The organism is Nostoc sp. DedQUE07, from assembly GCF_034530975.2.
Lineage (GTDB): Bacteria > Cyanobacteriota > Cyanobacteriia > Cyanobacteriales > Nostocaceae > Nostoc.
Window position 1 is genome coordinate 1 of the sequence record NZ_JAVRCC020000008.1, and the last position, 57,671, is coordinate 57,671.

The 57,671-nt window shown below is 41.1% G+C and carries 50 protein-coding genes and 5 pseudogenes (1 of these 55 running past the window's edge); 29 read left to right on the forward strand and 26 right to left on the reverse strand.

The features are described 5' to 3' along the window. Nucleotides 1–188: 188 nt before the first annotated feature. Nucleotides 189–1,235 (reverse strand): DUF1611 domain-containing protein, encoded by a 1,047-nt coding sequence (locus RMZ95_RS08715; RefSeq protein ID WP_322673221.1) that lies wholly within the window; start codon nucleotides 1,233–1,235, stop codon nucleotides 189–191. Continuing rightward, nucleotides 1,219–2,271, reverse strand: coding sequence for a dipeptide epimerase (locus RMZ95_RS08720; protein WP_322686568.1), 1,053 nt, complete (start codon nucleotides 2,269–2,271; stop codon nucleotides 1,219–1,221). Before RMZ95_RS08720 ends, RMZ95_RS08715 begins: the two co-directional genes overlap by 17 nt. 128 nt (nucleotides 2,272–2,399) lie before the next feature. Between RMZ95_RS08720 and RMZ95_RS08725 the strand changes: the two genes are divergently transcribed. The 3 genes from RMZ95_RS08725 to RMZ95_RS08735 all read left to right on the forward strand — a co-directional run bounded on the left by RMZ95_RS08725 (nucleotide 2,400) and on the right by RMZ95_RS08735 (nucleotide 3,899). Continuing rightward, nucleotides 2,400–2,951 (forward strand): NUDIX hydrolase, encoded by a 552-nt coding sequence (locus RMZ95_RS08725; protein WP_322686567.1) that lies wholly within the window; start codon nucleotides 2,400–2,402, stop codon nucleotides 2,949–2,951. A 220-nt stretch (nucleotides 2,952–3,171) separates the two neighbouring features. Next, nucleotides 3,172–3,555: a hypothetical protein gene (locus RMZ95_RS08730; protein ID WP_322673218.1), complete on the forward strand. Its 384-nt coding sequence runs from the start codon at nucleotides 3,172–3,174 to the stop codon at nucleotides 3,553–3,555. 8 nt (nucleotides 3,556–3,563) lie between these two features. Beyond that, nucleotides 3,564–3,899, forward strand: a complete 336-nt coding sequence (locus RMZ95_RS08735; protein ID WP_322686566.1) for a hypothetical protein — start codon at nucleotides 3,564–3,566, stop codon at nucleotides 3,897–3,899. Between the two features lie 157 nt (nucleotides 3,900–4,056). Here RMZ95_RS08735 and RMZ95_RS08740 read toward each other — a convergent pair whose 3' ends face one another. Continuing rightward, the gene (locus tag RMZ95_RS08740) at nucleotides 4,057–4,980 is read right to left on the reverse strand and encodes a nucleoside hydrolase (RefSeq protein ID WP_322686565.1); all 924 of its coding nucleotides are present in this window, start codon (nucleotides 4,978–4,980) and stop codon (nucleotides 4,057–4,059) included. A 14-nt stretch (nucleotides 4,981–4,994) separates the two neighbouring features. Here RMZ95_RS08740 and RMZ95_RS08745 point away from each other — a divergent pair, with 14 nt between their 5' ends. From RMZ95_RS08745 to RMZ95_RS08765, 5 genes are all read left to right on the forward strand, one after another. Next, complete coding sequence (locus tag RMZ95_RS08745) at nucleotides 4,995–5,426, forward strand: nucleoside deaminase (protein WP_322686564.1); 432 nt, start codon at nucleotides 4,995–4,997, stop codon at nucleotides 5,424–5,426. 424 nt (nucleotides 5,427–5,850) lie between these two features. Continuing rightward, nucleotides 5,851–7,527: an alpha-amylase family glycosyl hydrolase gene (locus tag RMZ95_RS08750; RefSeq protein WP_322686563.1), complete on the forward strand. Its 1,677-nt coding sequence runs from the start codon at nucleotides 5,851–5,853 to the stop codon at nucleotides 7,525–7,527. Nucleotides 7,528–7,923: 396 nt separating this feature from the next. Next, nucleotides 7,924–8,274: a DUF1772 domain-containing protein gene (locus RMZ95_RS08755; protein WP_322686562.1), complete on the forward strand. Its 351-nt coding sequence runs from the start codon at nucleotides 7,924–7,926 to the stop codon at nucleotides 8,272–8,274. Between the two features lie 47 nt (nucleotides 8,275–8,321). After that, the gene (locus tag RMZ95_RS08760) at nucleotides 8,322–8,945 is read left to right on the forward strand and encodes a class I SAM-dependent methyltransferase (RefSeq protein ID WP_322686561.1); all 624 of its coding nucleotides are present in this window, start codon (nucleotides 8,322–8,324) and stop codon (nucleotides 8,943–8,945) included. A 120-nt stretch (nucleotides 8,946–9,065) separates the two neighbouring features. Then, nucleotides 9,066–9,959: a lysophospholipid acyltransferase family protein gene (locus RMZ95_RS08765; RefSeq protein ID WP_322686560.1), complete on the forward strand. Its 894-nt coding sequence runs from the start codon at nucleotides 9,066–9,068 to the stop codon at nucleotides 9,957–9,959. A gap of 104 nt (nucleotides 9,960–10,063) precedes the next feature. Here the strand turns inward: RMZ95_RS08765 and RMZ95_RS08770 are convergent, their stop codons facing one another. Further along, nucleotides 10,064–11,029 (reverse strand): SGNH/GDSL hydrolase family protein, encoded by a 966-nt coding sequence (locus tag RMZ95_RS08770; RefSeq protein WP_322686559.1) that lies wholly within the window; start codon nucleotides 11,027–11,029, stop codon nucleotides 10,064–10,066. Between the two features lie 769 nt (nucleotides 11,030–11,798). Here RMZ95_RS08770 and RMZ95_RS08775 point away from each other — a divergent pair. Both RMZ95_RS08775 and RMZ95_RS08780 read left to right on the forward strand, forming a co-directional pair. Continuing rightward, nucleotides 11,799–14,693, forward strand: a complete 2,895-nt coding sequence (locus tag RMZ95_RS08775) for a glycerol-3-phosphate acyltransferase (protein ID WP_322686558.1) — start codon at nucleotides 11,799–11,801, stop codon at nucleotides 14,691–14,693. Continuing rightward, a complete protein-coding gene (locus RMZ95_RS08780) occupies nucleotides 14,690–15,037 on the forward strand; it encodes a cupin domain-containing protein (RefSeq protein ID WP_322673208.1) in 348 nt (115 codons plus the stop codon). The genes RMZ95_RS08775 and RMZ95_RS08780 overlap by 4 nt, the downstream gene beginning before the upstream one ends. 326 nt (nucleotides 15,038–15,363) lie before the next feature. On the opposite strand, the gene RMZ95_RS08785 is transcribed toward RMZ95_RS08780, so the two are convergent. After that, nucleotides 15,364–15,720, reverse strand: coding sequence for a hypothetical protein (locus RMZ95_RS08785; RefSeq protein WP_322673207.1), 357 nt, complete (start codon nucleotides 15,718–15,720; stop codon nucleotides 15,364–15,366). 887 nt (nucleotides 15,721–16,607) lie between these two features. Here RMZ95_RS08785 and RMZ95_RS08790 point away from each other — a divergent pair. Continuing rightward, nucleotides 16,608–16,779 (forward strand): annotated as a pseudogene (locus RMZ95_RS08790) (efflux RND transporter permease subunit); the annotation flags it as partial. Nucleotides 16,780–16,857: 78 nt separating this feature from the next. Here the strand turns inward: RMZ95_RS08790 and RMZ95_RS08795 are convergent. The 3 genes and pseudogenes from RMZ95_RS08795 to RMZ95_RS08805 form a co-directional block, all read right to left on the reverse strand. Then, nucleotides 16,858–17,289, reverse strand: coding sequence for a GFA family protein (locus tag RMZ95_RS08795; protein WP_322686557.1), 432 nt, complete (start codon nucleotides 17,287–17,289; stop codon nucleotides 16,858–16,860). A gap of 249 nt (nucleotides 17,290–17,538) precedes the next feature. Next, on the reverse strand, nucleotides 17,539–17,907 hold the full coding sequence (locus tag RMZ95_RS08800) for a hypothetical protein (RefSeq protein WP_322686556.1): 369 nt from the start codon (nucleotides 17,905–17,907) through the stop codon (nucleotides 17,539–17,541). Between the two features lie 418 nt (nucleotides 17,908–18,325). Then, a pseudogene (locus RMZ95_RS08805) lies at nucleotides 18,326–19,936 on the reverse strand (acyl--CoA ligase family protein). 367 nt (nucleotides 19,937–20,303) lie between these two features. Here RMZ95_RS08805 and RMZ95_RS08810 point away from each other — a divergent pair. The 3 genes from RMZ95_RS08810 (at nucleotide 20,304) to RMZ95_RS08820 (ending at nucleotide 22,605) form a co-directional block, all read left to right on the forward strand. Then, nucleotides 20,304–21,287 (forward strand): helix-turn-helix domain-containing protein, encoded by a 984-nt coding sequence (locus RMZ95_RS08810; protein ID WP_322686555.1) that lies wholly within the window; start codon nucleotides 20,304–20,306, stop codon nucleotides 21,285–21,287. 356 nt (nucleotides 21,288–21,643) lie between these two features. After that, on the forward strand, nucleotides 21,644–22,123 hold the full coding sequence (locus tag RMZ95_RS08815; RefSeq protein WP_322673203.1) for a hypothetical protein: 480 nt from the start codon (nucleotides 21,644–21,646) through the stop codon (nucleotides 22,121–22,123). 101 nt (nucleotides 22,124–22,224) lie between these two features. Further along, a complete protein-coding gene (locus RMZ95_RS08820; protein WP_322686554.1) occupies nucleotides 22,225–22,605 on the forward strand; it encodes a DUF423 domain-containing protein in 381 nt (126 codons plus the stop codon). 240 nt (nucleotides 22,606–22,845) lie between these two features. On the opposite strand, the pseudogene RMZ95_RS08825 reads toward RMZ95_RS08820, so the two are convergent. After that, nucleotides 22,846–23,606, reverse strand: a pseudogene (locus RMZ95_RS08825) (DNA polymerase beta superfamily protein). Between the two features lie 434 nt (nucleotides 23,607–24,040). On the opposite strand from RMZ95_RS08825, the gene egtD reads away from it, so the two are divergent. Next, nucleotides 24,041–25,075, forward strand: a complete 1,035-nt coding sequence (gene egtD / locus RMZ95_RS08830; RefSeq protein ID WP_322686552.1) for an L-histidine N(alpha)-methyltransferase — start codon at nucleotides 24,041–24,043, stop codon at nucleotides 25,073–25,075. Between the two features lie 192 nt (nucleotides 25,076–25,267). On the opposite strand, the gene RMZ95_RS08835 is transcribed toward egtD, so the two are convergent. Next, complete coding sequence (locus RMZ95_RS08835; protein WP_322686551.1) at nucleotides 25,268–25,582, reverse strand: hypothetical protein; 315 nt, start codon at nucleotides 25,580–25,582, stop codon at nucleotides 25,268–25,270. Nucleotides 25,583–26,122: 540 nt separating this feature from the next. On the opposite strand from RMZ95_RS08835, the gene RMZ95_RS08840 reads away from it, so the two are divergent. Next, nucleotides 26,123–26,248, forward strand: coding sequence for a DUF4351 domain-containing protein (locus RMZ95_RS08840; RefSeq protein WP_322686630.1), 126 nt, complete (start codon nucleotides 26,123–26,125; stop codon nucleotides 26,246–26,248). A gap of 107 nt (nucleotides 26,249–26,355) precedes the next feature. On the opposite strand, the gene ilvB is transcribed toward RMZ95_RS08840, so the two are convergent. The 3 genes from ilvB to RMZ95_RS08855 form a co-directional block, all read right to left on the reverse strand. Continuing rightward, entirely contained in the window at nucleotides 26,356–28,251 is a 1,896-nt protein-coding gene (ilvB, locus tag RMZ95_RS08845) for a biosynthetic-type acetolactate synthase large subunit (protein ID WP_322686550.1), read from the reverse strand. A gap of 126 nt (nucleotides 28,252–28,377) precedes the next feature. Further along, nucleotides 28,378–29,640, reverse strand: coding sequence for an MFS transporter (locus RMZ95_RS08850; protein ID WP_322673198.1), 1,263 nt, complete (start codon nucleotides 29,638–29,640; stop codon nucleotides 28,378–28,380). A gap of 219 nt (nucleotides 29,641–29,859) precedes the next feature. Continuing rightward, nucleotides 29,860–30,453: a hypothetical protein gene (locus RMZ95_RS08855; RefSeq protein ID WP_322686549.1), complete on the reverse strand. Its 594-nt coding sequence runs from the start codon at nucleotides 30,451–30,453 to the stop codon at nucleotides 29,860–29,862. A 192-nt stretch (nucleotides 30,454–30,645) separates the two neighbouring features. Here RMZ95_RS08855 and RMZ95_RS08860 point away from each other — a divergent pair, with 192 nt between their 5' ends. Beyond that, the gene (locus RMZ95_RS08860) at nucleotides 30,646–31,134 is read left to right on the forward strand and encodes a LemA family protein (protein WP_322686548.1); all 489 of its coding nucleotides are present in this window, start codon (nucleotides 30,646–30,648) and stop codon (nucleotides 31,132–31,134) included. Here RMZ95_RS08860 and RMZ95_RS08865 read toward each other — a convergent pair. Continuing rightward, nucleotides 31,113–31,352 (reverse strand): annotated as a pseudogene (locus tag RMZ95_RS08865) (transposase family protein); the annotation flags it as partial. The gene RMZ95_RS08860 and the pseudogene RMZ95_RS08865 overlap by 22 nt on opposite strands. Before the next feature lie 129 nt (nucleotides 31,353–31,481). Further along, nucleotides 31,482–31,928, reverse strand: coding sequence for a pentapeptide repeat-containing protein (locus tag RMZ95_RS08870; protein ID WP_322686547.1), 447 nt, complete (start codon nucleotides 31,926–31,928; stop codon nucleotides 31,482–31,484). A 272-nt stretch (nucleotides 31,929–32,200) separates the two neighbouring features. Here RMZ95_RS08870 and RMZ95_RS08875 point away from each other — a divergent pair, with 272 nt between their 5' ends. Further along, a complete protein-coding gene (locus RMZ95_RS08875) occupies nucleotides 32,201–33,319 on the forward strand; it encodes a ferrochelatase (protein ID WP_322686546.1) in 1,119 nt (372 codons plus the stop codon). A 48-nt stretch (nucleotides 33,320–33,367) separates the two neighbouring features. Here the strand turns inward: RMZ95_RS08875 and RMZ95_RS08880 are convergent, their stop codons facing one another. Next, nucleotides 33,368–33,913 (reverse strand): NADPH-dependent FMN reductase, encoded by a 546-nt coding sequence (locus tag RMZ95_RS08880; RefSeq protein ID WP_322686545.1) that lies wholly within the window; start codon nucleotides 33,911–33,913, stop codon nucleotides 33,368–33,370. A gap of 61 nt (nucleotides 33,914–33,974) precedes the next feature. On the opposite strand from RMZ95_RS08880, the gene RMZ95_RS08885 reads away from it, so the two are divergent. The 3 genes from RMZ95_RS08885 to RMZ95_RS08895 all read left to right on the forward strand — a co-directional run bounded on the left by RMZ95_RS08885 (nucleotide 33,975) and on the right by RMZ95_RS08895 (nucleotide 37,895). Then, nucleotides 33,975–34,121 (forward strand): hypothetical protein, encoded by a 147-nt coding sequence (locus RMZ95_RS08885; RefSeq protein ID WP_322686544.1) that lies wholly within the window; start codon nucleotides 33,975–33,977, stop codon nucleotides 34,119–34,121. A 537-nt stretch (nucleotides 34,122–34,658) separates the two neighbouring features. Further along, entirely contained in the window at nucleotides 34,659–36,548 is a 1,890-nt protein-coding gene (gene ftsH, locus RMZ95_RS08890; RefSeq protein ID WP_322686543.1) for an ATP-dependent zinc metalloprotease FtsH, read from the forward strand. 429 nt (nucleotides 36,549–36,977) lie between these two features. After that, nucleotides 36,978–37,895 (forward strand): DUF928 domain-containing protein, encoded by a 918-nt coding sequence (locus RMZ95_RS08895; protein ID WP_322686542.1) that lies wholly within the window; start codon nucleotides 36,978–36,980, stop codon nucleotides 37,893–37,895. Between the two features lies 1 nt (nucleotide 37,896). Here RMZ95_RS08895 and RMZ95_RS08900 read toward each other — a convergent pair whose 3' ends face one another. The 3 genes from RMZ95_RS08900 to RMZ95_RS08910 all read right to left on the reverse strand — a co-directional run bounded on the left by RMZ95_RS08900 (nucleotide 37,897) and on the right by RMZ95_RS08910 (nucleotide 40,056). Beyond that, entirely contained in the window at nucleotides 37,897–38,052 is a 156-nt protein-coding gene (locus RMZ95_RS08900) for a hypothetical protein (protein ID WP_409882242.1), read from the reverse strand. Between the two features lie 116 nt (nucleotides 38,053–38,168). After that, nucleotides 38,169–38,774: an RloB family protein gene (locus tag RMZ95_RS08905; protein WP_322686541.1), complete on the reverse strand. Its 606-nt coding sequence runs from the start codon at nucleotides 38,772–38,774 to the stop codon at nucleotides 38,169–38,171. Continuing rightward, on the reverse strand, nucleotides 38,767–40,056 hold the full coding sequence (locus RMZ95_RS08910; RefSeq protein WP_322686540.1) for an ATP-binding protein: 1,290 nt from the start codon (nucleotides 40,054–40,056) through the stop codon (nucleotides 38,767–38,769). The genes RMZ95_RS08905 and RMZ95_RS08910 overlap by 8 nt, the downstream gene beginning before the upstream one ends. Nucleotides 40,057–40,448: 392 nt before the next feature. Between RMZ95_RS08910 and topA the strand changes: the two genes are divergently transcribed. Continuing rightward, nucleotides 40,449–42,614 carry a type I DNA topoisomerase gene (gene topA / locus RMZ95_RS08915; protein ID WP_322686539.1) on the forward strand — a complete coding sequence of 722 codons (2,166 nt, stop codon included), beginning with the start codon at nucleotides 40,449–40,451 and terminating at the stop codon, nucleotides 42,612–42,614. A gap of 107 nt (nucleotides 42,615–42,721) precedes the next feature. Further along, nucleotides 42,722–42,920, forward strand: a pseudogene (locus RMZ95_RS08920) (Tn3 family transposase); the annotation flags it as partial. 913 nt (nucleotides 42,921–43,833) lie between these two features. On the opposite strand, the gene tsaE reads toward RMZ95_RS08920, so the two are convergent. Continuing rightward, nucleotides 43,834–44,289, reverse strand: a complete 456-nt coding sequence (tsaE, locus tag RMZ95_RS08925) for a tRNA (adenosine(37)-N6)-threonylcarbamoyltransferase complex ATPase subunit type 1 TsaE (protein WP_322673187.1) — start codon at nucleotides 44,287–44,289, stop codon at nucleotides 43,834–43,836. Nucleotides 44,290–44,361: 72 nt separating this feature from the next. Further along, nucleotides 44,362–45,762 (reverse strand): gluconeogenesis factor YvcK family protein, encoded by a 1,401-nt coding sequence (locus RMZ95_RS08930; RefSeq protein ID WP_322673186.1) that lies wholly within the window; start codon nucleotides 45,760–45,762, stop codon nucleotides 44,362–44,364. A 174-nt stretch (nucleotides 45,763–45,936) separates the two neighbouring features. Here RMZ95_RS08930 and ruvC point away from each other — a divergent pair, with 174 nt between their 5' ends. From ruvC to RMZ95_RS08960, 6 genes are all read left to right on the forward strand, one after another. Beyond that, nucleotides 45,937–46,428, forward strand: a complete 492-nt coding sequence (gene ruvC / locus RMZ95_RS08935) for a crossover junction endodeoxyribonuclease RuvC (protein ID WP_322673185.1) — start codon at nucleotides 45,937–45,939, stop codon at nucleotides 46,426–46,428. Nucleotides 46,429–46,460: 32 nt separating this feature from the next. Further along, nucleotides 46,461–46,595, forward strand: coding sequence for a hypothetical protein (locus tag RMZ95_RS08940; protein ID WP_322686538.1), 135 nt, complete (start codon nucleotides 46,461–46,463; stop codon nucleotides 46,593–46,595). Between the two features lie 236 nt (nucleotides 46,596–46,831). Next, complete coding sequence (gene infC, locus RMZ95_RS08945; RefSeq protein ID WP_322673183.1) at nucleotides 46,832–47,365, forward strand: translation initiation factor IF-3; 534 nt, start codon at nucleotides 46,832–46,834, stop codon at nucleotides 47,363–47,365. A gap of 388 nt (nucleotides 47,366–47,753) precedes the next feature. After that, nucleotides 47,754–50,759 carry an MFS transporter gene (locus RMZ95_RS08950; protein WP_322686537.1) on the forward strand — a complete coding sequence of 1,002 codons (3,006 nt, stop codon included), beginning with the start codon at nucleotides 47,754–47,756 and terminating at the stop codon, nucleotides 50,757–50,759. 121 nt (nucleotides 50,760–50,880) lie between these two features. Beyond that, the gene (locus tag RMZ95_RS08955; protein ID WP_322686536.1) at nucleotides 50,881–51,558 is read left to right on the forward strand and encodes a TrkA family potassium uptake protein; all 678 of its coding nucleotides are present in this window, start codon (nucleotides 50,881–50,883) and stop codon (nucleotides 51,556–51,558) included. Between the two features lie 466 nt (nucleotides 51,559–52,024). Next, complete coding sequence (locus RMZ95_RS08960) at nucleotides 52,025–52,579, forward strand: DUF3124 domain-containing protein (protein WP_322673180.1); 555 nt, start codon at nucleotides 52,025–52,027, stop codon at nucleotides 52,577–52,579. Between the two features lie 115 nt (nucleotides 52,580–52,694). Here the strand turns inward: RMZ95_RS08960 and RMZ95_RS08965 are convergent, their stop codons facing one another. The 5 genes from RMZ95_RS08965 to RMZ95_RS08985 all read right to left on the reverse strand — a co-directional run. Next, entirely contained in the window at nucleotides 52,695–52,910 is a 216-nt protein-coding gene (locus RMZ95_RS08965) for a hypothetical protein (protein WP_409882249.1), read from the reverse strand. A gap of 30 nt (nucleotides 52,911–52,940) precedes the next feature. Beyond that, a complete protein-coding gene (locus RMZ95_RS08970) occupies nucleotides 52,941–54,494 on the reverse strand; it encodes a cation:proton antiporter (RefSeq protein WP_322686629.1) in 1,554 nt (517 codons plus the stop codon). A gap of 241 nt (nucleotides 54,495–54,735) precedes the next feature. Next, on the reverse strand, nucleotides 54,736–55,788 hold the full coding sequence (locus tag RMZ95_RS08975; protein ID WP_322686534.1) for a saccharopine dehydrogenase family protein: 1,053 nt from the start codon (nucleotides 55,786–55,788) through the stop codon (nucleotides 54,736–54,738). A 19-nt stretch (nucleotides 55,789–55,807) separates the two neighbouring features. After that, nucleotides 55,808–56,113, reverse strand: a complete 306-nt coding sequence (locus tag RMZ95_RS08980; RefSeq protein WP_322686533.1) for a putative quinol monooxygenase — start codon at nucleotides 56,111–56,113, stop codon at nucleotides 55,808–55,810. Between the two features lie 29 nt (nucleotides 56,114–56,142). After that, on the reverse strand, nucleotides 56,143–57,671 hold the 3' portion of the coding sequence (locus RMZ95_RS08985; protein WP_322686532.1) for a lipoxygenase family protein. 112 nt of this gene lie beyond the right edge of the window; 1,529 of the gene's 1,641 nt are visible here — the last part of the coding sequence; the start codon falls outside the window, past its right edge; the stop codon is at nucleotides 56,143–56,145.

The following is a 57,671-nucleotide window of genomic DNA, read 5'->3' on the forward strand; positions in this document are numbered from 1 at the left end:
GCCCGAATTCAACAAACGATCGCCCGAATTCAACAAACGATCGCCCGAATTCAATAAACGACCGCCCGAATTCAATATATTTATTGCATAAATTCTCAAAACCTCCCCCCAAACCTGATTTACTAAGGTTTTAGCTTTAGTTTTACCCCACTGGGGGAGAGGTCAAAATAGCACTCGTCGAACTCACGTTAATTATTCATCACCGCATCTAAAAGCACATTGGCATCAAAGCGGACTACATCAGTGCAAGGTAGCCCCGTTTCTGCTATTGTTTGAGCGATGCTTTCCTGAGCCGCAGATTCATCTAAATGGGCTGTGTTCAATGCTATACCCGCTACAGAAACACTTCCAAAAGCACCACCAGCATTAGCAACAGCTTCATAAAGCCGAATCACCTCTGGTAAAGGTGGAATGATGACATGGGGATGATTGCGGACATGAACTTGTCCCGCCCGATGTACTAATATTAGTTGGGTTGGTTGCGAACCACGGATTAGGGGTAGAGTTGCTGTTGAACCAGGGTGTAGCAGCGAACCTTGTCCTTCAATATGCAAGATGTCGTAGTTTTTGCCATAGCGCATGACTATTTGTTCCACAGCACCCGCGGCAAAGTCTACCCGCACGGCATCTAAAGCCACACCGTCTCCTTCTAACATAATTCCAGTTTGCCCTGTGGCAAGGAATTTAGAACGCCAGCCCCGCAGTTTTGACGCCCAATGTAACTCTAGGCTAGTTGACATTTTACCAATTGCCATGTCGGTTCCCACTGTCAACACCCGCCGACACGGAAGAGTACGTGCCATTCCACTAGCAACACTAATATTAGATGGCTCTTTGCGGACATCCCAAATTAGTTGCCCTGGTTTGAGCAGTGCATTTAATTCTGGGATACTTGCCATTGGTGTATGTAAACCATTCACTAAAGACATTCCCGCTTCTAGAGCTTCTTTGATTTCTAGCCAGTAATCATCTGGTACAGCACCACCTCCTGGAGCAATACCAATTACTAAAACTTCTGGCTTGTACTCTAGGGCTGCGGCTACCGATGCCACAATCGGCAGATCGCGCTTGATACCTGTTAATTCTGGTAGGGATTTACCAGCACACTCGCGATCGATTACGGCTACAATTGGGGCTTCACTGTAACGTAAAATTGCTAGCCCTGTTTTGCCGTGAGTCCCAATAGTCCCTTCATGTAGCAAGATAGCTACTCGTTGATTAAGTGGTAGACGCACTGTGTTGTACTCCCAAACCTGGTAAATCGTTTGGCAAAACTTTTCCTTGTTTTAGCAATGCACCCGTAAAAGGGTCATCAATTAAGTTCAGGTGACTGTCTAAATCTAAATAATCAGCTAGTGGCGCTAGCTGTAATGCTGCTGTATTAGCTAGCGAACTGTCAGAATAGCAACCGAACATTACTTGCAACCGATATGCTCGTGCTGTATGTACCATTCGCATTGCCTCTGTTAGCCCCCCTGATTTCATTAGTTTGATATTAATGCCATCCACGTAATTTGCCAAATCGGGAATATCAGCGCTGGTGAAACAACTTTCATCGACAAAGATAGGCAAGGGAGAGTGTTGTTTGAGTTTTGCTAAACTTGGTTCTTCTCCCCGTGGCAATGGCTGTTCTACATACTTTATACCTAAATCAGCCAGCCAATTGCACATGGCGATCGCATCTTCTAAACTCCAACCCCCGTTGGCATCAACAAAAAATTCTAGTTCTGGCGCTTCTTCTCGCACTGCTAAGAGCATTTTTTGATCTGCATCTATGCCATCTGGGCTACCTAGCTTCACCTTAAAAAGACGGACATCTGTAAATTGTAACCAGTCTCGCGCTCTCGCCCTCGCGCCTTCAGGTGAATTAATCCCAATTGTGACTGAAGTCGGGACTATTTGATTGCGATCGAGTCCCCAAAGTTGCCACAAAGGTAAACCTACGCGCTTACCTAACCAGTCGTGCATTGCTATATCCAAGGCAGCTCTTGCAGCAGAAGGAATTTGATTTTGTATTAAAACTTGCTCAATTTCCTGACGTTGTAAAGGACTGAATGCTTGTAACAGAGGCACAACTTGCTCTAGAGTATCTTTGATTGCATCAGTTGATTGCCGATGATTACCCACACCAAATGGCGATGCTTCCCCCCAGCCTTCGATGCGATCGTGTGAAATTCTCACCCATACATTTGTTGTCTGTGCCGTTGTACCTCGACTAATAGTCAGCGGAAATCTCTTGTTTACTGTAAATAATTTTACATTTATTTGCATACTTATTTTACATATTATGTTATTGCAAAAGCCAGTGTAAGTTCAAAATTTAGATTATCGGATACATCTGTTATACTTTTTTACATTCATTGATTAATGACTAAAGTTTTTATACATTATTTTTATTTATGAACAACTTAAAGAAATGGAAGATTTTAAAATCAAAAATGGTTTTAGATAATTTTTGGTGTCAGGTAAGGCAAGATGAAATAGAATTACCGAATGGTAAAATTATAGATGATTATTTTGTCAGTATTAAGCCTGACGTTGCGATGGTTTTACCTATCACTAGTAATAGAGAAATTATTTTTGTCCGGCAATATAGACACGCCGTAGGTGAATTTTTCTTGGAACTGCCAGCAGGGAATTTCGATCCGACAAAAGAGAGTGCAGAAATAGCAGCAATTAGAGAACTGAGAGAAGAGACTGGTTATATTCCCCAAAAATTTAAAAAAATTGGAACTTTATACGATAAGCCGAGTAAAGATACCAATAAAATACATTTATTTTTAGCAGAAAATGCGAGCAAAGTCGGAGAGCAACAACTAGATATTACAGAAGATATTGAAGTCGTATTAATTCCTGTAAAATCAATTTTAGAGAAAATTATTCAGGGAGAAATTTCTGTTGCTGGAACTGTAGCTGCTCTCTTTTTAGGTTTAAAATTAATTAATTATTAATAATCATTATACCTCTTTTCTGTTGAAACAAATACTTGATACGAATTGCATTGTGAAACTTTTACAGCAACTTTTTGTGGACGTTAGAGTATAGAATAATATTAATAAAGTTTCCATATAATGTCCTTGTAAGAATAATGTACAGAATTTTTCTGTATATAACTGTTACTATGCTAAAGATAGAGGGCAAGTAGCTAAATTCAAACTGGTGGTTTGTAACGTGGATGTTCTAATTGAGTCAACAAGAAGCTTTGAAAAGGATCTTGGCAAGCTGAGTGAAGAGGGAAAAGCCGCAACGATTAAAAAAATTAATGATTGTGCTAATCTCTTCCCAACTAAAAATGCTGACGTTTATCGTAAGTTGCGTCGTCTTCCTCTACCGTCAGATATTAATGGCTATGAATCTTCACTCTACACGCTAAGGGTTTCGCAGAAACTAAGGGTGATTTTGACAGTTGACGAAGATCCAATTTTTGGGCAAGTTATTTTTACTCTTTTTCGAGTGGTCAAACACGATGATCTTGATAAGGCATATAAAAGTGTGGCAGAGTCTTTGTATCAAGAATTACTCCACCACAATCAAGAAACTGCCCGGATTTCGTAAGTTGGTTTATGGCACAAACCCTTACTCTGTGTGATGAATACGGCATTATTTATCAAGCTATGAAGATTTTGCCAGATGACGAGCTAAAGATTGCTTTTCTTGAAGCTTTGGCAGAACTTGAAGATAATGAGTGTCACAGAACAAGAAAATTTCCAAAAGCGAGGCTGCACAAAGTAAAAGGTGTGAAGCAGGCAGTTTATCGTGCTGATATCGATAAAGTCTCAGGTTGGCGTATCCATGTTCAATATATTAATGGGCAAATTCATCTCAAGGATATTATTGAGGGGCAAAGACACGATGATGTAATTGAGGTGATTAAATCTAAAAAGGCACGCTATGATTAATTTTCAGTCTGAAATGGTGTCTTACTCAAAAAAAATATTTGCACCGAAATGCTCCAATATGGTCGGTTGAGTTGCAGAATTTGTCTGCAACTGGTGAGCTTTGTCGTTAGTTTTCGGTAGCGAGTTTGAGTATGCACGTCAGCTAATTTTTAGTTTTCTACCTTGCCCATTGCTGCAAGATGTAAGCATAAAAAGCCTCTTTATCTACCTTATCCATTGCATAAATTTTCCGACCACCAGGAACTACTTTAGTACGCCCTTGACTAAGACCAGTGGTGATAATTTCTGTTTCCCATTCGCGCAATTGATAAAATTCTGGATGTCCTAGATAAGCTGTTGCCAACACATCCCAAAAATAATAATCTTGAGGAATAACCAGTGCATAACATTGTCCGGCTAAATCAGAGATGGGATAGTGGCGTTGTCGTCCCATTTTGTATACTAACTCCGATGTGACTGGGACATTGTTAGTCAAATCTAAAGGACACATAATAATTTCAATTTGGGTTTGCCATACCCGCGCTGCTGAAACAGCATCCCAATAAACATTCCATTCGGCGGAACCATCTTGTCCTGCTTCCAGACTTTTTTCCACATTACCGCCAACATTCAACGCACCCCCCATCCAAACAATTTTGTGAATCTTGGCTTCAATATCTGGTGCTTTGTCCAAAGCCACTGCAACCGTCGTTAACGGGCCAGTTACCATCAACGTTACGGGGTCTGATGCGTCACGTAACACCTGTATCATGAAATCTTGACCTGTTTCGGCAACTAATGGCGTAGTGATAGTTTCGCTTTGATTGAGAATGGGGAGATGGTCAACGATAAACGAATCACGGCGATAGAGAGTAGGAAATGGATTGATTCCGCGCACAGTGCTTTCTGCCACCGGGATATGAGAAAATCCCATCAAATCTATAATTTTACGTGTGGCGCTAACAGCCGGTTGAACGTAGCAATCTGCTGGAGTGACAACAACACCAAGGAGTTCAATATGCTCCATCGTCAACAGCAGCATAGTTGCCAGATAATCATCTACACCGCCATCGTGATCCATTAATACAAGTTGTTTTGTCATAAAAGGAGAATTATATGGATGAGTTTATGGAAGTTGCAATTCAAGAAGCAAAACAAGGCAGACAAGAAGGGGGAATTCCTATTGGTTCGGTTCTTGTCAAGGATGGCAAAATTCTCGGCAGAGGACACAATAAACGCGTGCAAGATGCCGATCCTGTTACCCACGCCGAAATCGATTGTCTCCGCAATGCTGGAAGAGTTGGCAGTTATAGAGGTACTACACTCTATTCAACTTTAATGCCGTGTTACCTATGCGCTGGGGCAGTAGTACAATTTGGCATTAAAAAAGTCATTGTTGGAGAATCTAGAACTTTTCCTGGTGCTAAAGAATTTATGGTATCTCACGGTGTGGACGTTATCGATCTTAATCTTGACGAATGCGAACAAATGATGAGTGAGTTTATTGAAACTAACCCCGAACTTTGGAATGAAGATATTGGTAAATAGTCATTTGTCATTTGTCATTTGTCATTAATTATCTATCCTCCTCTGCTCCTCTGCTTCCTACTACCCACTATCCATTTTTTAAGGATAGATATTTTAAAATCAGCCAGTAGCAAGAGTAATGTGATGCCAGAAAATAGTCACTGCGTTTACTGTCTTGAAATAGACATTTAATTTCAGAAGGTATGGAATCAAATTTGAGAACGAAACCCCAGATACAATTGAGCAAAACTATCATATCATGTCCGCATAAGTAGTTATGATTTAGATAGCTATTGCACCTCTAAAATCATAGCGATCGCACTATCTGTCTGAAGTCCAGCAAATTAGGAAAATATTGATAATACTTAAGAAAGAAGCTACTAATTATTTTATATTACACAATAATTTTAGTTACTATAACTAGCTAAAATTTAAAAGTGTGAAAATGGCAAATTTAACTGAATTTTCCTTATTTGCTCCTCGCAACAAAGGAGCAGCTTTAATTGGGTCTTTTTCAGATTGGAAAGAAATTCCCATGTCAAAAGGTGAAGATGGTTATTTTCGCACGAAAATAAAATTAGAAACCGGTGTTTATCAATATAAATTTCGCATTCAAACCAAAAGCCCAAATTTTGCAGTTGATGAATGGATAGATATCATCGATCCTAAAGCGACAGATGTTGATGAAACAGAAAAATACGGCATAGTACGCATTCAAGATGGACAACGCATTGTTGATAATTACCTTTGGCAAAACAATGAAATGCTGTTGCCTGATAACCGAGAATTAGTCATATATGAAATACACGTTGCCGATTTTACTGGTGATGAAGTTGATTCTAACGAGCGAGGCAAATATTTAGGGATAATTGCTAAGTTAGATTATCTTTGCGAATTGGGAATTAATGCAATTGAATTAATGCCAGTTAATGAGTACCCTGGTGATTATAACTGGGGCTATAAAGTTCGCCACTTCTTTGCTACAGAATCTAGTTACGGTTCAACAGAAGATTTAAAGCGGTTGATTGACGAGTGTCATGGTAGAGGCATTCGCGTCTTTATGGATGGAATTTATAACCATACAGATGAAGAATGCCCTTTAATACTAATTGACCGAAATTATTGGTATTACGAAAACAAGCATTATCCTGAAGACCCAGATAATTACTGGGGGCCAGAGTTTAACTATGATAATTACGACAAAAACTTAAATATTAAACCTGCATGGGAATACGTCGGCGATGTGGTAAAATTTTGGATTCAGGAGTATCACATTGATGGAATTCGCTTTGATGCAGTGCGGCAATTGGCTAACTTTGAATTTTTCAACTGGCTGACTAAGGAAGCGAAAAATTATGCTGCGCCCAAACAGTTTTACAACATTGCTGAACACATTCCCGATACAAAGACTGTAGTCCAGCCAGATGGCCCATTAGATGCTTGTTGGCATGAGAGTTTTCGCTACTTTCTAGTTCCATATATTTGTGGGAAATCATTTGAATTAGAACAACTCAAGCAGATTTTAGATCCCAAACAGCAGGGTTATGCGATCGCTACCAATGTAATTAATTATTTGGCAACCCACGATCGCGAACGTCTATTACGAGAATTAGGCAATTGCGGCATCTTTGACGCTGCCGCATTTGAACGAGCTAAGTTAGCTGCTGCTGTGTTAATGACAGCGATGGGTATACCGATGCTGTGGATGGGAGAAGAGTTTGGCGAATATCAGCAAAAAAGCGAAGATGTGACTAAGCCGCGCAAGGTTAATTGGTCTTTATTGTCAAGCGGCCAGAATCATGATTTATTTGAGTATTATCAAAAGTTGATTGCTCTACGCCAGCAAAATCCAGCTTTGCAAAGTGACAATATTAAGTTTTTCTACGAAAATGCAGCTGAGAAAGTGCTGGCTTACACCCGTTGGGATGAGCAGAATTTTCATGTCGTCATCGTGGTAAATTTCTCCGACCAAAATCTAAATCAATATAAAATTTCAGACTTTCCAACTGCTGAGTATTGGCGAGATTGGGTTAGCAATCAAGAAGTGAAATCTAAAGAGGATGGTTTAGTTACTGACTTATCAAGCTATACAGCTAAAATATTTGTTTCAAATTCACAGTAATGTAGTCTGTAGCTCGTTAATGTCAAAAGGTTATAAATACATTGTCGCAAGCAGTGCGATCGCTCGTCAAACAAACTGCTTGCGTCGCAACACAGTAATAAGACTAGCGATGGGAGCAACAGCAAATAAAATAATATCGTGTCCAATTGGATCAGCCCAAAACCCAGATTGTAGAGACGCGATAAATCGCGTCTTGAAAGACCAATCATCTACTGTGAACAAGGCGTTGGGCAGTATTAACAGGAGGCTTTAATGGTAATTGTTGACAATTTGCGCTTTCCTTTGACGCTTTTCACAGCACTAGGCTGTGCGCTTGTAGCTGGCGTCTTCTTTGCCTTCTCGACTTTCGTGATGAATGCCCTTGCACGACTCCAGCCAAAGGAGGGCATTATCGCCATGCAATCGATCAATATCACTGCGATCAATCCGTTGTTCATGTTGGCACTCTTTGGAACAGCTATGGCTTGCATCTTTCTAGCGATTTCCTCGGTGTTAAAGTGGCATCAACCTGGTGCTGCCTATTTGCTTGTCGGTAGCCTCCTGTATCTGATTGGCACCGTTCTAGTGACGATCGCATTCAATGTACCGCTGAATGATGCCTTAGCGATCGCCAAACCGGATAGCACTGAAGGCGCGAACCTATGGGCTAGATATCTTACCAATTGGACGTTCTGGAACCACGTTCGGACAATAGCGGCACTTGCGGCAGCGTTGACGATTGCACTGGGCGATCGCACGGTGAAATAGAAATGATCAATATGTATGATACCCTTTGCTTGGCAAAATGAAGCTATATGAGTATTCAAGCAGCATACGATAATTGGTCAGCCACATACGATGCTGACGAAAATCTGACGCGCGATCTCGATCGAATCGTCACCAGAGAAACCTTGATGGGTTTGAAGTGTAAATCAGTTGTAGAAATTGGCTGTGGCACAGGTAAAAATACGCTTTTACTTTCACAAATTGCTCTGAAAGTGTGTGCGATCGATTTTTCAGCACAGATGATCGAAAAGGCAAAAGAGAAAGTGAGGTCTGCGAATGTAGTGTTTATTACCGAAGACATTACTAAACAATGGACTTGTCATAATGAGTCTGCCGATTTAGTCACTTGTAATCTTGTTCTAGAACACATCGAAGACCTCAGCTTGATATTTTCAGAAGCATCTCGTGTCTTAGTTAAAGGAGGATACTTTTTCATCTGTGAGCTTCATCCATTCAAGCAATATCAAGGAATAAAAGCTAATTTTCAAAGACAGCAAGAGTCCATTGAAATTCCGGCATTTGTGCATCATCTATCAGACTTTTTTAACACAGCGAAAGTTCATGGCTTCCAACTTAAAGACTTCAAAGAGTGGTGGCATGAAAAAGATCAAAATAAACCACCCAGACTTGTATCAATTTTGTTTATAAAGTAAATTTTTTTGCCTGGTTAAAGCTTATATTTAAAGGATAAATACGAATAAAAAAATAATTGTGAAGCCTTAGTTATTGATATTTATAATGTAGTTTGTTCAATTTAGACTTAACATATTTTTATGGAATTTCCAAAACAGGTAGAGAAAATTTCTGTCAGCGCTGACAATTCTTTAACATCAGAATTCTCAAAAAAGATTCATCAGTCATTAACACAGCGAGATCCTCAGTTTATTGAATCATTGATGCCTGTATGGGAATGGTTTTACCGTTATTACTTTCAAGTAAAAACTGATGGATGGCATCACATCCCAACAACAGGGAAAGTACTACTGGTTGGCTCTCACAATGGGGGAATGGCTTCTCCAGATTTAATCATGATGATGTACGATTGGTTTTCGAGATTTGGAACCGAGCGTTTGGTGTATGGTTTAATGCACCCTTCCGCTTGGAAAGTGAGTCCAGAAATAGCAGGATTAGCCCAGAAATTCGGAGGAATTGTTGCACATCCCAAAATGGCTAGCGCGGCTTTCGATCGGGGTGCTAGCGTTCTGGTATATCCTGGTGGACAATATGATATGTTTCGTCCTCATAGCCAACGCTATAAAATTCATTTTGCCGGTCATCAGGGCTTTGTCAAGCTAGCTTTAAAACAAGAAGTTCCGATTGTTCCTGTAATCTCGGTAGGCGCTCATGATAGCTTGATAGTCTTATGTGATTGCTATGATTTTGTCAAACAATTGCATCAGTGGGGATTGCCGTGGTTATATCAAATTGACCCTGGTGTTTTCCCAATTTACTTAGGTTTGCCTTGGGGCTTGTCTATTGGCCCTTTGCCAAATATTCCTTTACCTGTGCAAATTCATACTCGTATCTGTCATCCAATTATTTTTGAAAGATATGGTCAAGATGCAGCTAGAGATCGTAACTATGTGAATGCTTGTTATGAAATAGTTCAAAGTCAAATGCAGGAAGAGTTAAATAATTTGGTTAGAGATACTCAGAAATCTAGCTAAGTAGATCGTTGTCTTGGGATAAGGCAGTTCTTGCTGGGGGCAGGGGGGAAGAGTTTGTTCACATAGTTTGATTTTATTGTGCCAACTTACTTAAAACACGAATATTAGTGGCGAAGTGAGGAATCTCCCAATATTTCCAAAAGCGATCGCTCCATAACTTCACTGACAAATTTATTTCCTTGCAAGTTGAGGTGAATGTGGTCGTGAAACAAACCTTGGGGGTTGGTAGTTGAATTGAAATTCGGTAAAAAGTCTATATAGTTAATTTGCTGTGCTTTGGTAAAATCACTCAAGCGCTGACGTGCTTTAATTTCGTAATCGCGGGGGCCTGGTTCACCAATTTCTCGTAGCAAAGGAGTCATCACCAGCAGAAATTTGCTGTTGCTTTGGCGAGTCAAGGCTTGAATTTTAGCGATCGCCTCCAGATTAATCCCCACGCGATCGCCTGATTCTTTTTGTACGGCTTGTAGTTCAGGAATTGGCTTTTGCTTGACGATATAACGCTGCCACACTTCCACTAATGCCAGGGGAGGTTTACGATCTGGATAATTGCGATCGCGTCCTACTGGTAAAGAAGTGGGAGGAGTTGCAAACAAATCATCAGTATTAATTAATAACACCACTGCTTGCGCGTTAAAATTGCCAAACTTCTCTAAATAAGCTAATTCATTTCTTGGACCCCAAGAGTTAGCTGAAGCATTTAGCACTTCTACTTCCTGATAATTACTATTAGTGGATGATGGTAAAGAACGCATCATCAAACTAGATATTGTATTAGTCTGATCTGTCCACCAACCACCATTAGCAATAGAATCACCTAAGAGGAGAATTCGCAGCCCAGAAGGAGCAGGTAGCTTTTTTATCGGACTACCTCGCATAGAATATTCATTAATTTCAATGCGATTCCCAAAACGACGGGTACGTTGGTTAGGAGCCAACAAATAACCAATTTGCTCATCACCAATATAAATCAGGGGATTACCAAAACCAAACAGCGATCGCAGTCCAATCTCGATTACCACAAACAATCCCACAACCACCGCCAAAATTACGCTCAGTGCTATTTTCACCTACTCACACCCTCTTATACTGAGTTGCTTTTCAATGATACTGGGGGATTGGGCATTGGGCATTGGGCGTTAGGAGTTAAGAGTTAGGAGTTAAAGAGTTAGGAGTTAAGAGTTAAGAGTTTTATTTATCTCCTTATCTCCCTTGTCTCCCAGTCCCCAGTACCCAGTCCCCAGTCCCCAGTCCCCCCCACTTCTAAATTTTTAAAGTGAATTTAACATCATCCGCAAAGAGAAGGACTACAATCAAAACGGACAAATATTTCATGCTCCAACAACAGAGGATTAGAAGCTGTGTCCGACTTAAATCGCGGAATTATGAAATTTAAGGGTGCAGATTCCCCAAAAGTAGTCACTATCTCTACCGTGTTGCTTCTGGGATCGATCGCTGCTCTCGTAATCTGGGCGCTGCAAGCTGCCTATGCGCTAAACTAAAACCATTAGTAGTCTAGAAGGACACTTGTCTTAAACGGTTTCCGTCTTAGCCAAGTGTCCATTTAGCAACTAGTAATTAAAAAAGAATCCAGAATCCAGAATCCAGAATCCAGAATGCTTTTCCTTGGGGAATTCAAACTACTAGCTGATTGTAGACTTATAAATCTATAATTTGGATTGTTTTTAAACCCCGTGTTCATCCTCTAGCTATCGTTCTGACTCCTGACTCCTGAATTCTCTTTGATAAAAGCCCCTTTTATAACCATCAAAAATTTCAGCAAAACTTTAGATTTGAGGTTTTAGATGGAAAATTTAAATCTAAAATCCAAATTCCAGAATGTTTGAACCTTGGGGTATTTTCGCTATTTTAATTATCTGCCCCCTTTTGGGCGGATTACCCCTGATTGCATGGATAACTTACGCCCTGACGCGGAAGCAGTTATCACAAGTTGGTACAGGAAACATTAGTGTATCAGCTGCCTTTTATCATGGGGGTAAAATTGTCGGAATTCTGGCAGTTTTGTCAGAAGCTTTGAAAGGAGTTGCGGCAGTCTTACTCACCCGCATTTTCTTCCCAGATGGATCGTCTTGGGAATTGCTTGCTTTAATCGCTCTGGTAATTGGTAGATACTGGATAGGCAGAGGAGCAGGTACGACAAATGTTGTCTGGGGATTTGTCGTACACGATCCACTGGTAGCGATATTTGTATCTTTCTTTGCAGGTATTGCTTTTACAATTCTGCAATCAAGAAAGTTAGTCAAATTTGGGGTTTTGCTACTTTTTCCTTTGTTTGTGGCACTTCTGCACTTTAGCGATATTCCCAGAATACTTGCTGCTGTGGCCTTAGCTGGTTTAATGGGCTGGATTTACACCAAAATTGCTGATGATATGAAACTGCCAGCCCAAGAGGCACAAACTGAATCTCTTGCGATGTTGGAGTTTTTACGCGGCGAACGCACAATGGTTTCTCTAGATGAAGAGTTGAATGCTGCCATTGTCGGAGAAAAAGCAGCAACATTATCTCAAATTAAGCGCTGGGGCTATCCAGTGCCGAAAGGATGGGTACTAGCACCTATCGACAATCCAGAAGGGTTAACAGAATTTCTTCAGCCATCAGAATTATCTCCTTTGGTGGTGCGTTCCTCCGCTATTGGAGAAGACTCAGAATACGCTTCTGCTGCTGGACAGTATGAAACAGTTGTAAATGTTACTAGCCAAGAGGCATTACAGTCAGCGATCGCTCAAGTTCAAGCTTCCTACAATCATCCATCTGCTGTTCAATATCGGCGCGATCGCGGCTTAAATGATACAGCAATGGCTGTGTTGATTCAGCAACAAGTCCAGAGTGTGTATTCTGGTGTTGCTTTCAGTCGCGATCCCATTACCCAGCAAGGCGATGCGATCGTTATTGAAGCCCTTCCAGGCAGCCCGACGCAAGTCGTTTCGGGAAAAGTCACCCCAGAACAATATCGCGCTTTTGTCGTTGAAACAGAAAATTCTTATTCTGTACAATTAGAGGGTCAAGGACGAGTCCCACAATCATTAATTAAGCAAGTTGCTTACCTTGCTTACCGACTCGAAAAACGCTATCATGGCACTCCTCAAGATATCGAGTGGAGTTATGATGGGCAAACGCTTTGGGTGTTGCAATCTCGACCGATCGCCACTCTGTTACCCATCTGGACGCGCAAAATCGCTGCTGAAGTGATTCCCGGAGTAATTCACCCTTTAACATGGTCAATTAATCGTCCCTTAACTTGTGGAGTTTGGGGAGAATTTTTTACTTTAGTTTTGGGCGATCGCGCTTTGGGGTTAGATTTCACCAAAACAGCAACTCTGCATTATTCCAGAGCCTACTTTAATGCTTCCCTCTTAGGAGATATTTTTCTCAGAATGGGACTGCCACCGGAAAGTCTGGAATTTTTAACCAGAGGAGCTAAATTAAGTAAACCCTCCTTGCAGTCAACTTGGGAAAACTTGCCAGGACTAGGGAAGTTGCTGAAGCGGGAATTAAGTTTAGAAAAAGACTTCAAGGAAGATTATCACAAACGGTTCATTCCTGGGTTGTCGCAGTTGACGCAATCAGATATAGATAGCTTGGAACCACCCGCGTTGTTGGCAAGAGTTGATTTTATTCTGGAGTTGCTGCGTCATGGAACGTATTACAGCATTTTAGCTCCTTTAAGTGCTGCCCTAAGACAGGCGATTTTTCGGGTAAAGGATAAGCAAATCGATCATAGCGTCACCCCAGAGGTAGCGGCATTGCGATCGCTCAGTGCGATCGCTACAGATGCCAAGCAGGTATTGGTTGAGTTTGAGCCACAGCAAGTATTTGAACAATTAAAGCAATCCCCCGAAGGAGAGAAGATCCTCCAAGAATTTAACGAATTGCTGCAAGATTACGGCTACTTAAGTGAGGTGGGAACCGATATCTCCGTTCCCACTTGGCGGGAAAATCCCCAAATGATTCAGCAGATGTTTGTGCAGTTAATGCAGGGGAACGAACCACAAGCAGGTGCTAAAGACGCGATTAATAGTATTTTTGCCAGTAAGCGCAAACGCTCTTTCGTACAACGGCGCGTGGATATCAAAGGACGAGTCACCGAAGTTTATTCCCGGCTTTTAGCTGAATTGCGTTGGAGTTTTGTGGCTTTAGAGAAGATTTGGTTAAAGTCTGGTTTACTTAGGCAAACAGGCGATATCTTTTTTCTCAACTTTGATGAAGTGCGGCGTCTAATTGGAGATGAAGATTCCAGCTTAATCGAGCAGTTAGATAAGTTAGTGGAATTTAGGCGATCGCAATTTCTGCAAGATAGCGAGATTATTCAAATACCTGTTTTAGTCTACGGCAATACACCTCCTCACCCCTTAGCTCCCTCTGAACTTTACTCTGACCAAATTTTACAAGGTATTGGAGCCAGTCACGGGCAAGCCGAAGGTAGGGTGAAAGTGTTGCGAAATTTACAAGAGATTCCAGAAGTCGATCGAGATACGATTCTGGTAGTACCTTATACAGATTCCGGCTGGGCACCATTATTATTAAGGGCTGGAGGATTAATTGCCGAAGCTGGAGGAAGACTTTCTCACGGTGCGATCGTTGCTCGTGAGTATGGAATTCCCGCCGTGATGGATGTTCGCGGTGCTACATGGCTTTTGCAAGATGGTCAACGAGTCAGGATTGATGGGTCTAGGGGTATTGTGGAATTATCTAATGATTTAAGACCCGAATGATTACCACTTCCCTGAAAGATTTGCCTGAAGAGTCGGTTTCTCACAATGCCGAAATCAAGAAAAAGGTGATGTTACGCTTCGGCGATTTACCTCACCTAACTAACTTTTCTCAAGCACGTTTTGCTCCTGGACAAACCGCACCAGCACACGCGCATCAAGATATGTGCGAGGTATTCTTTGTAGAAGCTGGTTTGGGAGTAATTCACATTGATGGTACAGAATACCCCTTGCTTCCGGGAAACTGCGTAGCCATCGAACCGGGAGAAGTACACGAAGTTGTCAATAGTGGCTCAACCGAACTTGTTTTGACATACTTTGGTTTGCGAGTCGAAAAATCGAGCTAATCATTAGACCTCTTGCAAAAATCCTTGAATCACCCCTCCCCAACCCTCCCCTTGTGAAGGGGAGGGGGCAAGATTTCAAGTTTACCGCCAATATATCGGGGGGATAAAGGGGGTTTATTCGACTTATGCAAGAGGTTTATTCAGTTAGGATTGTTAACTAGCAATTGAGGTTAGTTTGATTTTGAATAAAACACGCAGGGGGACATAACAATGTTATGTCCTTAGAAAAGTATGCGGATGTTGCTTATAAATCAATACATTTCAGATCAAATCAAAACCCTGATGTAGAGACGCGATAAATCGCGTCTTCAAAAATCAATGATTTACTAATATACCAAGGGTGTCGCGTTGCGCATCTGACGCAAAGAATTTATACAAGCAGGACAATCACAACCAAATAAGTCGATTGCCACATTGCTTTCTTCATCATTGAACTCCAGCATGGGAGCATCTTCTTGAGAAAACTCTATTTCACGCTGATAGTTAGGAATTTGAGCCAATACAGAAGCCCTGGCACATACTAAACCCACTTTATGTTTATTGCGTATACAGGATAGACGATCTGTGCTTTTGACTCCTGGTTCTGGCTCCATAGCTTGTGCGTGATTTAGCATTACTCCCATAGAGAGAAGAGAGCTAATCAGCACTGGAGAAGAAAGCAAACTCAGTATGAATTTGTTCATTGGTTTTCTTGAAAAACAATCTCGATTGCTCAGATTATCCGATTAAATCTTACAGTGCAAGTAAATGTGTATCAGGAATAGCCCAAAATCCAGATGTAGAGATGCAATTTGTCGCGTCTTTGCAATCTAAAATTTAAAATTTTCATCAAAAAACCTTAACCGAACCGTATTGTCATATAATGCAAGTCTGTTTCTGATAATGTCAAAGCAGAAGTTGCTACAGACTGCGCAAAACACCGAAACGCGAAGGCAGAAGCTCTTACAGGCTGCGCGAAACACCGAAACGCGAAGGCAGAAGCTCTTACAGACTGCGCAAAACACCGAAACGTGAAGGCAGAAGCTCTTACAGGCTGCGCGAAACACCGAAACGCGAAGGCAGAAGCTCTTACAGGGAAGACGGAAGTTGCTACAGGCTGCACGAAACACCGAAACGTGAAGGCAAAACAGAGAAGTTTATTAGTATTTTGTACTCCAATTGACCTGATGTCTGCGTAAAAGTGACTTGACAGCAGTTTTCATGTACATGTATTTGAACCACACCTGTCGTAGGGGCGCAAGGCCTTGCGCCTCTAGCGCATGGTCTATTTACCTGAAAATAGCCGTAATTGATGAGTTATATTATGTCCGCCTAATTAGTTATAATTCCCACATCTGTGCAAAAACCAGGAAACCCTCTTTCCCCCTGACCCCTGCTCCCCTGCCGTCTTAATGATAAGTCTTTAACCGGACACGATATTAGTATTGGCGCGCTCGGCGTTTCACCACTTAATAAATTAATAGAGTGGCTGTTAACAAAAAATAGGTGAACTTTGAACAAGCTAGAGTATGAGATTAGTCGCAAATACGACATTACTTAGTGTAAGGCGAAATGATCTAAGCGACTGAACGATGAATCGCTCTACAATGCGATACGCGATCGCCTCCGTGCCATCATTATCATTATGTCAGCAGGTACAAGCGTTCTAGGCATGGTTCCCTTGGCAATCTTTCTAGGGCAGGGATCTCAACTGTATCAAGGTCTAGGAATATGCCTTAACCGGAGGTTTAGCATTTTCCACAAGTTAAGGCATTTACCAAGGCTTTCCTGACAATAATTGCTCAGACAATCACAGATATGCTAAAAAGTAACTCCAATCTTTACTGCTGTGATTGCGGTGCAAACTGTGCAAATACCTCCGCCCCTGTTAGGTTCTTGGTTTCATTGGCAAAACAGTAATATTTGGGCTTTTCATCTATGAATATCTGACGCTCGAAAACAAGACCTTCACAGCTATCGAATAGTCCAACGGGTATGAAATGCTGGTTATTTTGTTTGAATTTGTAAAATAGATGGCTACCACACTTCTTACAGAATGCACGCTCTGCCCATTCTGAAGATTGATAAACTTCGATATATTCTTCACCAGAGAAGCTAACCTCATTTTCACAGTCAACTACTAACAAAGGTCCTCCACCCCAGTTGCGACACATACTACAATGACATGCTTCTACCCGATCGCTCATACGGGTTGTAGAAACGTTTACTACTCCGCACAGGCAGCTACCTTTTGCAATGTTCACATTAGACATATTGTTTCTCTGCTCCCAAAAATGCGCTTTATTTTTACATTCTTTTTTGTTTTATGCTGGAAGTATCTGCACTATTGAGTTTAGAGGCTGATACAACTAATCTAGTCGCTTCTTGACGCTGATTTAAATCAACCTTGATGTTACATCTCCAATTTCAAAATATGGAGTTTTGCGTCGATCGCGTGGACTGTAACTCGATGGATGGGCTGAGGTACGAAGCCCATCCTACCGTGCTTGAGTGCAAACGTCTTATTTCAGTTTGCAGCTTGCGGTAAGTTCTAGATTGTAGAAAGTCCCTGGTTTGGGATTAATTGAACGCAACTGCTGGACAAAAGCATTAAATGTTGTATTGCTGATCCCGAAGCCAGCTTCAGCACAAGCAGATAAACCTCCTTCGATGGGAATAGATCCAGTTCTGGGACTATATACAATGAATTTATCGACAGTGCTATTGCCGACAGCAGACCCGATAACCTGGCGAACTGTTCGCAAAGCAGCATTATCTAAGGAACCACCAATACTGCCAATACTGATATTAACGGCACGACTTTCAGCCACAGCCGGCGCACTAATCGACAATACTGCCCCCACAATCATCAAACAGCTGAACTTCAACATTATCCTCTCCTCCAAAAAATTGAAAAACTAATAATTAGGTTTCGACATGGATGAAGTACATCAGAGACTTTACCATGTAAGGTTTTCAGACACTAGAGTGTGTGTAAACTACAAAATCTATGATTCTGAACTTTTGGGGATTACTTCAGCATTAGGTCTTTCCTTTTCTGAAAAATATTAATTTCTTAAAAATTCTTTATAAAATCGCCTTTGCAGGCCCTAGCTGTCTAATTGGTGTTGGTTACAGGAAAGCTGAAAAAACATCTAGCAACAGCTATCCCAGCGTGAGACTGACTAACTCAATCTCAATGTAGAACAGACCAGCGCTGTGGAATCCTTGCCTGATTTGCAACTTCAGCCGCTTATATCCTTCAATAACAATATCAGGTAAACTTGGCAGTGAATTTAGATATCGCAACTAACTGCCATAAATCCTCTTTTCATAACCTATCCATTCTTTTTCTCGTAAAAGATACTTTTGAATTTTACCAGTACTAGTTTTTGGCAGAGTAGTAAATTCAATTGTCGTAGGGCATTTAAAAGCAGCAATTCGATCGCGGCAGAATTGGATTAATTCTTATGCTGTAACTTGCGCGTTTTCTTTGAGGGTAACAAAAGCTTTTGGCACTTCACCCCGCTTGGCATGAGGTACAGCAATAACTGCACATTCTAACACAGCTTCATGGCGGTAAAGACATTGTTCAACTTCAATACTAGAGACATTTTCTCCATTTGTAATGATGATATCTTTCATGCGATCGCGCACCTCAATATAACCGTCAGGGTGCATTACTGCTAAATCACCGCTATGAAACCATCCTCCTCTAAATACCCTTTCAGTTGCTTCTGGGTCATTATAATAGCCTGTCATCACCATATTTCCCCGCATTACCACTTCCCCCATTGTTTCACCGTCCGCAGGGACATCATTCATATTTCGATCTACAACTCGCAAACCATCTGCACCGATATAAGATACGCCTTGGCGTGCCATCAGTTTTGCTTGTTTTTCAATATTTAAATTATTCCAATCTGATTGATATTCACAAACACCATATGGGCCATAAACTTCTGTTAAACCATAAACGTGAATAATTTTTGCGCCAATTTTAGTCAGTTTTTCAATCAATATTGGTGATGGTGGTGCGCCTGCTGTAGTGATAGTTAGAGGTTTTGCTAATAATTGCGGACAGTCTGGATGATTGAGGAGAGAAATTAAAATTACAGGTGCAGCATTTAAATGAGTTACCCCTTCTTGTTGAATTAACTTCCAGATATTACCAGGGTTAAACTTACGCAAACAAATATGAGTACCACCGATAGCAGTTACCGCCCAAGTAAAACACCAACCATTGCAGTGAAACATCGGCAGAGTCCATAAATAAACTGAGTTAGGTGTTAGTGTTGTTTCAATTATTTCTCCTAAAGAGTTAATATATGCTCCGCGATGAGAATACATTACACCTTTGGGTTTACCAGAGGTTCCACTAGTGTAATTAATAGAAATCGTATCCATTTCATCTGTAATTACCCAAGGCAAAGGAGTTGGATTACCAGTTTGGAGAAATGTTTCATAATCCTCTCCATTTATCGGTTCACATCCTTGATTATCGCTGATATTGATTATATACTTAACAGTTTTAAGACTATTTTGAATAGGTCGAATTATATTTGTTAACTCTGTATCAATAAAAAGAAATTTAGCACCGCAATCATTTAAGATATAAGCAACTTCCTGAGAAGCTAAACGAGTATTAATAGATACGAGAATCCCACCTATTAAAGGCACAGCAAAATGGGCTTCTAGCATGGGTGGAGTATTGAAACAAAAAAAAGCGACGCGATCGCCTTTTTCAAGTCCAGCATGATGCAGTGCTGAGGCTAGACAATTTATCCGCTCTGCAAATTCCCTGTAAGTGAAGCGTTTTTGATTATATATAATAGAAACTTTATGACTATAGACTTTAGCATTACGTTGAATAAAGGTTAGAGGTGTGAGAAAGCTGCGATCAACTGCTTCAGGGTTCATGGCTAATGCTAACAGTAATTATTTACTGCATGAGCATACCATACGGTCATAAAGCACTACATGATTTTTACAGTACTTAGTTACTGCGATCGCATTCAATTAGACTAGACTCAGGGGCAGGCTCAGTCTACCTTGAGATTCCGGTTACTTGCAAATGGTATGCACTCAAGGTTTTTTCTCACAGAGATGCCAGTATCATTTTTACGATGGGGACTGCATTTATTATGGCTTTGTTCCAGTGTTGATGATGAATTAAAAAATTTAAATTATACAATTAATATCCGGAAAACCAAGGTGAAGTTAGGAAACAATAGTGAAGATATGATTGTAAATTTCTTTGATTGAGTTAATATAAAAGGTTTTCACAATGGTTACTACTTCTGTACACTATTTGCAAATTCTGGGCAATCCAAATATTGAAATTTCTCAAGATGAGTTGCGATCGCTTTTAGGAGAAATAGAAGTACAACTGCATCGTAGCCGAGTTTATCGACGTGCTTTAGCGATTGTGCAGAAGTTAATAGGTGAAGAAACAGATCAAGCTCAAGATTTATTAAAAGCCGTAGGTAGAGAAGCGATTGGTTTAGCATTTCGACAATTTGCCCAACAAGAGCAAAAAGTTGAAACAGCTACAGATACGAAGCAAGCTACAGAAACAGTCAATTCTTCATCAGAGATACAGCAAGAGTATTGTACTCAACAAGAACAATCCTCTAAAAATGCAGCAGAAAATTCGCTGTGGAAAAAACCACTGCAATTGCTGAATCATCAGAGAATTTCTCAAGCAGAACTTGCCTTGCAAGCAGACCAACAACGTATGGTGTGCCTACGTCAAATCGGGCAACAACTCCAGAAAAACCGTCAGTCCAAAGGGCTTTCTTTAGACCACATCCAGCTTTCCACTCATATCCGAACCGAGCTGATAGAGGCATTAGAAAACGGCAACTCGAAAGAATTGCCAGATGACATTTTTTTACGTGGATTTATCCGACGTTATGGAGATGCTTTAGGACTTAATGGTGTTGCTTTAGCTGCTTCTTTGCCAGTACAAGCAGCTATACCAGTAAATCAGCCTCTTTCGTACCAATCTAAAAAAGGAATGGGATTAGAAATTCGTCCGACGCATTTATATGTAGGTTATACAGCTCTTCTTGCTGGTGCAATGGGAGGATTAGCTTTGATGTCCCAGCAACAAGCAAATACCAATATATCAACTGAGCAAGATAACTCTTCTTCGGTTTTACAATCGTTAAAACAACAATCCCCTACTGTTAAACCGGGGATTAAATCCATTAATAATACTGGTGTGGCTATCGGATCTGATATTTCCCCACCAGAAGGATCGTATTAACGAACCGCACCACAATCCAATTACATCTTAATGCCGTCCTCGCCACTCCATTCCAATCATGAGTGGTGAACATAGTCTGCGTAGGCAATAAAATATTGTGTAAAAGCTAAAAAACTCTAGCTAGGAGTTAATTGATCTGACTTTTCACGGTATCTGAAAAACCTCTCTCTAAATCTCTCTCCTAAAAGGAGAGAGACTTTGAATTTTCCCCCTTCTTGCCACGGGTTGAGAGTTAGGGGGTTAGGTTTTTGGTGGACTTTTCCACATAACGTGAAAAGTCAGGTTAATTGATATATTGGAACCTTTATGAAAGTCAGGTTAAAATCGCAAGCAAAGTGTAAATCTGAAGTGAAACTATGAAAACTGCTGAAAAATTAGCTGCCGGTTGGCTACTGACACTCGGATTCATGTTTGTAACTCTATCAGCAACAGCGGCACTAGAAAAATTCGCTACACCTAAAGCCATCTCAATACCGGCGGGTGAGTATGAGTTTAACGCACCGAATGCTACTTATGAAGATAATAATGCTGCTGTTGGTGGTCTAATTTTTGGTGTCCCTACCCTAACACTGGGCACGTGGTTAGCATTGGGATTGTACCGTCAAAGTCGGCAGGAGAAAAAGGCAATTAATCAACAAGTTAGCGATCGTCTGCAATCGATTTTTTATGAGATGCTACAAGAAAATCACGGGCGCGTAACTGTTTTAGGCTTTGCCATCCAGTCACAATTACCCGCAGCCCACGCCAGACAATATTTAGATGAAAAAGCTAAAGAATTCAATGCAAATTTTAAGGTGAACGAAGAAGGGGCTGTATCATATCATTTTGATGTCTAATTGTCATTAGTCATTTGTCCTTCGTCCTTTGTCATTTGTTATTTGTTATTCACTAATAACCAATTACTAATGACTACTTTACAAACTTACGGCTAGGTCTCATGACGCAGATTTTTTTGAGCGTAGCTGCCATTTTAGGCGGTTTGTCGGTTGCTGCTGGTGCTTTTGCTTCCCATGCTTTGCGAGATAAGATTAGTGAGCGATCGCTAGAAATTTTTGAAACTGGCGCTCGTTACCAAATGTATCATGCTCTGGCACTTTTTCTAGTAGCAATACTAATTAGTCGTACCGAGTCGCCTCAACCCACACTCGTAGCCAGTGGATGGCTATTTATTATTGGCATTGCTATTTTCTCAGGTAGCTTGTACGCCCTTAGCATAACCGGTATTAAATCCTTGGGAGCGATCGCACCACTAGGCGGCACAGCCTTTCTCGCAGGTTGGGGTGCTTTAGCTTTTGCTGCTTGGAATTTGAAGTTGTAAAAAAGTTAGAAGTTAGGAGTTTTTAACTCTTAACTTCATTTTTTAGAGGCTCATTTATCTTGTCTTTACAGCATATTTTCAACAAAAATGTTTTCCAAAAACTAAAATTGGTCAATTCATCAATTATAATTTTAACAACGTGCATATAAATAAATTAATACCGTTATCTATAAATCACGCCGAATTTTAAATTTCTAAATTTATCTTGTTTAAAAAGGCTAGTAATGAGGAGTTAAAAGCTTATAATTTATAGCTCTTTGTTCTCAGGCGTATTAACAAATTATCCAAATCTGCATTAGCTGAAGGTGCTTCTGGTAATGAGCTAGATTGATATGCATCTTGTAACTTATTATGCAGACGTTCATATTCTCTTTGATAAAAAGCTACATTAACATCTGACAAAATAGATTTTTCTGTATCTGTTAATTTTTGGGAGATCAAATCAGAAATATAGGGTAAATTAAAAACCTCATTTAGCTTAACTAAATTAGACTCAACTACTCCTGTTTGCATTAGATAGATACCAGTTAATAGAACTCGGTAAACATAAAGTAATGGCTTAATTCGATGTGTATGTTCTTTCTCAAAAAGTTTCCATTGTGTTGCGGCAAAACCAATATAATGGTAACTATGATGACGGGTAATACAATTTTTAGCAATAATTTCAATTCCTCATGCTCAGGTGAGGTTATTAATATTAAAGGAGAATACAATTGTTCCAACACATAACCATTCTTTTTAAGTAGCATCAAAAAGAATTTTTTGACATCATGAGTTACTAGATCAATTTCTAAAGATTCGCGAACTTCTGAAATTTCAATAGTTTCATTTCTAGTCTGTAATCCCACTACTTCTTGAACTGGTAAAATATGCACACCACGCAAGTCATAATCAGAATCGGGTGAGGGAAAGCCATATAAGTGAGAACCACTAATGATGGCGAATAAAAACGGGTAAGGCTGTTGCCTAATAATTGTGTTAAGAGAAGTTGGAATATTCATATATTTCTAGGTAATTGGATTGCTTGCCCAGAAAATAGCATCATTAGTGTGGGAGCAGACTGTGAGATTCAAATTGAGCAAATCTAGTGTGAAAGAGGCTATTTCTCCAGCCTACGATGAATATCGCTCGAAAACTTTTGCGCTATTCTCAGGATATGACGAAGCCACATTCTTTAGTCAACCTCATTCTGACTCGATCTGCTATTTGCTGGTACTTGGGGTATATTGCTGATATCGAAATCTTTATCGCTGCGAGAACATAGCACTTAAGCACTTACTTGCTACTATTTTAATGGAAAAATGCTGAAAAATAGCTTGAAAGCTTGAGCTATATTGCTCAAGCATGATTTTATTAACTATGGCTATGTGTTTCACTGATTGGAGTAAAGGTCTGCTATCAAAGTAACCTATTACGCCAAGCAAACGGAGGTTTCATGTCGATATCTAAAGCTATTAACAGCAAGGTTACTTCTCAAAGCAGCGTTGAAAAACGCTTGGAGATAGAACGTTTGGTAGGAGCAACTCAAATAGTTGCACCTAGTGTTGGGAGTGATGTAGTGAAGGGATTAACTCAAACACCTAAATCTCTACCCCCTTGTTACTTTTATGATGACCGTGGTTCCGATCTGTTTGAGCAAATCTGCGATTTACCAGAATATTATCTTACACGCACAGAAACAACGATTTTACAACAGTATGCTGGTGAAATTGCCAAGATAACTGGCGTTTGTGAATTGGTAGAACTTGGCAGTGGTAGTTCTAGTAAAACCCGCATTTTACTAGATGCCTATCAGCAACTAGGCTATCCTCTGCATTACCTACCAATTGATGTGAGTGCAGGTATGTTGGAAAGTAGTGCCAAGCAGTTATTAAAAGATTATCCCTTACTCCAAGTTTATGCACTAGCGGGAACCTATGAATTAGCCCTTGCAAAACTCCTACCAACGCAATTACCGAGTCGGATGATTTGTTTTATTGGTAGCAGCTTAGGTAATCTTACCCCTGATGAGTGTGATGTGTTCTTTTCTCAAATTACCAATGCTCTACAAGTAGGTGAGTATTTTTTATTGGGGATAGATTTACGAAAGCCAAAACAGATTTTAGAACCAGCTTATAACGACAGCCAGGGAGTGACAGCTGCATTTAACCTCAATATGCTGGAACATTTAAATCAGCGGTTTGAGGGTAACTTTGACACTAGCCAGTTTGAACACCGAGCATTTTACAATGAAAGCGAGCATCAAATAGAAATGCATTTACGCAGCTTGCGATCGCAAATTGTAGAATTATGCGCTCTTAATCTTAAGGTTAATTTTGCACAAGGTGAGACTATCCTCACCGAAATTTCCCGCAAATTTGACCTTGATCTTATCAAAGAGCAACTAACTGCACAAGGTTTACTACCTCTTCATGTGTGGAGAGATCCAAATCAATGGTTTGGCTTAATCCTTTGTCAGCTGCAAGCATAAATCAAATCAGAGTATGCCTGATATATATACTGGTTCTCAGTGAGTCCAATATATAGCTAACAAAAACAGCCCTTCCCTACAAGCATTAGGGAGTAACAATTCAAAGCCTCTCTCCTTTAAGGAGAGAGGTCAAAATGTATGAATGCAAATTTTGATCGACCTAAGCAAGTAAACTAAATGTTTAATCGCTAATTATTGCTGCATCGAAGGTGTAGGAAAAATTCTGCTGAATATAGGAACCCGTGGACGAGGTTTATTTGCTGTTATATTGGTATTAGTAGCAGAAGAGTTATTAGTTACCTCAGAAAGAAGAGATGGTTTGCTATTAGTAGAATTGGTAAAATCACTTAATTGGGTAGCCGAAGGTGAACTTGAAGATATGGAAGTAACATTCTTAGGATTTTGATTGTTGGTTTTTACCGGAGTTTGAGCTTGAGATGGAGTAACAAGGAAAGTTGAACTTGTTCCTAATACCAGTACGAGCAAATGAGAAATATATTGTTGCATAGGGATTGGAATTGATTATATGCGTTGAGAAGTATTCAGAGCTTAAAGAAGTTGTGTTTGTTCTCAGTTAGAAATAAAACTGCAATTTTTCCATATAGTCATAACGCTGTTGTCCAATAAACTTGAACACAGTGATTTCAAATGAACAGACTATTAATGCTTAGTAGATTAATTCGCTAACAACAATCTAATTTTCTCAATCAATAGCAAGCTAAACTCTCTTTTATAAAAGAAAGAGAGCGGTTATTTTAAGACTACTGAATCTGTCTGAAAAAAGTTAGCAAATAGATACACCTGGAATAATTGACGTTTTTTAATCAACTAAGCCAGCACAACTTTTAATATTGTATTTATATTTAACTTTTTAATAAAAGAGGAATGTTACTGAATTTTTAAAAAAAACTGATTTATCTAAAATCAACTCTTACTCGCATATTTAACTAACTAAAGCAAAAAGTATATGAATTTTTAATAAAACCTAAGTTTGATAAGTAGTTTTCAGAACGCTTTGCTGCAATTAAAACAGAAATATAACAGCAGATTTGCACATTATCAATTACTCAATTAGAAGAATTAACTGAGGTGCTGTTAGATTCCAACAGTCAAAGCGATTTAGTGAATTATTTAGGAAATATCTTTTTACCTCAACCTCATCAGGAAGATTAAGGGATGCCTACGTAAGAGAAAAGGGGGCAGGAATTAGGGAAATTTCTGCATCCTGCTCCCCTTCATCCTTGCTCCCCTACCTCTCTAGTCGAAATTATCAAAAACCGTTACAGCTTTGTGCCACACTCAGCACAGAAGTTGTGCGTAGGAGCATTTTTGGCATTGCAATGGCTACAATACACTGGCTCGGCTGCGGCTTTGGGCGGTTGCTTTTGTAAGCCGACCATTTGAGCGTTGCTCTTACCAGGGGCTACCATTGGATAGCAGTTTTCATCTCTGGTGACGTGGACATTTAAGATTACTGGCCCTTTGTGTGCCAGCATTTCGGCGATCGCATCTTTTAATTGACTGCGATCGCTTATTATCATGCCCTTGATGCCATAAGCTTTTCCCAATAACTCTACGTCTGGCATTCCTATTTCCATGTCGGAGCATGAGTAACGTTCACCATAGAAGGCTTGCTGCCACTGGCGTACCATCCCTTGCCAGCCGTTATTGAGGATTATTGTCTTGACATTTATTCCATACTGTGCGGCTGTTCCTAGTTCCTGCAAACACATTTGGAAACTAGCATCACCGCTAATACAGATGACTTCTTCATCAGGAAACGCCACTTTCGCGCCAATTGCCGCAGGTAAGCCAAAACCCATCGTTCCCAAACCAGCGCTAGAAATCCAGCGCCTTGGGCCATTCTTCAGGAATTGTGCTGCCCACATTTGATGTTGTCCGACATCTGTGGTGTAGAAAGCGTGGGGTGCTTGGCTATTGACTTCTACAATTACTTCTTGGGGTGAAATGCTGTCGGGATGCTGCGGCACTATGAGAGGATACTCATCGCGCCAACGGTTAACTAGATTCAGCCACTCTTGGTTTTGATTTGGTGTAGCCTTAATCCCTGCTTCTTTGCAGCGACGCAACAAGTCTATCAACACGTTCCGCACATCGCCGACAATGGGCACTTCGGGAATGCGGTTTTTGCCGACTTCTGCTGGATCGATGTCGATGTGAATTACTTTGGCGCGGGAAGCAAATTCGTCTAACTTACCTGTAACGCGATCGTCAAATCTAGCGCCGACGCAAATCAGCAAGTCACAATCACTAACAGCGAAGTTAGCGTAAGCAGTGCCGTGCATCCCCAACATTCCCAAAGCGAGGGGATGATGTTCGTCAAATGCACCGATCCCCATTAAGGTTGTGGTGACAGGGATATCGAATAATTCAGCTAGTTGTTTGATTTCTTCATGAGCGCCAGCTGCGATCGCACCACCACCCACATACAATAGCGGACGGCGACTTTCAGTAATCAACTGGATCGCGGCATGAATTTGTCGGGGATTTCCCTTCACCGTGGGACGATAACCGCGTAACTTGACTGAACCTGGTTTTACAGGTACATAGTCAAATTCTTCTAGAGCTACATCTTTGGGGACATCAATCAAAACTGGCCCCGGACGCCCAGTGCTAGCGATGTGGAATGCTTCGGCGACAATTCGCGCCATATCCTTGGGATCGCGTACCACGTAAGAGTGCTTCACGATTGGTAGGGTAATCCCGTAAATATCAGTTTCTTGAAACGCATCTGTACCAATGGACGGGCGTGCTACCTGTCCCGTGACTACAATCATCGGGATTGAATCCATGTAGGCGGTGGCGATGCCTGTCACCAAGTTAGTTGCTCCTGGGCCAGAAGTACCAAAGCATACTCCTACTTTGCCTGTAGCACGGGCATAACCATCAGCAGCGTGGGCTGCGCCTTGCTCGTGTCTCACGAGAATGTGCTTCATAGCACCAGTTGCTTCCACCTTATACAGGTCATCGTAAATTGGGAGAATTGCCCCACCAGGATAACCAAAAATATAATCAACGCCGTGGCGATGAAGGCTGTCAAGCAGAGCAAAACCGCCAGATGCACGCTTGGGCACGACTGGCGGACTAGAAGCACGAGACTGTTTGTGATTCTCGATTTGTGGGAGACTAATTGGGGAAAGCGATCGCACGGTCAAACCTCAGACTATAGCTAAAGTTAATGCTGAATTCTGTAGTTAAGATTTCATTTTAATGGAAAAGTCCAATTAAATTCTGAGAATTTTATATATTAGATATAAAGCTAGATTATTAGCCTACATTAATTAAATTACGTCTTGCAAGACATTGCGGGTATTTTTCCAAGCCCAAACACCGACAACCACGACAACAATACTCATTCCTACTAGTATAAATCGCAAGCCCAGAGCATCAGTTAATGGGCCAGTAATCGCCAGAGGTAATGCCAGAGCGATGTTGACGGCATGATTTTGAAAGCCAAATACTTTACCGTGCATGGTCGGTGGTGTTTGCTGTTGAATTAAAGTTTGCATGGGGACACCAATTAAGGCAGCACCTATACCCAAAAATGCACAGAGTCCTAGCGCCAGCAACAAGTTGTGCGTAAAAGTGAACACTCCTAAAACTAGTGCGATCATCAAAAATCCAATTAAAGGTAGAGGCTTGCGATGCAATTTATCACCCCAGTGACCTAAAATTGCCGCACCAAAGACCATACCTACTCCTGCTGCTGCCAAGAAAAAGCCAAACTGTTTTTCTTTTAGACCAAACTCCTCAGCTAATCGAATCGTCAGCACTGTTAAGGCTGCAAACACACAATATAAGGTTGTCAGTTGCAGCATAGCGTTCAAGATCAAAGGGTTTTTCCTGAGATAGCGCAGGCTCTCAGTAAATTCAGCCCAAGGGTGATTTGATGCCCGATGTTCCCGGTGAGGTTTGTCTTCTTTAAACTTAATTGGCTGCATAATTGCAGCCGATAATATATATAATCCACCAACCACAAGCTCTTGACCGTATTCTTCTCCCATCCAGCTTTTCGACAAACTCAAAATCGGCTCTCCAATGGCAAAACCAACAATTAAAGCTCCCATCATCGTGCTGCTAAACAGCGCATTAGCTGCCAACAAATTTTCTCGCTTCACTAACAAGGGAATTGCTGCTTGCTCGGCTGGTGCAAAAAACTGCGTCACCGTGGAAATGGCAAAAGTCAGGATTAACAAAATCAGGAATTGTCGTGGTAACAAGGGAAGACACAGCGTTAATATTCCCCGCACGACATCTGAGCCGACCATAATCAGCTTTTTTGGCAATCGGTCAACAAAGATACCACCAGCAGAGCCGAACAAAATTGCTGGGATTGTAAAGGACAGCATCAAGGTTGAGTACATTGAGTTTTGTGCCAACCCAGGAAGCGGTGGGTAGTTCTCCAGCAGAGCAATCAGCAAAACGAAGAAGACCTTATCTGCTAATTGGGACAGAAGTTGCCCAATCCACAGGAGCATAAAACCACGGTTTTTTAGCAGTGCGCTAAACCCGTTATTAACAGCAGCTGGTTCAGTTGGAAACATTAGATACTTTGGGTAGATGGGGCATGGGGCATGGGGTATGAGGCATGGGGCATGGGGTATGAGGCATGGGGCATGGGGCATGGGGTATGGGGCATTGGGCATTAGACAGAGGGGAGAATAAATGTTGATTCCAAACTCCAAACTCCAAACTCTTAACTCCTAACTTCAAACTCCAAACTCCTAACCCCAAACTCCTAACTCCTAATTCTGTTGTCCGGATTAATTTGCTTCATAGTGCTTTAACAGCATAAGCAAAAATTCAGCTGCTGTCAGACGACCTTTGGGTGGAATAATCTCGATGGATGAATCTACCCAGCAGCCTTGTACAGTTTGGGGAGATTTCCAGATGGACAAATGATCGACTCCTGGTTCTGCATAAAAGTTATTTTGCCCACTACCAAGTAAACATGAACTCCAATGAGTGAAATAATCATGACTTATCCGATGAATCGGGAAATTACCCTGTAGTGGTACTCCCCATCCATCTATAGCAATAAACGCTTTCACACGACCACCCAAGAGTTGCCACAAATGTGCTGCCCCTATTGCCCCAACTACGCCAGCACTAAAGCTTATGAATATAATTGGTGATTTTATAGAGTCGGTCAAGCCATACCTGCGGTGAGCTAGGCTAACGCGCAAAAACTGCAAAATATGAAATGCTGATAAAACTAAAAAATCTTTACCCGGATAAACCAGGATATTTGGGGGATTAGGTGCGATCGCGCTATTAGAAACTAAATCTAACAATTTGACTCTAAAGCTTTCAGTTAACTCTGGCTCATGAATTCCAGGGCAAATAATTATACTCATCTATAACACTATCTTTGATTTTTTGAGTCTTACGATGTACAGAGTTTTTTTCAAAAATCAAGGAGTTTATATATATTACCTTGCTTTTACTGAGGAAATTATAGCCTCTTTACATATTTTTCCGAAATAATACTATTTGATAAAAGAAGGATTTTTGATTATAAATAACATTAGATTAATCTAATCAATCAAATGTTTACTTTTATAATTAGCCTTATTATTTTTATTCTAATTATTTTTATAATTCTATACAATAGTTTAATTCAAAAAAAGAATCAAGTTGATAATGCATTTTCTACTGTTGATGTGATTCTGCAAAAAAGAAGCGATTTGATACCTAGACTTGTTACATTAGCTCAAATATATATGCAATTTGAGCAAAAAACATTGATAGAAATTAGCAGGCTCAGAAGTACAATAACTTCAAAAAATTTAAGTAATAATAGCCGAGTTGCTGTAGAAGACCAAATTTCGATAATGTTAAGCAAAATTATACTAATAGTTGAAGCATATCCCGAATTAAAAATAAACGACTATTTTATCCAATTACAATATTTATTAAGTGAAGTAGAAGAACAACTTTCCGCCGCCAGAAGATTCTATAACTATGCCGTAACTAAATATAATAATGCCGTAGAAATGTTTACAACAAATATTATAACTTCGTGGATTGTGTCATAGGAGGGAATACTGTTGGGTAATCTTAAAAACGTTTCCAGCCATTCTCGTTTGGATTGAGTATAAGTTTCAATTGCTATCCAGCTATCTGCTCCATTGATGACCGCTAAAATTGCGATCGCAATAATATCTATCAACAGATGCTGTTTGGTTCGCTCAATTCTTGGGTCTTCTAGGCGAGAAAAGTATTTGAGGATGGTATCGTCGAAACTTGGAACCATAAGTAGTGGATGCACCAAACGCTTAAAAAGCTGTCACCAGAATCAGAGATTTTTGAAAATCTACTTACATCAGCATCAACTACTCTGGATACTTCCATCTGGCATGATGGTTTCGTGGAGAATGGCCCCTTAAAGGTAGACATCCTCAGCACCTCTGAGATCGGCATGACTCAGGTTAGCACCTTTCAACCTAGTATTATCCATCCTAGCTCCTCGCAGATCAGCCTCACTCAGGTTAGCACCACAACAATTAGTAACTCCCAAGTCAGCTCCATTCAACTGGGCACCGCAGAGATTGCAATTGCGAAGACTAGCCTTCCAGAAACCAGTTCCATGCAAATCGGCTCTGTGCAAATCGGCTCCGTCCAAAACAGCTTCGGAGAGATACGCTCCACTCAACAAGGCATGGCTCAAGTCAGCTCCAACCAAGGAGACGGAATGAAAGCTGGCTCCTCTCAAATTAACATTTCTGAGGTTAATACCATCAAGAATTTCGCCTTCCCGAACTATAATCCCAGCAAAATCTCTCTCCCCAGCAGCAAGTCTTCTACGCAACTCCTCAGCAGTTATGTTCATACTTTAATTCTATGTTGTTTAATTCTTGTGCCTAAGAAGGCGGCTTTTCGGCATTTTAACCGCTTTCGCTATTTCAGCGACATACGAAATGGCGCATAGTTTAATTTCCCATACCCAATGCCCCACAAAAGTCTTACTTTTGATGTATTATTTTGATTTTCCCACCTATCCTATCCCCCAGGATGGGATAATAAGTTACAAGTAGGGAAAATGTGCAAACTGTTCCCTAACGTTATATTTCTCTGCACTCTGGTTATATTGAGGAACTAATTGTGGTTGCCACGCCGGAAAAAGTACAACACACCCACGAGCATCTATCAGGTAAAGACCGTGTAGCCGTATTGCTTATGGGCTACGGCGAAGTCGAAAGCTACGAAGATTTCGCCAACTATAACGAACAGGCTTTAAATCTACTGACAGCAAAATTCGCACCAGTACCAACCTGGATTTATCCGCCTCTGGCAAAGCTTTTGGCGCTATTTGACCGCCATGAGTGGGGACACACACACCACGATTTTATTTCCCCACACAACGCCATCTTTGAACAGCAGCGTGCTGGAATTGAGAAGAATTTACAAGAAAAATGGGGCGATAAGGTTCAAGTTTTCAAGGCTTTTAACTTCTGCGCTCCTTTCCTACCCAATCAAGTTTTGGCAGAAATTAAAAACCAAGGTTTTGAGAAGCTACTAATTTACCCACTGCTGGTTGTTGATTCTATCTTCACCAGTGGGATTGCGATCGAGCAAGTTAACAATGCTCTGGTTGAGTTGACTAATGGTGAGGAACATTGGGTTAAAGCACAGCGTTACATTCCTTCTTTCTTCAACGAACCAGCTTACATCGATTTGATGGCTCATCTGGTTGAAGAGAAAATTGCTGAGTTAGCCGGAGCTTATCTACCTTCTCAAATCGGTATTGTCTTAATGAATCACGGCTGTCCCCACAAAGCTAAAGGCTTTACTTCTGGGATTGCCGAAAGTGAAGCAATGTACGACTTGGTTCGGGAAAAGTTGATTAACCGCTATCCCTTAATCTCGGTAGGTTGGCTCAATCATGACACACCCTTAATTGATTGGACACAGCCAAATGCAGAGCAAGCTGCAAATAACCTGATCCAATTGGGTGCGAAAGTGGTAATTTTTATGCCAATTGGCTTTGCCACAGAAAACCACGAAACTCTATTGGATGTACACCATATCATCCATGCTTTAGAGAAACAGCATCCTGGCACGAACTACGTGCAAATGGCTTGCGTCAACGATCGCCCAGAATTCTTGGCAATGGTGGCGCAATGGGCTGATACTCATATTGCAGAGTTGTTATCAGAACAAAGTGTGGCAGTTAATCCTCAACTCGCAGGCGATCGCCATCATCACCACCATCATCATTAAGTAAAATTTGAGTTTAATAGAGTGGGCAAAGCTTTGCCCACCCTACAACTAATTTACGCCCCGTAATTTGCGAGTATTATCAACTAAACTCTGAGCAAATTGATCGAATCTTTGAGAGAGCTTTTCATCTACTAGTTTGCCTTCAGGACTGAAAGCACCCCAAGCTTGTCCGATCGCAATTTGTTCGGGAATCACCCAACCGTGTACCCAACGGATAATTAGCCGCAGGTCATTTAGGGCGTTGCTATTAGACTGACCGCCCAAGACACTAATCAATCCCGTCACTTTATCAGACAGTTGGTCAAAACTCATCAAATCTAAGGCATTTTTTAGGACACCACTAACCCCACCATGATACTCAGGTGTCGCTAAAATTAATCCATCAGCCTGACTAACTGTTTCTTGCAACCGCTGAACATCTGGATACTCTGGATACTCCTTTGCACCAGTGCAAAATGGTAGCTGCAACTGCCGTAAATCGAGAATTTCTACCTCTGCACCTACAGCTTCAACCCTTTGCACTGCAACTTCTAAAGCAAGCTGGGTATAAGAGTTGGGTCTTAAACTACCACCGATGCCAATAATTTTCACCATAATTAACCCATAAACTATTAACTAGCTACTATCGTCAGATTTCTTAAAAAGCGGAATCGTTATGACTATGTTTATCTTAGCGATTTGTGCTGGAATGTGTCAAATTAATATCTACTGGGGATTGGGGAAGCAGAGGAGCAGAGGAGCAGAGGAGCAGGGGAGCAGGGGAGCAGGGGAGCAGGGGAGCAGTTATATGATGTCCGGGTAATTAGTTGTGATTCCCATAGTCATTGCACCCCTCCCCGCTCTTCGGGAGGCAGGGTGGTTTCATACAACGAGAGAAAAACTAAAACTGAGTTTCAAAGCCTCTCTCCGCTTCGGGGAGAGGTTTGGAGAGGGGTCAAAATCTATGGTTATACATGAGAAATCAAGACTTATGTATTTTTCTTTTTTCGTATGAAACCACCCTGCTCCCCGCTCTTTGGGAGGGAGACAAAGCATAGCTTTGGCGGGGTAGAGTTCTTGGGGTTTAGTAAGTAATCAAGCGGACGTGATATTACAGTAAGATTTTTCCCCTCTGCAACTTTGCCCCTCCGCCTCTTGTGCCCAATGCCCAGTCTTAACAGCTGCATACTAGATAACCCTTGCTCAACTTTATGTAATAGCCTGAAGAAACTTGGGAATGCTTTTGTGAGGAAGTTAGACTAGATAAGAAAAGTGTAATTTCCAGTTATTACAATTTTTGATAGAAGAATAGGCATAAAACCAGCGCTTAACTTGTGCCAGCAGACAAAGGGTAATTATTATGACAAATTCGGGAAAAAAAGCATTGATAAAAAGGCAGTCCTCAAAGCGCGTTGCTTGGGTTGGTGCAATTGCTGCTAGTTTGATTATGTTGCCAGGAATTTTCGGAAGTACTCCTGTCATGGCACAAAAGGCAGAAACCGCCTCGCTAAATTATGGTGATTTGATCAAGAAAGTGAAGGCGGGAGAAGTCGAGAAAGTAGAGCTTGACGAAACCGAACAGCTAGCAAAGGTTTATCTCAAGGGGCAAAAAGATAATACACCACCCCAACAGGTGAGACTTTTGGCGCAAAACACAGAGTTAGTCAACATTCTCAAAGACAAGAATGTGGATTTTGGCGAAGTTTCCTCTGCGAATAGTCGAGCTGCTGTTGGGCTGTTGATCAACTTAATGTGGATTTTGCCACTGGTGGCTTTAATGCTATTGTTCCTTCGACGCTCTACTAATGCTTCTAGCCAAGCGATGAATTTCGGTAAATCCAAAGCTCGCTTCCAAATGGAGGCAAAAACTGGAGTGAAATTTGAAGATGTCGCCGGGGTTGAAGAAGCTAAAGAAGAACTCGAAGAAGTTGTGACTTTCCTGAAACAGCCAGAAAGATTTACTGCTGTAGGCGCACGGATTCCCAAAGGAGTGCTGTTAATTGGCCCTCCTGGTACTGGTAAAACTTTACTAGCAAAAGCGATCGCAGGTGAAGCCGGTGTACCATTCTTCAGTATTTCCGGTTCAGAATTTGTGGAAATGTTCGTTGGCGTGGGTGCATCTCGCGTGCGCGACCTCTTCAAGAAAGCCAAAGATAATGCCCCTTGTCTAATATTTATCGATGAAATTGACGCAGTAGGCAGACAACGGGGTGCTGGGATCGGTGGTGGTAACGACGAGCGCGAACAAACCTTGAACCAACTGCTCACCGAAATGGATGGTTTTGAAGGTAACACAGGCATCATTATTATTGCTGCCACAAACCGCCCAGATGTTTTAGATACAGCATTACTCAGACCAGGACGCTTTGACAGACAAGTGATGGTCGATCCACCAGATCTCAAAGGGCGATTGGAAATTTTGCAAGTCCATGCGCGGAATAAGAAAATCGATCCTAGCGTATCATTAGAAGCGATCGCTCGCCGCACCCCTGGTTTTACTGGCGCAGATTTAGCCAACTTACTCAACGAAGCCGCCATTCTCACAGCTAGAAGACGTAAAGAAGCTGTCACTCTTTTAGAAATTGATGCTGCTGTAGACCGAGTTGTTGCAGGTATGGAAGGTACCGCCTTAGTAGACAGCAAGAGCAAGCGCTTGATTGCTTATCATGAAGTTGGACACGCTTTAGTAGGGACATTGCTCAAAGACCATGACCCGGTGCAGAAAGTTACATTAATTCCACGGGGACAAGCACTGGGATTAACTTGGTTTACTCCCAACGAAGAACAGGGGTTAATTTCCCGTTCTCAACTCAAATCCCGGATTACTGCTACTTTAGGTGGTCGCGCTGCCGAGGAAATTGTTTTTGGGAAGCCAGAAGTGACCACAGGTGCAAGCAATGACTTGCAACACGTCACAGGGATGGCGCGGCAGATGGTGACACGCTTCGGAATGTCAGAATTAGGCCCGTTGTCCTTGGAAAATCAGAGTGGAGAGGTATTTTTAGGACGTGACTGGATGAATAAATCAGACTATTCTGAAGAAATTGCTGCCAAAATTGATTCACAAGTGCGCGAAATTGTTAGCAATTCCTACATTAAGGCCAAAGAACTGTTGGAAGAAAACCGCGTAGTTTTGGAGCGTTTAGTAGATTTGCTAGCAGAACAAGAAACAATTGAAGGTGATGTATTCCGCAAAATTGTTACCGATCATGTTCAGGTAGCCGATGAACAATTGGCTGTACCTCATTAAAAATATGAGTGAGAAATAATGTAGAGAAGTAGCAGTGCTACGTCTCTACAAGGGTTCTGGATAGCGCATCTTTAATTTCACCAGATGTCTATTAAGGAATAGGCAAAAGCTAATAGTCTATTAACTTTAGACTACTGAAAATCCAAAGGTTAAGATTCCCGACTTCTGAAAAAAGTTGGGAATTTTGTTGTAAAAAAATTACAATACTACCTCAGCTTTTCCTGAAAGTAGCACATTTAACAATTCAAAATTCAAAATTCACGCATTCAAGACATTTTGAGTTAGGGATTTAAACCCCGACTCAAAATATGCTACGTGTATGGTTGGGGTCTTAAACCCTTGAATGTACAATAAAGTCTTGTCACTGTAAAGCTTAGGCTATTGTATTATATATACACAAATAATGTACTACAAGTTAACATAAACATTATGAAATATAGATTTTGGGCAAGTTATCTGCTTGCTGCTTTAGCATTTCTCCCCTTAGAGCCTGTAAGTATTACTCAGGTTTTAGCAACATCAGTTTACCAACTGGCACAAGCAAAATCTGCTTACACTCAATATATGCTGAATGGCTATAATGAAACCAAACGAAGAAATTATAGAAAAGCTTTATTGAATTTTCAGCAAGCAGAGCGGCTACGTCCTGGAGATAGGTATGCTACTGCTGCAATTAGAAATGTTACAGGTTATATTCAACGCGGTAGCAGTAGAAATCGGATCGCCTTTGTCCCAGGTAGACCTGGTAGGGTAAGGTCAGCAGGAACACGGGGAAGTTGCTTTCAAACTGGACAATATCTTATTCCCTTGACACCAACAGATAAGGAAGCTCAACGAACCACAGCAGAACGTCCGACATTCTTTTTCTACGTTCCTCAAACCTCGACAACAGTGCAAGCACTAGAATTTGTTTTGCGGGATGGTGATAGCATTGACCCGTTATATAAAGGAACTTTCAAACCTGTTGGGCAGAATGGTATTGTTAGTGTAAACGTACCTGTCGATCGGCCATCTCTACAAATAGGTAAAGAATATAATTGGACTTTTTCGATGATTTGCGATCCTAATAACCGTGATAAAGACTCTTATGTAGAAGGTACAATTGTGCGATCGCAAGATGAAAACCTATCTCTTCAGTTAAACCAACCAAACACAGACTTAGATCGGGCAGTTTTATTCGCCACAGCCGGATTTTGGGAAGATGCTTTGAGAACTTTAGCTAATTTACGCCGCCAGCGTCCTAACGATCCTGAAGTTCAGAAATATTGGGAAGATTTTTTAAATTCAGTAGACATAAAAGATGTTGTAAACAAGCCTTTATTGCCCTGTTGTACTGCTCATAAATAAATTAATAATTACTTAAAAACCCGGTTTTCATATAGAAGCTGGGTTTTTTACCCTTCAATTTAAGATTAAGCGATCGCAAATATCTACTCAAAGCTATACACAACAAAACTGTCGAATAAAAATGCAGGTTTGCGATCGCAGCTTGCTTAAAGTTCATAGATAACTTGGTTTCCCCCTCACTGTGGAAACTCATCAAGTAGAGGTTACAGTCTAGTCATGGCATCTGCTCTTCTGGTTCTCAGTGGGCGTAAAGTTGTTTAGCTACTCAGCATTTTAGCGAATAAACTTGTTAAGTTCCTGCACTAATAAATGCACCGTTGTTGATGGATTATCTTTAGCTGGAATATGAGGAACATATTGTTTAAAAAGATTTTCAGCATTTTTAATAGCAATAGCTTGCTTCTCAAATAGCTCATCATAAATAGTTTCGCTATTCTTCTGATATGTTTTACCAAATAAAGAAGTTAACTTACTCAGATAATCACTTCGAGGAATACCAGTATTGAGAAATTCAAAATGCAGAACGTACCATAATTCAAATGCTTCATTAGAATAAGCTACTTTAAACCCTTGAGCTTCAGCATTTTTAATAGCGTTGTTAAAATCTTCTATCGTCCAAGAATCACGATCAAAAACACACCAAACCTGATCGTACTCTCCTTGCTTTTTCAGTTCCTTTGCACTCTGAACTAGTTTGCTGGGATTCTCTCCTAAACCCTTCACGTCTATTTCAGCGACATTCTTAGGAACACGAAAACTCCTAAAGTAGTTAGGTTCAGTTTTCGCTCCTTCACATACGATTAAGAATCTCTGCTTGACTTCCCTAGTATTAACTTTTCTTGGTGAATATCCACGAGAGTTTACCTTTTTTTTAGACATGATGAGAGTCGATTAGATGATTCAAATTGCCGATATACGGAATTGCGCCATATCTACCTTGAATATAATCACTCTCAAATGAAGCATCGTTACTTATATTGTATTCTGCTAAAGAGTACAAATCTGTTGCACCATATCTATTTTTTTCAGTAAACCAAATTTGATCTCTCCGAAAAAGCTTATTGTTAAGCAAATTGGTATCGTGAGTCATGAATATTAACTGAGCATTATTTGGATTAGTTTCATTAGAATTAAATAATTCCACAATTGCACGGCTGATTAAAGGATGAATTCTAGCATCGAATTCATCAATGATGAGAACTTTACTATTTTTCAGTGTGTCAACAAGAGGCCCTGCCAAGGCAAAGACTTTTTTAGTACCCTCTGACTCTTGCTCATCTAAATTAAAAATTTCTGTAGATACGAAACTTCCTTTATCATCAAATTTTTGGTGTATAGTTTGAACTGATGATAATTTTCCTTCTACATTTTTTAAAATTAAGTTCTTTAGTTCATCTGGCAATTCTTTAGGCAAAGAATCAGCAGTAATTTCACTTTCTTCTACCTTGACATCGCTAAATCCCAAATCTAATTTTTTGAGCAACTTAAAAATTTCATCTTTATTTTCATTATCCATTAAACAACTAACTGTGTATCCTCGATATCCTCTATCATTTAAAGTAGAGATAAGTGCAACTTTTTTTGTTAGCCAATCCAAGATTTTCTCTGCAATCTGAACATTAAATTGAGCAGATACAGACAAGAAAAGGGCATTATGTCTTGTTTTTTGCTGAATACCATCAGCTTTATATGTTTTAGAAACACTAATTTTGTCCAGTTTGCGCTCAAAAAGTTTAGTTTCTTTTAATTTAGGAACATAAAATAACCATTCAGAGACAACTTTCTCAATAGTTGCCTCAAAACCATATCTATATCTCTTGCCATTCATTAAAAATACAATTTCAAAAAAAGATGGTTGAGCTTCGGTTTCGGTGCTGAGTTTAAATCGCTCAATATCTATTTTTTCAGTGCTTTGAGTCTCTTTAGAAGAATTAATCATAAACCATCTCATGAAACCTAAAGCTGTAGCCAAATTACTTTTACCACTAGCATTTGCACCGTATATTGCGGCGCTTTTAAGTAGTTTTAATTCTTTATCTATTTCAAAAACGTTGTTTTCGTCGAGCTTTTTGTCTTTTGGGACAAGGTTTGCTGCCACCATACTAAAGGTGACTTGCTCTTTAAACGATCTGTAGTTACCGACACTAAATTCAATAAGCATAGGATGAAGTTTAGGCTTCAGATAGAAAATTGTGAATAAATAGTAATTTACTGCTTTAAGAGTAGCAATAATTGGTTAAAAATGCTAAATTGTAAGATTGTTTTTACCATGTACAGATGTACTGTTATTAATGTATGCAGCATAATAAACGCCAGCACCGGACGATAGCGGTTTTGTTGCAAAAACTGACGCTAGACACTTAGAAGTGAAGCAAATGAAGCAAAAGTTTAAGTACAAGAAAATTACTGTAGAGTTCAGCAATTGTTAAAGCTTTTTGTTACAGTATTCTATAAAATTCACATGACGAGAATAAACGATCGCCCTTGGCGTTGGCGCAGCCATCGCTCATTGCAATTGCCAGTTTATTGCTCAAAATCTAGAACGCAGTTGCTATGATCAAACGCCTGCTTGTAGTAGAGTCTCCGGGAAAAGTCAAAAAGCTCAGTCAAATTCTGGGTTCGGATTGGAAAGTTCTAGCCAGTTGTGGCCACATCCGAGAACTCAGCAATGAAGGAGACGATTCCTTGGGCTTCGTTATGGACGGCAGTCATGTCCGATGCAATTACGTCCCGCGTGACCAACGAGCGAAAGAAACAATTCAGAAGCTCAAGTCTGCGGTGAAGCAGGTTGATGAAGTTGTCTTAGCAACTGACCCAGACCGGGAAGGTGAGACAATCGCTTGGCATCTCAAAGAAACGCTGGGTTTAAGGGAACCAAAACGAGTAATTTATACTGAGATTACAGCATCGGCGGTACAGAGTGCGATCGCTAATCCCAGAAAGCTAGACCAAAATTTAATCGGTGCTGGGCTGTGCCGAGATTGCTTAGATAAGTTGGTAGGTTATAAGGGTAGTCCTTTAGTTTGGGCATTGAATAACGGTGCTAAGAGTGTTGGCAGAGTTCAAAGCGCGACATTGCACCTGATTTGTCAGCGAGAAAACGAAATTCTGACTTTTGTCCCCCAAGATTACTGGAGTGTCTGGGTAGATTATGCTGAAGGATTTCGGGCTTTTTACAAAGGGACGGTCGATTCTGCAAAAGATGCAGCAGACCAAGAAACTGAAACTCACGATGACGCGAAAGTAGGTAATAGTCCAGAAACACCGGAGTCTAAGCGCGTTCTTTCCGAAGCAGAGGCGACACGTTTAGTTGAAGAAGCACAGCGACATCCTCATCAGGTGATTCATTTTGAAGGAAAAATCGTTAACCGCCAGCCACCGCCGCCATTTACAACCTCTAGCCTTCAGCAAGCAGCCGGTTCAAAGCTGAGGTTTGCTCCCGACAAAACCATGATTGTAGCCCAAAAGCTGTATGAGGCAGGGCTTATCACATATATGCGAACAGACTCAGTAATGCTGAGTCCAGAATTTTGTGCCAGCGCCCGTAAATGGTTAGAGCAAAACGATCCGCCGAATGTACCGCAGCAAGTCGCCAAGCATCGCAGTAGCAAATCGGCTCAAGAAGCACATGAAGCCATTCGTCCAACCGATGTATTTCGTCCCTCAGTTCAGTTGCGTTTAGAACTTCCTGATGATGAGTTTAATTTGTATGTGATGATTTGGAAACGGTCAATTGCTTCTCAGTGTCGTGCTGCCCAATTGCGTAAAACTTTGGTGATTACTCAGTCTGGTTCTCTACTGTGGTCAGCCAGAGGGCAAGTGATTGAATTTTACGGTTATGCTCGATACTGGAACAATCTCAGCAAGGATAGTGTTTTACCTTCATTACAACAGGGACAAGCATTGAAACTAGAGAATGCTGGACATGAAAAGAAGCAGACGCAGCCACCACCCCGTTATAGTGAACCAAAATTAGTGCAATTGATGGAACGTAAAGGAATTGGTCGCCCAAGTACTTATGCTCCTACTGTTGCTACCTTAAAAAAACGAAATTATGTTGAGTTGAAAAAAGACCATCTGCAACCGACAGCGTTAGGGTTAGAAGTTGATGCATTTTTGCTCAAAGCACTGCCGGATTTACTAGAGGCAGAATTCACAGCGAAAATGGAAGATGCCCTTGATGCCATTTCTGAAGGAAAGAATTCTTGGCAGCATTATTTAACTAATTGGAATCAGAATTACTTTATACCAGCGCTCTCCAAAGCTAAAACTATAGTTCCAAGTTCCTCAATAGGTAAAGCTAATGTAATAACTGAGCGCAAATATGAAACTTCCAAGACTCGATGCCCTGAATGCAAAAATTTTCTCGCCAAAATTCCGAGCAGTAAGGTCAAAAAGAAATATTTCCTCAAATGCACAAAAGGTTGTGAAAATGTCGTGCTATTTTGGAGCGACTTTAACAAAACTTGGCAGCCACCACAAGCTAAAACAGTCCAAACTGAAAATCAACAAAAGCCTCCTGTCAAAACGACGGCATATCCCTGCCCAGTATGTAAAAAACCTCTAGAGGAGTACAGTTATATCAAAGAGGGGCAGAGTAAGACAATGTTGCGATGTTCTAATGCCCAATTTCGTAAGGATACCAAACATAAAGATGTGGCTTATTTCAGCACACAAAAAGGGTGGTGGAGTCCTAAGTTTGGGGAATTGAATTGTTAGACTACACTGCTGATATTTTTACTTAATACTAAAGGGTTTTGGCTCCCCTATCCGACAGGGAGAGGGGTTGGGGGAGAGGTCAAAAAAGGGCTTGTCGAACTGACGTTAACTTAGGGCCAACACAAGCAGCACGACATATGCAAGGAGTAGAGAGAGCTTTCGTTTGTCAATCGTCGTCATGTGAAGGCGGATAAACTAAACGCAGCATTGACCGATATAATTAACCGCTACAATGTCAATGTCTTGAACTTGCCATTATGGGGTGATGGCTCAACAGCAGCAGATGGAACCAAATATGAACTGTACTTCGTCATGACCCCCACTTGTTTGACAAAAGACTCTACCGATTGCAAAAATGCTTAATTCTACGGCGTTTAGTCGTAGATTAAGCATTTTTACTTGATTCTGAAGTGATAGGTGTAACAAAAAGTTTAGTCCACAGATAAAACCCTGTATCTTTAGATGGTTTGCTTTTTTCGTGTCTTGTCTTTCTAGATAAAATATGTATAAATACGAGATATTTTAGTTAAATATTTTATTGAGATCGGTGCTAATTACAGATGTGAATATAATAATTTATTGCTAATTAAAATTATTAGAACTAATTTTGTAAATTTATAAAATACTTTATTTTTTTGTATAGATTGTGAACTTAACTTGGGAATACTAAGTGTGAGGAAAGTTAAAATTATACATAAATTTATAATTGCTTAACTTTTTCTACTAGCGTTCGCTGCTAAATAATCTAGATTCCTTTTTTAAACCACAGTAGGGAACTAATCGGGTTCAATCGAAGCTGACTAAGTTCTCTCAAAACTCTCATTGACCCCAACAACAGTTTATTTACACTTGCTTGATTCATATATCCTGTTTAGTTAAGAATCACTTTAGGTTCAATACTATTCGGATAAAATAACCCCGCCTGGATTTAAGGGAGTGAAGGAAAAAATACTCTCTCTTTTAAAGAAAGCCAGTGTATTGCCAACTTTTCTAAATTTATAGGAGCAAGTGTCAGCAAAGCTGGCTACCAGTTTTCTATTGAAAAAAAGCTGATTAAATATTTTTGTTTTGGTTGAGATCGCAATGTTAGGAACTGACGGTGGCGAACGTGGTAGTGGCAGATAGGACTAGTGTAAAGTTCTCTCTCGATTATTTGCAGGAATTTTTGAGTGTTGGGTCAAAAAACTGAAATCCCTCGTACTTTAGGCGGGGGATGAGCTTAAATTGCGGCAATGACTTTGCTAATGGCACAATTGAATGATGTGAGTTCGACTTGACGAGTGCCTTCATGTCCATAAGTCAAACTCACGCTGAGATAACTATCTGGTTTGTAGGGCAATCGTTCCGCCCATTCAACTGCCACAATTCCTGGTATCACTTCAACACCTTCCCAGTAACTTTCTAAATTTAGAGTTGCGACTTCTTGCGGTTCCAAGCGATATAAATCCAGATGGTAAAGAGGAAAGCGTCCTTCAGTGTACTCATTAATCAGCGTGAAAGTGGGACTGACAATGGGTTCAGCAATTCCTAAACCTTTACCAATGCCTTGAACTAAAGTAGTTTTACCAGTGCCTAAATCACCTTCTAGTAAAATTACACTCCCCGATGTCAGGGATTCGCCAAGAGTAATACCTAAGCGCAGCGTCGCTTCTGTATCTGCAAGAAAAATTTTCATGATTGAGGTATTGGGTATTACTGAATTAGTCTAAACAAATGACAAATGACAAATGACAAATTTTCATCTTCCTTAATTTTGAATTTTGAATTTTGAATTTTGAATTCCCCGAAGGGACTGACTTCTACCGTACCACCGCAATAACACTTGTGCTAGTTTCTGCGGATTGTGACGTACAAAACCTGTTTCATCTTCATACAAAACATTAGCTGGAACAATCCGTCGCCCTAATTGAGTTACGGCTTCTCTATCGAGGAAAACGGGATGGGAGTTTTGTTGGGCGTAGCGGATAAGTGATTGCTCCGAAGGAGATTTTTTGTGTATTAATACAGCATCGAATAGTCGTCTTTGTCCGCAAGCAGCATCAATTGCTCTGATGTGATCGGCAACAGTGTAGCCTTCAGTTTCTCCTGGTTGAGTCATTATATTGCAGATATAAATACGGGGGGCATCTGATTGAGCGATCGCATCGGCAATTTCTGGTACTAATAAATTAGGAATTAGACTTGTATAAAGGCTGCCTGGGCCAATAATAATGTAATCAGCTTCTTTAATTGCCTTAATAGCTGCTGGCACTGCCGGAGGATTAGCCGGAATGCAGCCAATTTTGACAATTTTACCGCCAGCTTTGGGAATACTAGACTCCCCCTCAATCCGACGACCATCGGCTAATTCTGCCCAGAGGCGAACATCACTGAGAGTTGCTGGTAGTACTTGTCCTCGCACCGCTAGAACTTTAGAACTAGCTGCAACTGCTTGTTCTAAATCTCCAGTAATATCACTCATTGCCGTTAAAAACAAATTGCCAAAACTGTGGCCAGTTAACCCATCCCCAGCCCGAAAACGGTATTGAAACAATTCTGTTAATAACTTTTCTTCATCTGCTAGTGCAGCCAAACAATTGCGAATATCTCCTGGTGGTAGCACTCCAAACTCTTGACGCAAACGCCCAGAAGATCCACCATCATCGGCAACAGTAACAATTGCAGTAATATTAGCGCTGTAGGTTTTCAGTCCTCTCAACAACGTAGAAAGTCCCGTACCACCACCAATTACCACTATTTTTGGGCCTCGGTACAATCGACGATGGGCTAGCAAGACATCAATGAGTTCCTCTCCGCCTTCTGCTCTTAGTACCTTAGTAATTGAGCCTACTGTGCGAGTTTGCCCCCAAAGCACTAATAGCAAACCGCCAAGCAGTACCAAAGGCCCACTGATATAGTTCGGTAAGAGGTTGGTGATGACTCCCAAGAAACCTCTAACCAACTCAATCATCCAAAAAATTGGGGTTAGCTTAATCCAAATGGCTAACCCCAAACTCGCCAGCAGTACACCTCCAACACTAATTAACAACCAACGTTTTACTGATAGTCCAGGGGATAACCATTTGAACCACTGGTTAACCCGATAAGTACGAGAGCGCGACTGCTTTTGCAGGGCGTTGAGGGCTTGTCTGAGAAAACCAATTGACATACCTGATTTGGAGCAGTGCTACAAACAATAATTAACAGAAAATTTACACCGCTTGGTTTAAAAGACCAGGCGTGAAACTATTATATTTATCAATCCTATTAGACTAAGAGCAAGTCGTGAAGATTGCCAGGATTTCTAATTAAACAATACCCTGGCTTGGTAAAAGTGAATTTAATGGAAAAACGAATTTTAGGATTAGATCCAGGACTGGCAATTTTAGGATTTGGGGCAATTAGCTACACACAAAATCTCAAAAAGGTGCAAGAGACTACAGTAAATATGCTGGATTTTGGAGTAATTAAAACGTCAGCAGATGTAGAAATGGGACAGCGCTTATGTACCTTGTTTGATGATTTACACACCCTGATCGAGGAATTTCAACCAGATTTAGTGGCGATCGAGAAACTCTTCTTCTATCGTATGTCAAGTACTATCCTGGTTGCACAGGCGCGGGGTATAGTCATTTTAGTGTTGGGGCAGCGTCGTCTTCCTTATGTAGAGTTTACTCCGGCTCAAATTAAACAAGCTTTAACAGGCTATGGCAATGCTGATAAGTCAGAAGTGCAAGAAGCGGTGGCGCGGGAGTTGGATTTAGATGAAATTCCTAAGCCGGATGATGCTGCGGATGCTTTGGCAGTAGCTTTAACGGCTTCTTATCAGCTGTAGGTTTTCATCAAAGATTTGGGTTTGGGGAAATCGTGCTTTCTCTAAAAGCCCACAACACCAATACTGGACTCTCTTTCAGAAAACGCTCAGGGGCTAGTCCTGATGATGTTGCTCAATGCGATCGCCACCGGAAAAGGCGGTTACGCGATCGCAAAAAGTCTTGCTAAATAATTGTAATAATATTTAATATGAGTCTGGGTTGTCTAATTTAGATTAACTATTGCAGAGAAATTCTCTCAGACTGAGTAAAATGACAAATACAACGAGGCAACTATTTTATAGATTAGTTACCCTAGAACTGGAGACTATGTTTTCAGTCCTGAGTTACTTCTGTATTTTGCCTCTGAGGCATAGCAATTTAGACCACACTAAATCCTTCATTTAAGAGCTCCTACAAATCATAATGGCTGTGATTGAGAAGAAAAGAACTCGCGATCTGCCCCAAATTAACGAACGAATTCGCTTCCCGAAAATTCGGGTCATTGACACTGACGGTGCCCAACTGGGAATTATGCTCCCACAGGAAGCACTACAACTAGCAGAAGAAAAAGAGCTAGATTTGGTGCTAATCAGCGATAAAGCTGACCCGCCAGTTTGTCGGATTATGGACTACGGGAAATACAAGTTTGAACAGGAGAAAAAGGCGCGGGAAGCCCGGAAAAAGCAGCACACGGCTGATGTCAAAGAAGTTAAGATGCGCTACAAAATAGAAGAACACGACTATAACGTGCGTGTTAAGCAAGCAGAGCGCTTTTTGAAAGATGGCGATAAAGTCAAAGCAACTGTGATGTTCCGGGGTCGAGAAATTCAACACAGCGACCTAGCAGAAGATTTGCTCAAGCGAATGGCAACGGATTTGGAGCCTTTTGGTGAGCTTCAACAAGCGCCTAAAAAAGAAGGACGAAATATGATGATGCTCATCTCGCCTAAAAAATAATTCTCTAACTGTTTAATAGACCAAGTTTGAAAATCCCCTGGCTAGAAGTCGGGGGATTTTTTCATCTTTCATTTGAATGCAATATACGCTTTGAGCGCCCACTTAGCTATGCACTCCTACGAAAGCGTTTAAATTTATCTAAAATCGATAGTCCTGAACGCTGAATGGGAAACATAATACTCAGTTGCTCAGGACTTTTGCTATTTCCAAGGGATGAGGAGGCAGAGGGGCAGGGGAGCAGAGGGGACAAGGTGACAAGGTGACAAAAGTTTAGAACTACCAACAAGTCTTTCCCCTTGTCCCCAATTCTCCTTGTCCCCAAGTCCTCTTTCCCATGCCCAATGCCCATTGCCCATTGCGCGGTGATACTACCAGAAAATAAAACTGCATGGAACTGAAAAATCACTGGTTGGCTGCAAATAAAGTTGCTTTACCACGACTACTACAGTGGGTGAATCTCCGACCAGAGGAGAGCGAACGAACCCAGATAATGTTTCTTTTTTACACAATTGTATCTGTAGGATTGCGGTGGGCAGAAGACAGTACGGTGGCGCTGTTTTTGGATGAATATGGAACTCATCTGCTGCCGTGGATGTATATTGCTAGTGCGGCAATGAGTGCTGGTCTGGTTTTTTTATACTCTTGGCTGCAAAAGATTTTTCCCTTACGTCGGGTAATTGTGGCGATCGCACCTTGTATGTTGATGCCATTAGTTTTATTAATTGTATTACGTTGGGGATCGCATTTTTCCTACCTAGCAGTGATTTCGGCATTTCTGCTGCGGCTATGGGTAGATGCACTTTATGTGGTCAATGACCTCAACACTTCCATTGTCGCCAATCAAATATTTAATATTCGGGAGATTAAACGGACTTACCCACTGGTGAGTAGTGGGCTTTTAGTAGCAGATGTGATCAGTGGCTTTAGTTTGCCTTGGCTAGTGCAATACACCACGCTGAATAAGATCATCCTCATCGCCTGTATGGTGATTTTATTAGGATCGGGAATTCTATTCTATTTAACTCATCATTATCGAGCAGCTTTTCCTGAAACCCCACAAAGACTAGCTCCTGAACAACAAGCTTCACGAGAGCGTTTCATTAAAAGTCCTCTGAAGCGCTACGTCTGGCAGTTGTTTGCTTTTGTGGGACTATTGCAAGTTATTGGGTTGTTAATAGATTTTCAGTATCTGCGCGAACTCCAATCCAATTTGAGCGACCGAGAACTTGCAAGCTTTTTGGGTCTTTTTGGTGGGATGTTGGGACTGTGTGAGTTGTTGTTGCAATGGTTTTTTTCCAGCCGACTCATCGAACGCATGGGAGTATTTTTTACTGCGACGCTTTTACCAATCACCGTCGGCTTTTCACTCCCAGGAGTGCTGGTATTGCTGCATTTAATTCCAGCCATACAATCGCAAAGCTTTTTCTGGGGTTTGATAATTGTCAAATTCTTTGATGAACTTCTGCGCTACACCTTTGTCATGAGTAGCGGCCCCATCCTGTACCAACCAATTCCAGAGGGAATTCGCAGCCGGATGCAGACTTTATCTGGCGGAACCGCCGAAGCGATCGCCACAGGTTTGACAGGAGCGCTAATTTTTGTGACTATCTTGTTTTGTGGGCGGTTTGTACCCGAACCACTACAAAAATGGGTGTTAGTAGCAGAAACAATGCTGATAGCTGGCACTTGTTTAAAAGTAGTTTGGGAATTGCGATCGCGCTATGTGGAACTGTTAGTCTTGAGTGTAGCGCGGGGTCACTTGAGTGCAAGCAATGTCGGCTTGCGATTTTTCAAACAGGGTGTAGTCAAAGCTTTAGCAGAAAAAGGTAGTGAGGCTGATAAGCGCTCCTGCATTGAACTTTTAGCCCAAATTGACTCTCAAGGAGCGGCGGAAGTTTTAGCCCCGCTACTAGTGAAGTTAACCCCAGATTTGCAGCGCCAAAGTTTGGAAGTGATGCTGATGGGAGGTGTAAATCCGGTTTATCTAGCCGCCATCCGTCCTCTGTTAGAAGAATCTCAAGAAACGAACCCCGAAGTTTTTGCCTTAGCGCTGCGTTACGTTTGGCTGGCTGAACCAAATCCTAATTTAAGCCTCTTAGAAGAATATTTACACCCCAGGCAAAACTCACTCATCCGCGCCACCGCCGCCGCTTTAGTCTTACGCCAGGGAACGCCCATGCAAAAGGTAGCAGCTACCCAAACCATGCGCCGGATGCTGACTCATAAGCAAGAACGGGAACGGATGAATGGAGTCAGAGCGCTCAGAGAAGCAGTTTATTTGCAGGCATTGCGGATTCATATCCCGAATTTATTACAAGATGAGTCATTACGGGTGCGCTGTGCCGTATTAGAAATGATTTCAGCCACCCATTTAGAAGAGTACTATTCAGCACTGATTGCAGCCCTTTATTACAAATCAACCCGCAGCACAGCCATGTCAGCCCTAGTGCGGCTAGAAAATGAAGCTTTAGAAATGCTGTTGCGGTTGGCTACCAATATTTACAAACCAGAAGTAGTGCGGATGTATGCTTGGCGCACTATTGCTCAAGTAGGAACTCAGCAAGCATTGGAGACTTTATGGGAAAACTTGGAAATATCCTGGGGTACTACTAGGGATCATATTCTCCGCAGCTTACTAAAAATCCACAAACAACCAGGAATTAAAGGTTTAGTAGATCGATTTTATGAAAGTCGGGTAGAAAATTTAATTAAGCAGGAATTAAAATTTTTAGGTGAAATTTACGCTGCATATATCGACTTCCAAACATTAGACCAAAAAGAAAATTATCAATCCAATCAAAGGATTGTGATTGTCTCGGAATTATTGCAACGCGCCCTTCTAGAATTGGAATTGGATGTGAAAGAGCGGCTGCTACTATTACTGAAACTGCTTTACTCGCCAGAAAAGATGCAGGCAGCATCCTTCAATCTGCGATCGCTCTCAGTGGTAAACTTAGCGCGGGGCTTAGAAATCTTAGAGCATACCGTAACTTTATCTTCAAAATCTTTATTGCTGAATATTTTAGATAATCGACCACAGGCAGAAAAATTGCAATATCTTGTCGAAGCCAAGATCGTAGAATATGAGAACATGGTAGTTAGCGATCGCCTCCACAGATTGCTGATGTTAGGTAATTTCCTTTCTGACTGGTGTCTAGCTTGCTGTTTTCATTATGCTCAAGTTACACGCATCCGACTGACCAGTTCTGAGATATTATTGAGTTTGCGTCATCCCACCGGCTTTGTTAGGGAAGCTGCGATCGCATATTTAAATATGGTTTCATATCGCGTTCTCCTGCAAATCCTCCCCCAGTTACAAAAAGATCCACATCCTTTAGTGTCCGCTCAAGTTAAAGAGTTACTCGAAAAATACCAATTCAAAAATTACAATTAAAAATCCTCCAATCGCTGTAGAAGTAGAATTAATGCCCAATAACTAATGACAAATGACAAATGACAAATGACAATTTGTTAACCTGTAAACTGAAGTAAAAATTCAAAGAATATCAGGAATCATGTACGTACTCATCGGTGGAGCAGGCTTAGTCGGCTTAAGTTTGGCGCAAAAACTGGTAGAACTAGGGCATACTGTTGCTGTAATTGACATTGACCCTATCGCTTGCCGCTACGCCCGCGAACAAGTGGGAGCAATGGCTTTTGAAGGCAGTGCTGTGAGTACAGAAGTATTGTTAGAAGCTGGGATTCGCAAAGCCGGTTCCTTGGCAGCAGTTCTCAGAAGTGATGCCTTAAACTTGGCAATGGTAACTCTTGCTAAACACTACGGCGTCACCCATATTTTGAGCCGGATGCGCCACCCCGATTTTGTCGAACCATTGCGGATAGCTGGAGCCAACCATATTATCAGTACTGTTGAACTATCAGTTGCAACAATGGTGAACGCCATTGAGTATCCACAAGTAGAATCAATGATGCATTTTGAGCAGGGACAGATTGAGGTTCTGAAACTTTCCATCCCCAACAATTGCTATGTTGCTGGTCGTAGCGTTGCCGAAATTGCTCAAGATCCCCAATTTCCTACTGGTTCGCTAATTATTGGCTATCAATCTCATCCCCACGAAGATTTGATGATTCCTAACGGCAGTACAATACTGGAACCTCATTCAACTGTGCTGATTGTGACTAAACCAAGATGCTTACATCAAGTCATTGATTTTATTGAACAAAAATGTTGAGCACAGTTCCTACCTAAACTGTTTATTAGGTAGGGTTAGCTACACATTTAACAATTCAAAATTCAAAACTTGTACTGAGCGTAGCCGAAGTATTCAAAATTCAAAATTCAAGACATTTTCAGAGGATGTCTGAGAAGTATTAAATATTTCGTCCGATCCCCCCTAGCCCCCCTTGAAAAATGGGGGAAACTTCTAAAAGTCCCCCTTTTTAAGGGGGATTTAGGGGGATCTATAAGTCTCGAATACAACACTAAAAAGTTTTCAGACATCCTCTCAGACGGGGATTTACAGCAGTTTTCATATATTTGAACTACATCTGTTGTAGGGGCGCAAGGCCTTGCGCTCCTACCGCGTCGTCTATTTACAGCAACTGACTGGAGTCGGAGCCACTTTGCCTCTGCACTACGTCTAATGGTTGGGTTCTTAAACCCCTTGATTTACGATAATAAAAAAATGGTGAGTTTTGATGAAGCTGTATAGATATATTATTTTAGCGATCGCTCTTATTTTTCTTGTATCTTGTCAATCAACACCCAAATCACAACCCGATGCCATTCCAGCAGCCCCATTGCAAAAAACAGTGACGCTGGATAAGAATTTTAAGATAGCCAGCGGTGAAACTCTTTATGTTCCAGTCTACTCTCATATCTATCATCACAATCGCCAAGAGATTTTTGAGTTAGCAGTTACGCTTAGTATTCGGAATACAGATTTGACTAATCCGATCGTTATTACTTCTGTGCGCTACTATAACTCAGAAGGGAAACTAGTTAAACAGTATTTAGAGCGCCCTATTCAACTTGATGCCCTAGCTTCGACAGATTTTTTTATCAATAGAAATGACACCAGTGGAGGTTTAGGTGCAAACTTCATTGTCGAATGGGTAGCCCAAACCGAAATATCCGAACCGATAGTAGAGGCAGTCATGATTGGTACTGACTTTCAACAAGGAATTTCTTTTATCAGTCCTAGCAGGGTAATTAAAAGTCAAAATAACAATAAGCGATCGCCTTTAAAATAGAAATTTTAAAAAGCTAATTTATCACTTTTTCGTTTTCCTCGTTCCCATGCGGAGCATGGGAATGCATTCATTGAGTCTCTGACTCAATCTTTAGCTGGAGGCAACAGAATCCTAATCAGCCAAAACTCAGAGGTTCATCAACAAAGCTCAAAGGTTCAGCGACAAAGCTCAGAGGTTCATCAACGAAGCTGAGAGGTTCATCAACGAAGCTGAGAGGTTCATCAACGAAGCTGAGAGGTTCATCAACGAAGCTCAGAGGTTCATTAACGAAGCTCAGAGGTTCATCAACGAAGCTCAGAGGTTCAGCGACAAAGCTCAGACTATCCCCCATGCCCAATGCCCCATGCCCAATGCCCTATATTTAATCATCTTCTAATTTCAACAATTGTTCATCAAGAGTTTGTATCCGCTCGCGCACAATTTCTTCTGAGAGAATTCGCTTCCGCATTGCTTCATTGAGCGCTCCTTTTTCTGCCAAGAGTAAACGTCGGCGAATAGCTTCAAGTTTACTGCTCTTGCCACTTCTACCTTCCACCTCATCAGGGCGACGATTATATAGTTCCCGCAGTATTTTTTCTGCACCGGCAATTCGTACCTGATAAGCTGAACGCATCTCTTCATAAACGGCTTTTGGTAATACCCCTGATTTCAATAGGCTATCTAATTCATCTTGTGCCGCCTTACCCGTCATCAGCTGGGCTTGCAACTCTTCAACCTGTTGCTGAACTTCAGAAAATTTAGATAACTTTAAGCGTTTTACCACCCAAGGCAAACTTAAACCCTGTCCCACTAACGACACCAGCACACAGCCGAAGACTATAGCTATCAAAACTTCTCGCCCTGGTAGTGTTGTAGGTAAACTCAATGCCAGAGCCATTGAGAGTGAACCTTTGATGTTGCCTAAAAACAGTAAATGTTGCCAGCGCAGCGGAATTGGACGGTCAATCCAACGAACTAATGCTAGTAGCGGATAAACTGTAAGAACTCGCGCGACTTGAAAAGCCAAAACTGCAAGTAGAATTGCAGGTAAAGTTTTCCAGAGTGTTACCAAATTTATTTCTACACCAATCAACAGAAAAATAAAGGTGTTGACAGTAAAACTGGCATATTCCCAAAAACTCAATAAAGTGATGCGGCTAGAAGCAGAAGTATTGCGAGAAAGCCCTAAATTCCCGAAAATTAATCCAGCAACAACTACAGCCACAGGGCCTGATACACCGAGAAATTGCCCAACCTGAAAAGTTCCTAATGCAACTGCAACTGTCAGCAAAAGACTGCCAAGGGCATCATCTAAACGGGCGAATACAGGTATACTCAAGTAGCCCAAGACTAACCCGACAACGCAGCCTCCTAGTGAGATAAATAGCAGCTGTTGGATTCCCTCTACAAATGTGAGTGAGCCTGTTGAATATACTTGCACGATCAAGTTGAAGGAAACAAGGGCAGCAGCGTCATTGAATAAAGTTTCTCCTTCAACAATGGTGGAAAGCCGTGAGGGTACTGGTATCTCCTTAAATACAGCAATCATGGAAACAGTATCAGTGTTTGCCAGAATTACTCCGACAAATAATGCAGGTATCCAATCCAGTCCCAAGACAAATTTCAACAGGACGGCAATAATCGCACTGGAAATCACAGCCCCGGGCCCAGCTAGTAGAGCAATTGGTTTAAAGGTGCTGCGTAGGCGGCTGACATCTGTATTAATACCAGCTTCAAAGATCAGAATTGGCAAGAAAAGATCCAAAACAAGGGTTGGACTTAAACCAATCCGACGAGACAATAACTCAGTGATGGGCAAACCTGCTAATACTAAACCCGTAACATAAGGAATTCCCAACCGCCGGGACAGCAAAGCTACTCCTGTAGCCAGAACCAAGAGAATAATTGAAACTTTGACTAATTCGGTAACATCCACTATTATTGCGTTTTGGAGAGTTAGTTTGACTTGACTGATAGATTCTCTCTTCATTCATGCCAAATTAGCAAGTTCAGGGTGTGGGTTCATCGAACTCACGTTAAAGTAGAGTCGCTCCGAAACATTTGAAAAAAAATGCAACACATAGACCATTTGTAGAGACGCGATTCATCGCGTCTTTACCCAAGGATGTGTTGCAATCATCAATTGAATTGGTATTAGTTTTGCGTCAGTCCTAATTTTAGTCGAACCCAGTAACTCCCGGAATTTCAAGGACAAAATCTGCCCCATATACAGATGCAGGAGTCTGGAATCCTACCTTAACTTCGCCTTGAATCACCCGTTTGATAACTGCTACAGCCGCTAATGCCGTAAAATCGTATGCTTCTGGCCCTAAGAGCTTTGCAGTTACTTGTTGACCAGTTTCATCCTCAGCAATACCAATTACTCTAGCTTGCCCCTTGGCTCGTTCTGCTGCCGTTGGCCCAGTGGGTAGAGTTTTAATTAGACTTGCTAAAGCACTTTGGAATAGAGACGAGTTAAATAACCATTCCAAATTCTGGCTCGACTGCATCAGGAAGGCCACAGGATTAGGAAATACGGTATAAACCTCAATATTGGGAATACCCGTAGTCTGAAACGCAGTGATAATATCAGCACGCCAAGGGTTTGTTACTGCTGTCTCGGGCCCATAACCAAAATCAACTTTACGTCTTTTCGATGCTGGGCGAGATGAGATGAGCTTACCTGCTTCTCGGACTACCCCGATATGATGTAAAGTTGGCAGTACTGTATTTGCAGTTCCCTGAGATACGCCTCCCACTGTTTCGTAGATTAAAATCAGTCGCGTTGCAGCTGCCAACTTCTGTTTGAGATAAGCAGCTATACAATCTGTAGGGACAACTCCAAATCCCACACCAGGGAGAAGCATTATCCCTGCACTTTTAGCCTCTGTATCTCGTGCTTGTAGCGCCTGAAATTCAGGTACTTCGCCAGCTATATCTAAATAATGAGTTTTAGTTTGGAGGCAAGCATCGACAAGTGGCTTTGAGGTTTTGGAGAAAGGCCCGGAGCAGTTGATGACAGCAATTATATCCTCAAGAGAGCGAGCGATCGCCTGCGGATCGTCTAAGCCAAAAACCCGAAAGTTCAAACTTAATTCATTGGCTACAGCTGCTAGTGAACTTTGATTGCGTCCAGCTAAAATTAATTCCAGTCCATTATTTTTAGCAGATTCAGCAATGAGTTTTCCAGCATAGCCAGTTGCACCATACAATAACACCCTTGATGTCATTATTATCACCAGCTAGGAATTAATTGTTCGCAATCTGCTGCCATAACCTGACTTCAGGTGGTTCAACTAAAAATTGTCCTGACTTTTCGTTCAAAGCTTTAATATACGGCTGCTGTAAGTGTTGAGCCAAAATTTCTTGGCTGACCCAGTTTTCATGTAACAGAAACAAAGATGGGTCGTCAACAGATTGGTGCAAATCGTAATTAATACAACCTTCTTCTGCAAGAGTGAGACCTATTACAGGTTGAAATTCCTGCTTAAAATTTTCTTCCAAACCTGGCTTCACTTTTAGTCGAGCGGTGACGGTTACTTTCTGATTTGACATTGTGATTCCTCTTTTTTAGTAAAACTAATTCAAGTATTAATGCTATTAATAATTTCTGAAGGCTTGAAGTAGTTATAAGGTATGGGACGAGTTTGATTTCTAATATCTATTTGCCGTTCTATTTCATGCAAATTCTGTTGAAATTGCACCACAATTTCCTGCGCCAATGGGTCGGCAAACTCCTCATCATAAAAACCCAATTTGTCATAGTGGTACGAGGTTAAAATCTCAGTCCACATTACCTGGTCGGCAGCTTGTTTAAAGGGAGGAAGTATCTTCATGATAGTTTCCAAATCTACACCCTTAGTTTCTGGAATTGGGTGGTAGGCTGCATAGGGCATATTGGGTACAAAAGCCATATATTCGTACTGAGAAAAATTCAAAGCAGAGTGTAGAGGAGCGCAAGTGAATACTACCACACTGATGATTTCAATCAGTTGTTCTAGAGTCTCAATCTTGGCTGGCATTCCCTTGACTCTACCACCATCTTGAGCTACTAATTCTCTAGCCCAATTTTGCAACTCATAGTCGTCACTGATATCCTGTGAGGTTTGGTAATAAAGTTGCAAGTATTCAGCCACAAACTTTTCGACGGCATTCCATATTAATATGCCATCGTCCCGGAAAGGAAAGTGCGGTAAAATTTCTGGGTCATCCGTTCGGCGACTTTTTATTAACCGAGGGAAGGTAAATTTTTCCACACTCCATTCTTCATAAACCTTCGCTACAAATCCAAGAGACTCCGCCAATGAACCTGCCATAAACTCATCAACCGGGCCTCCAGGCTGTAAAAACTGAGTGCGTCCCAAATCGTTATCAAATAGCATGAAACGGAAGTGGGGTTTTAACAGTAAAGCGATGGGATGATTTTCTGCTAGTTGCCGCGCAGTGACAATCGCGAACGGAGCCATAACTGCATGAGTATAGGCAAAATGACTACCCAATTCTTGATGGTTGCCATCAGCAATTTGAACGCAGGTTTTTGCCAAAAACCAATCTAAATGGGGGTCATCTGGTGTATAAATTACGCTTTTTGCACCAGAGTCATGATTAATCTGAATCGCAACAGGTACTAGAGAACCACCATTAGGACTATCATTACTTTGCCAGTAAAATAGAGCTTGTGGCTTGGGAAGGTACTTTTTAACATTCTCGTAGACACCACCTTTAATATCAGATAACAAAGGATAATTTAAGAAATACAGCTTGCCTTCCTTAAGTGCCTTTTCCAAAGTAAATTCTGTACCTGCAACCTTCTGAAAATGTGCATCTGTGACAGCAAAATTATCAGGTAATACATCAATTTTTTGGATAGCTAATGGGTTCGCTCCAGAGAGTCGTTGTTCTGCAAAACAAGAGTCTGTTTTGTAATTTTTTATGACATCGGGTTTTGGTAGGAGTGACAAAAGTTCTTCATATTCTTCCAATTCATCTAGTGGGTCTAAGAAGTTTCTGGCTTTAGCAGCTAGCATATTTGGTGCAAGAGTTGCCATGCTTGCCAAACGTTTAGCAGTATATTCCGCCGAGAATATTTCCTTATGAGGAACTTTATCAATGA

Bases quoted from the DNA above. Each gene is read 5' to 3' on its own strand.
- RMZ95_RS08720 (WP_322686568.1), bottom strand. From the start codon at position 2,271: ATGCAAATAAATGTAAAATTATTTACAGTAAACAAGAGATTTCCGCTG.
- RMZ95_RS08725 (WP_322686567.1), top strand. From the start codon at position 2,400: ATGAACAACTTAAAGAAATGGAAGATTTTAAAATCAAAAATGGTTTTA.
- RMZ95_RS08735 (WP_322686566.1), top strand. From the start codon at position 3,564: ATGGCACAAACCCTTACTCTGTGTGATGAATACGGCATTATTTATCAA.
- RMZ95_RS08740 (WP_322686565.1), bottom strand. From the start codon at position 4,980: ATGACAAAACAACTTGTATTAATGGATCACGATGGCGGTGTAGATGAT.
- RMZ95_RS08745 (WP_322686564.1), top strand. From the start codon at position 4,995: ATGGATGAGTTTATGGAAGTTGCAATTCAAGAAGCAAAACAAGGCAGA.
- RMZ95_RS08750 (WP_322686563.1), top strand. From the start codon at position 5,851: ATGGCAAATTTAACTGAATTTTCCTTATTTGCTCCTCGCAACAAAGGA.
- RMZ95_RS08755 (WP_322686562.1), top strand. From the start codon at position 7,924: ATGCAATCGATCAATATCACTGCGATCAATCCGTTGTTCATGTTGGCA.
- RMZ95_RS08760 (WP_322686561.1), top strand. From the start codon at position 8,322: ATGAGTATTCAAGCAGCATACGATAATTGGTCAGCCACATACGATGCT.
- RMZ95_RS08765 (WP_322686560.1), top strand. From the start codon at position 9,066: ATGGAATTTCCAAAACAGGTAGAGAAAATTTCTGTCAGCGCTGACAAT.
- RMZ95_RS08775 (WP_322686558.1), top strand. From the start codon at position 11,799: ATGTTTGAACCTTGGGGTATTTTCGCTATTTTAATTATCTGCCCCCTT.
- RMZ95_RS08780 (WP_322673208.1), top strand. From the start codon at position 14,690: ATGATTACCACTTCCCTGAAAGATTTGCCTGAAGAGTCGGTTTCTCAC.
- RMZ95_RS08785 (WP_322673207.1), bottom strand. From the start codon at position 15,720: ATGAACAAATTCATACTGAGTTTGCTTTCTTCTCCAGTGCTGATTAGC.
- RMZ95_RS08795 (WP_322686557.1), bottom strand. From the start codon at position 17,289: ATGTCTAATGTGAACATTGCAAAAGGTAGCTGCCTGTGCGGAGTAGTA.
- RMZ95_RS08800 (WP_322686556.1), bottom strand. From the start codon at position 17,907: ATGTTGAAGTTCAGCTGTTTGATGATTGTGGGGGCAGTATTGTCGATT.
- RMZ95_RS08810 (WP_322686555.1), top strand. From the start codon at position 20,304: ATGGTTACTACTTCTGTACACTATTTGCAAATTCTGGGCAATCCAAAT.
- RMZ95_RS08815 (WP_322673203.1), top strand. From the start codon at position 21,644: ATGAAAACTGCTGAAAAATTAGCTGCCGGTTGGCTACTGACACTCGGA.
- RMZ95_RS08820 (WP_322686554.1), top strand. From the start codon at position 22,225: ATGACGCAGATTTTTTTGAGCGTAGCTGCCATTTTAGGCGGTTTGTCG.
- egtD (WP_322686552.1), top strand. From the start codon at position 24,041: ATGTCGATATCTAAAGCTATTAACAGCAAGGTTACTTCTCAAAGCAGC.
- RMZ95_RS08835 (WP_322686551.1), bottom strand. From the start codon at position 25,582: ATGCAACAATATATTTCTCATTTGCTCGTACTGGTATTAGGAACAAGT.
- RMZ95_RS08850 (WP_322673198.1), bottom strand. From the start codon at position 29,640: ATGTTTCCAACTGAACCAGCTGCTGTTAATAACGGGTTTAGCGCACTG.
- RMZ95_RS08855 (WP_322686549.1), bottom strand. From the start codon at position 30,453: ATGAGTATAATTATTTGCCCTGGAATTCATGAGCCAGAGTTAACTGAA.
- RMZ95_RS08860 (WP_322686548.1), top strand. From the start codon at position 30,646: ATGTTTACTTTTATAATTAGCCTTATTATTTTTATTCTAATTATTTTT.
- RMZ95_RS08870 (WP_322686547.1), bottom strand. From the start codon at position 31,928: ATGAACATAACTGCTGAGGAGTTGCGTAGAAGACTTGCTGCTGGGGAG.
- RMZ95_RS08880 (WP_322686545.1), bottom strand. From the start codon at position 33,913: ATGGTGAAAATTATTGGCATCGGTGGTAGTTTAAGACCCAACTCTTAT.
- RMZ95_RS08885 (WP_322686544.1), top strand. From the start codon at position 33,975: ATGACTATGTTTATCTTAGCGATTTGTGCTGGAATGTGTCAAATTAAT.
- ftsH (WP_322686543.1), top strand. From the start codon at position 34,659: ATGACAAATTCGGGAAAAAAAGCATTGATAAAAAGGCAGTCCTCAAAG.
- RMZ95_RS08895 (WP_322686542.1), top strand. From the start codon at position 36,978: ATGAAATATAGATTTTGGGCAAGTTATCTGCTTGCTGCTTTAGCATTT.
- RMZ95_RS08900 (WP_409882242.1), bottom strand. From the start codon at position 38,052: ATGAACTTTAAGCAAGCTGCGATCGCAAACCTGCATTTTTATTCGACA.
- RMZ95_RS08905 (WP_322686541.1), bottom strand. From the start codon at position 38,774: ATGTCTAAAAAAAAGGTAAACTCTCGTGGATATTCACCAAGAAAAGTT.
- RMZ95_RS08910 (WP_322686540.1), bottom strand. From the start codon at position 40,056: ATGCTTATTGAATTTAGTGTCGGTAACTACAGATCGTTTAAAGAGCAA.
- topA (WP_322686539.1), top strand. From the start codon at position 40,449: ATGATCAAACGCCTGCTTGTAGTAGAGTCTCCGGGAAAAGTCAAAAAG.
- tsaE (WP_322673187.1), bottom strand. From the start codon at position 44,289: ATGAAAATTTTTCTTGCAGATACAGAAGCGACGCTGCGCTTAGGTATT.
- RMZ95_RS08930 (WP_322673186.1), bottom strand. From the start codon at position 45,762: ATGTCAATTGGTTTTCTCAGACAAGCCCTCAACGCCCTGCAAAAGCAG.
- ruvC (WP_322673185.1), top strand. From the start codon at position 45,937: ATGGAAAAACGAATTTTAGGATTAGATCCAGGACTGGCAATTTTAGGA.
- infC (WP_322673183.1), top strand. From the start codon at position 46,832: ATGGCTGTGATTGAGAAGAAAAGAACTCGCGATCTGCCCCAAATTAAC.
- RMZ95_RS08950 (WP_322686537.1), top strand. From the start codon at position 47,754: ATGGAACTGAAAAATCACTGGTTGGCTGCAAATAAAGTTGCTTTACCA.
- RMZ95_RS08955 (WP_322686536.1), top strand. From the start codon at position 50,881: ATGTACGTACTCATCGGTGGAGCAGGCTTAGTCGGCTTAAGTTTGGCG.
- RMZ95_RS08960 (WP_322673180.1), top strand. From the start codon at position 52,025: ATGAAGCTGTATAGATATATTATTTTAGCGATCGCTCTTATTTTTCTT.
- RMZ95_RS08965 (WP_409882249.1), bottom strand. From the start codon at position 52,910: ATGGGGGATAGTCTGAGCTTTGTCGCTGAACCTCTGAGCTTCGTTGAT.
- RMZ95_RS08975 (WP_322686534.1), bottom strand. From the start codon at position 55,788: ATGACATCAAGGGTGTTATTGTATGGTGCAACTGGCTATGCTGGAAAA.
- RMZ95_RS08980 (WP_322686533.1), bottom strand. From the start codon at position 56,113: ATGTCAAATCAGAAAGTAACCGTCACCGCTCGACTAAAAGTGAAGCCA.